52 protein-coding genes and 2 pseudogenes (2 of these 54 cut by a window edge) are annotated in these 57,671 nt (G+C 53.3%); 28 read left to right on the top strand and 26 right to left on the bottom strand.

Going from position 1 to position 57,671, the window contains the following annotated elements:
* Positions 1–134, bottom strand: the start of a protein-coding gene (locus OK412_RS04535; RefSeq protein ID WP_031592446.1) for an AraC family transcriptional regulator. The gene continues 817 nt to the left of window position 1, outside the view; the window shows 134 of its 951 coding nt (coding positions 1–134); it begins with the start codon at positions 132–134; its stop codon lies beyond the left edge, outside the window.
* A gap of 108 nt (positions 135–242) precedes the next feature.
* On the opposite strand from OK412_RS04535, the gene OK412_RS04530 reads away from it, so the two are divergent.
* Entirely contained in the window at positions 243–1,469 is a 1,227-nt protein-coding gene (locus OK412_RS04530) for an MFS transporter (protein ID WP_264352749.1), read from the top strand.
* A 253-nt stretch (positions 1,470–1,722) separates the two neighbouring features.
* Positions 1,723–2,163, top strand: a complete 441-nt coding sequence (locus OK412_RS04525; protein WP_033760268.1) for a GNAT family N-acetyltransferase — start codon at positions 1,723–1,725, stop codon at positions 2,161–2,163.
* A 113-nt stretch (positions 2,164–2,276) separates the two neighbouring features.
* On the opposite strand, the gene arsC is transcribed toward OK412_RS04525, so the two are convergent.
* Genes arsC through OK412_RS04510 form a run of 3 tightly spaced genes read right to left on the bottom strand, consistent with a single transcriptional unit; the run spans position 2,277 to position 4,370 of the window.
* Entirely contained in the window at positions 2,277–2,702 is a 426-nt protein-coding gene (gene arsC, locus OK412_RS04520) for a glutaredoxin-dependent arsenate reductase (RefSeq protein WP_245115221.1), read from the bottom strand.
* Positions 2,703–2,714: 12 nt separating this feature from the next.
* Entirely contained in the window at positions 2,715–4,004 is a 1,290-nt protein-coding gene (locus OK412_RS04515) for an arsenic transporter (protein WP_264352748.1), read from the bottom strand.
* Positions 4,005–4,049: 45 nt separating this feature from the next.
* Entirely contained in the window at positions 4,050–4,370 is a 321-nt protein-coding gene (locus tag OK412_RS04510) for a transcriptional regulator (RefSeq protein ID WP_264352747.1), read from the bottom strand.
* Positions 4,371–4,456: 86 nt separating this feature from the next.
* Here OK412_RS04510 and arsH point away from each other — a divergent pair, with 86 nt between their 5' ends.
* Positions 4,457–5,155: an arsenical resistance protein ArsH gene (arsH, locus tag OK412_RS04505; RefSeq protein ID WP_031592440.1), complete on the top strand. Its 699-nt coding sequence runs from the start codon at positions 4,457–4,459 to the stop codon at positions 5,153–5,155.
* Positions 5,156–5,301: 146 nt separating this feature from the next.
* Here arsH and OK412_RS04500 read toward each other — a convergent pair whose 3' ends face one another.
* Positions 5,302–6,843 (bottom strand): MFS transporter, encoded by a 1,542-nt coding sequence (locus tag OK412_RS04500; RefSeq protein WP_164480419.1) that lies wholly within the window; start codon positions 6,841–6,843, stop codon positions 5,302–5,304.
* A 121-nt stretch (positions 6,844–6,964) separates the two neighbouring features.
* Between OK412_RS04500 and OK412_RS04495 the strand changes: the two genes are divergently transcribed.
* Entirely contained in the window at positions 6,965–7,855 is an 891-nt protein-coding gene (locus tag OK412_RS04495; protein ID WP_264352746.1) for a LysR family transcriptional regulator, read from the top strand.
* Between the two features lie 153 nt (positions 7,856–8,008).
* Here the strand turns inward: OK412_RS04495 and OK412_RS04490 are convergent, their stop codons facing one another.
* The 4 genes from OK412_RS04490 to uraH all read right to left on the bottom strand — a co-directional run bounded on the left by OK412_RS04490 (position 8,009) and on the right by uraH (position 11,996).
* Entirely contained in the window at positions 8,009–9,163 is a 1,155-nt protein-coding gene (locus OK412_RS04490; RefSeq protein ID WP_258995926.1) for a UvrD-helicase domain-containing protein, read from the bottom strand.
* Complete coding sequence (locus tag OK412_RS04485) at positions 9,156–10,814, bottom strand: ATP-dependent nuclease (protein ID WP_258995925.1); 1,659 nt, start codon at positions 10,812–10,814, stop codon at positions 9,156–9,158. Before OK412_RS04485 ends, OK412_RS04490 begins: the two co-directional genes overlap by 8 nt.
* A 274-nt stretch (positions 10,815–11,088) precedes the next feature.
* On the bottom strand, positions 11,089–11,580 hold the full coding sequence (locus OK412_RS04480; RefSeq protein WP_264352745.1) for a GlcG/HbpS family heme-binding protein: 492 nt from the start codon (positions 11,578–11,580) through the stop codon (positions 11,089–11,091).
* Positions 11,581–11,585: 5 nt separating this feature from the next.
* Complete coding sequence (gene uraH / locus OK412_RS04475) at positions 11,586–11,996, bottom strand: hydroxyisourate hydrolase (RefSeq protein WP_061902217.1); 411 nt, start codon at positions 11,994–11,996, stop codon at positions 11,586–11,588.
* 136 nt (positions 11,997–12,132) lie between these two features.
* Between uraH and hprR the strand changes: the two genes are divergently transcribed.
* Together hprR and OK412_RS04465 are read left to right on the top strand one after the other, a co-directional pair.
* The gene (gene hprR / locus OK412_RS04470) at positions 12,133–12,813 is read left to right on the top strand and encodes a response regulator transcription factor HprR (RefSeq protein ID WP_022624753.1); all 681 of its coding nucleotides are present in this window, start codon (positions 12,133–12,135) and stop codon (positions 12,811–12,813) included.
* A pseudogene (locus tag OK412_RS04465) lies at positions 12,806–14,163 on the top strand (heavy metal sensor histidine kinase). Before hprR ends, OK412_RS04465 begins: the two are co-directional and overlap by 8 nt.
* 263 nt (positions 14,164–14,426) lie before the next feature.
* On the opposite strand, the gene OK412_RS04460 reads toward OK412_RS04465, so the two are convergent.
* The gene (locus tag OK412_RS04460) at positions 14,427–14,720 is read right to left on the bottom strand and encodes a DUF1330 domain-containing protein (RefSeq protein WP_010670299.1); all 294 of its coding nucleotides are present in this window, start codon (positions 14,718–14,720) and stop codon (positions 14,427–14,429) included.
* A gap of 401 nt (positions 14,721–15,121) precedes the next feature.
* Between OK412_RS04460 and OK412_RS04455 the strand changes: the two genes are divergently transcribed.
* From OK412_RS04455 to OK412_RS04440, 4 genes are all read left to right on the top strand, one after another.
* Positions 15,122–16,027 carry a LysR family transcriptional regulator gene (locus tag OK412_RS04455; RefSeq protein ID WP_264352744.1) on the top strand — a complete coding sequence of 302 codons (906 nt, stop codon included), beginning with the start codon at positions 15,122–15,124 and terminating at the stop codon, positions 16,025–16,027.
* Between the two features lie 147 nt (positions 16,028–16,174).
* Positions 16,175–16,735, top strand: a complete 561-nt coding sequence (locus tag OK412_RS04450; RefSeq protein ID WP_010670301.1) for a YfiR family protein — start codon at positions 16,175–16,177, stop codon at positions 16,733–16,735.
* Position 16,736: 1 nt separating this feature from the next.
* On the top strand, positions 16,737–17,945 hold the full coding sequence (locus OK412_RS04445) for a diguanylate cyclase domain-containing protein (protein WP_010247285.1): 1,209 nt from the start codon (positions 16,737–16,739) through the stop codon (positions 17,943–17,945).
* A gap of 2 nt (positions 17,946–17,947) precedes the next feature.
* Positions 17,948–18,421: an OmpA family protein gene (locus tag OK412_RS04440; RefSeq protein ID WP_264352743.1), complete on the top strand. Its 474-nt coding sequence runs from the start codon at positions 17,948–17,950 to the stop codon at positions 18,419–18,421.
* Positions 18,422–18,579: 158 nt separating this feature from the next.
* Here OK412_RS04440 and OK412_RS04435 read toward each other — a convergent pair whose 3' ends face one another.
* The 4 genes from OK412_RS04435 to OK412_RS04420 all read right to left on the bottom strand — a co-directional run bounded on the left by OK412_RS04435 (position 18,580) and on the right by OK412_RS04420 (position 23,198).
* The gene (locus OK412_RS04435; protein ID WP_264352742.1) at positions 18,580–19,590 is read right to left on the bottom strand and encodes a Gfo/Idh/MocA family protein; all 1,011 of its coding nucleotides are present in this window, start codon (positions 19,588–19,590) and stop codon (positions 18,580–18,582) included.
* Between the two features lie 9 nt (positions 19,591–19,599).
* Positions 19,600–20,427, bottom strand: coding sequence for a TIM barrel protein (locus tag OK412_RS04430; RefSeq protein WP_306666813.1), 828 nt, complete (start codon positions 20,425–20,427; stop codon positions 19,600–19,602).
* Positions 20,428–20,525: 98 nt separating this feature from the next.
* Positions 20,526–21,974, bottom strand: a complete 1,449-nt coding sequence (locus tag OK412_RS04425) for a sugar porter family MFS transporter (protein WP_010670306.1) — start codon at positions 21,972–21,974, stop codon at positions 20,526–20,528.
* A 321-nt stretch (positions 21,975–22,295) separates the two neighbouring features.
* Complete coding sequence (locus OK412_RS04420) at positions 22,296–23,198, bottom strand: LysR family transcriptional regulator (protein WP_010247278.1); 903 nt, start codon at positions 23,196–23,198, stop codon at positions 22,296–22,298.
* Positions 23,199–23,298: 100 nt separating this feature from the next.
* Between OK412_RS04420 and OK412_RS04415 the strand changes: the two genes are divergently transcribed.
* Both OK412_RS04415 and OK412_RS04410 read left to right on the top strand, forming a co-directional pair.
* A complete protein-coding gene (locus OK412_RS04415) occupies positions 23,299–24,366 on the top strand; it encodes an SDR family oxidoreductase (protein ID WP_010247277.1) in 1,068 nt (355 codons plus the stop codon).
* Between the two features lie 88 nt (positions 24,367–24,454).
* Entirely contained in the window at positions 24,455–25,111 is a 657-nt protein-coding gene (locus tag OK412_RS04410; protein ID WP_033768487.1) for an SDR family oxidoreductase, read from the top strand.
* A gap of 104 nt (positions 25,112–25,215) precedes the next feature.
* Here the strand turns inward: OK412_RS04410 and fumA are convergent, their stop codons facing one another.
* Positions 25,216–26,862, bottom strand: coding sequence for a class I fumarate hydratase FumA (gene fumA / locus OK412_RS04405; RefSeq protein ID WP_033780190.1), 1,647 nt, complete (start codon positions 26,860–26,862; stop codon positions 25,216–25,218).
* A 156-nt stretch (positions 26,863–27,018) separates the two neighbouring features.
* Entirely contained in the window at positions 27,019–28,527 is a 1,509-nt protein-coding gene (locus OK412_RS04400; RefSeq protein ID WP_010247273.1) for an anion permease, read from the bottom strand.
* Between the two features lie 588 nt (positions 28,528–29,115).
* Between OK412_RS04400 and OK412_RS04395 the strand changes: the two genes are divergently transcribed.
* Complete coding sequence (locus OK412_RS04395) at positions 29,116–31,896, top strand: flavocytochrome c (RefSeq protein WP_031592419.1); 2,781 nt, start codon at positions 29,116–29,118, stop codon at positions 31,894–31,896.
* Positions 31,897–31,959: 63 nt separating this feature from the next.
* Positions 31,960–32,922 (top strand): FAD:protein FMN transferase, encoded by a 963-nt coding sequence (locus OK412_RS04390; RefSeq protein ID WP_264352741.1) that lies wholly within the window; start codon positions 31,960–31,962, stop codon positions 32,920–32,922.
* Here the strand turns inward: OK412_RS04390 and dcuR are convergent.
* The gene (dcuR, locus tag OK412_RS04385; RefSeq protein ID WP_009093030.1) at positions 32,916–33,635 is read right to left on the bottom strand and encodes a two-component system response regulator DcuR; all 720 of its coding nucleotides are present in this window, start codon (positions 33,633–33,635) and stop codon (positions 32,916–32,918) included. The two genes, OK412_RS04390 and dcuR, sit on opposite strands and share 7 nt — an antisense overlap.
* A complete protein-coding gene (locus OK412_RS04380; protein ID WP_010670312.1) occupies positions 33,632–35,221 on the bottom strand; it encodes a sensor histidine kinase in 1,590 nt (529 codons plus the stop codon). Before OK412_RS04380 ends, dcuR begins: the two co-directional genes overlap by 4 nt.
* A 351-nt stretch (positions 35,222–35,572) precedes the next feature.
* On the opposite strand from OK412_RS04380, the gene mqo reads away from it, so the two are divergent.
* Positions 35,573–37,222, top strand: a complete 1,650-nt coding sequence (mqo, locus tag OK412_RS04375) for a malate dehydrogenase (quinone) (protein WP_033760335.1) — start codon at positions 35,573–35,575, stop codon at positions 37,220–37,222.
* A gap of 73 nt (positions 37,223–37,295) precedes the next feature.
* Here the strand turns inward: mqo and OK412_RS04370 are convergent, their stop codons facing one another.
* Positions 37,296–37,607 carry a VF530 family DNA-binding protein gene (locus OK412_RS04370; protein ID WP_033761066.1) on the bottom strand — a complete coding sequence of 104 codons (312 nt, stop codon included), beginning with the start codon at positions 37,605–37,607 and terminating at the stop codon, positions 37,296–37,298.
* Positions 37,608–37,814: 207 nt separating this feature from the next.
* Here OK412_RS04370 and OK412_RS04365 point away from each other — a divergent pair, with 207 nt between their 5' ends.
* Positions 37,815–39,128: an MFS transporter gene (locus tag OK412_RS04365; protein WP_010247251.1), complete on the top strand. Its 1,314-nt coding sequence runs from the start codon at positions 37,815–37,817 to the stop codon at positions 39,126–39,128.
* A gap of 279 nt (positions 39,129–39,407) precedes the next feature.
* On the opposite strand, the gene OK412_RS04360 is transcribed toward OK412_RS04365, so the two are convergent.
* Together OK412_RS04360 and OK412_RS04355 are read right to left on the bottom strand one after the other, a co-directional pair.
* Complete coding sequence (locus OK412_RS04360; RefSeq protein WP_254920067.1) at positions 39,408–39,542, bottom strand: hypothetical protein; 135 nt, start codon at positions 39,540–39,542, stop codon at positions 39,408–39,410.
* A gap of 386 nt (positions 39,543–39,928) precedes the next feature.
* Complete coding sequence (locus tag OK412_RS04355) at positions 39,929–40,933, bottom strand: NAD(P)H-dependent flavin oxidoreductase (protein WP_264352740.1); 1,005 nt, start codon at positions 40,931–40,933, stop codon at positions 39,929–39,931.
* A 169-nt stretch (positions 40,934–41,102) separates the two neighbouring features.
* Here OK412_RS04355 and OK412_RS04350 point away from each other — a divergent pair, with 169 nt between their 5' ends.
* A complete protein-coding gene (locus OK412_RS04350; protein ID WP_264352739.1) occupies positions 41,103–41,978 on the top strand; it encodes a LysR family transcriptional regulator in 876 nt (291 codons plus the stop codon).
* Between the two features lie 143 nt (positions 41,979–42,121).
* Here the strand turns inward: OK412_RS04350 and OK412_RS04345 are convergent, their stop codons facing one another.
* From OK412_RS04345 to OK412_RS04335, 3 genes are all read right to left on the bottom strand, one after another.
* Positions 42,122–43,588, bottom strand: a complete 1,467-nt coding sequence (locus OK412_RS04345; protein ID WP_033786964.1) for a pyridoxal phosphate-dependent decarboxylase family protein — start codon at positions 43,586–43,588, stop codon at positions 42,122–42,124.
* 14 nt (positions 43,589–43,602) lie between these two features.
* Positions 43,603–44,988 carry a diaminobutyrate--2-oxoglutarate transaminase gene (locus OK412_RS04340; protein WP_022624771.1) on the bottom strand — a complete coding sequence of 462 codons (1,386 nt, stop codon included), beginning with the start codon at positions 44,986–44,988 and terminating at the stop codon, positions 43,603–43,605.
* Between the two features lie 472 nt (positions 44,989–45,460).
* Complete coding sequence (locus OK412_RS04335) at positions 45,461–45,934, bottom strand: TetR family transcriptional regulator C-terminal domain-containing protein (RefSeq protein WP_264352738.1); 474 nt, start codon at positions 45,932–45,934, stop codon at positions 45,461–45,463.
* A gap of 202 nt (positions 45,935–46,136) precedes the next feature.
* Here OK412_RS04335 and OK412_RS04330 point away from each other — a divergent pair, with 202 nt between their 5' ends.
* The 6 genes and pseudogenes from OK412_RS04330 to OK412_RS04305 form a co-directional block, all read left to right on the top strand.
* A complete protein-coding gene (locus tag OK412_RS04330; RefSeq protein WP_264352737.1) occupies positions 46,137–46,619 on the top strand; it encodes a PAAR domain-containing protein in 483 nt (160 codons plus the stop codon).
* Between the two features lie 4 nt (positions 46,620–46,623).
* Positions 46,624–48,483 (top strand): PAAR domain-containing protein, encoded by a 1,860-nt coding sequence (locus tag OK412_RS04325; protein WP_264352736.1) that lies wholly within the window; start codon positions 46,624–46,626, stop codon positions 48,481–48,483.
* Positions 48,480–49,151, top strand: coding sequence for a DUF2931 family protein (locus OK412_RS04320; RefSeq protein ID WP_264352735.1), 672 nt, complete (start codon positions 48,480–48,482; stop codon positions 49,149–49,151). Before OK412_RS04325 ends, OK412_RS04320 begins: the two co-directional genes overlap by 4 nt.
* 82 nt (positions 49,152–49,233) lie before the next feature.
* A complete protein-coding gene (locus tag OK412_RS04315; RefSeq protein WP_033769055.1) occupies positions 49,234–49,620 on the top strand; it encodes a hypothetical protein in 387 nt (128 codons plus the stop codon).
* Complete coding sequence (locus OK412_RS04310) at positions 49,617–50,273, top strand: DUF2931 family protein (protein WP_264352734.1); 657 nt, start codon at positions 49,617–49,619, stop codon at positions 50,271–50,273. Before OK412_RS04315 ends, OK412_RS04310 begins: the two co-directional genes overlap by 4 nt.
* A gap of 46 nt (positions 50,274–50,319) precedes the next feature.
* Positions 50,320–50,559: pseudogene (locus OK412_RS04305) on the top strand (hypothetical protein); the annotation flags it as partial.
* 140 nt (positions 50,560–50,699) lie between these two features.
* Here OK412_RS04305 and OK412_RS04300 read toward each other — a convergent pair.
* Complete coding sequence (locus OK412_RS04300) at positions 50,700–51,449, bottom strand: NAD-dependent epimerase/dehydratase family protein (protein ID WP_264352733.1); 750 nt, start codon at positions 51,447–51,449, stop codon at positions 50,700–50,702.
* 293 nt (positions 51,450–51,742) lie between these two features.
* On the opposite strand from OK412_RS04300, the gene OK412_RS04295 reads away from it, so the two are divergent.
* Together OK412_RS04295 and cspA are read left to right on the top strand one after the other, a co-directional pair.
* The gene (locus tag OK412_RS04295) at positions 51,743–52,939 is read left to right on the top strand and encodes an MFS transporter (protein WP_052271580.1); all 1,197 of its coding nucleotides are present in this window, start codon (positions 51,743–51,745) and stop codon (positions 52,937–52,939) included.
* A gap of 424 nt (positions 52,940–53,363) precedes the next feature.
* Positions 53,364–53,576, top strand: a complete 213-nt coding sequence (gene cspA, locus OK412_RS04290; RefSeq protein ID WP_003855207.1) for an RNA chaperone/antiterminator CspA — start codon at positions 53,364–53,366, stop codon at positions 53,574–53,576.
* Positions 53,577–53,755: 179 nt separating this feature from the next.
* On the opposite strand, the gene OK412_RS04285 is transcribed toward cspA, so the two are convergent.
* A complete protein-coding gene (locus OK412_RS04285; RefSeq protein ID WP_033769047.1) occupies positions 53,756–54,772 on the bottom strand; it encodes a lipoate--protein ligase A in 1,017 nt (338 codons plus the stop codon).
* Positions 54,773–55,002: 230 nt separating this feature from the next.
* On the opposite strand from OK412_RS04285, the gene OK412_RS04280 reads away from it, so the two are divergent.
* The 3 genes from OK412_RS04280 to OK412_RS04270 form a co-directional block, all read left to right on the top strand.
* Positions 55,003–55,914 carry a DMT family transporter gene (locus tag OK412_RS04280; RefSeq protein WP_031292565.1) on the top strand — a complete coding sequence of 304 codons (912 nt, stop codon included), beginning with the start codon at positions 55,003–55,005 and terminating at the stop codon, positions 55,912–55,914.
* A gap of 144 nt (positions 55,915–56,058) precedes the next feature.
* Complete coding sequence (locus tag OK412_RS04275; protein ID WP_031592403.1) at positions 56,059–57,288, top strand: MFS transporter; 1,230 nt, start codon at positions 56,059–56,061, stop codon at positions 57,286–57,288.
* Positions 57,289–57,314: 26 nt separating this feature from the next.
* Positions 57,315–57,671, top strand: partial view of a sugar phosphate isomerase/epimerase family protein gene (locus OK412_RS04270; protein ID WP_264352732.1) — the beginning only. The gene runs 705 nt beyond the window's last position; the window shows 357 of its 1,062 coding nt (coding positions 1–357); its start codon is at positions 57,315–57,317; the stop codon falls past the right edge of the window.

Genomic DNA, 57,671 nt, shown 5'->3' with positions numbered 1-57,671 from the left:
TGACCGGGCCTGCTTGCGAAGTTCAGGCCAAACGTATCTCCCGTCTGGATACGCTGATATCGCACGCCGTATAGCCGCAGGCCGGAAAGCAACTCGCTGATGAGTTCTGATGACAGAGCGAAGGATGAAGTCATATGCCTTTCCGGGTTTTGGGTAAAAAAGTGAGGGTTTTAGAGCATAGATCATCCAGCTGCGCCTGAATAGACTTCTTCTCCTGAAACGACTTTCCAGGAGACTTAGAAATGACGGATGAAACTTCTATCAGGGTTCACAAAGAAAGAGTGCAAAGAGATGAGAAAATCCAGCCAGCCTGGCTTGCGGTTTTTTCGTTAACCATGGGTGTTTTTGGCCTGCTCACCGCAGAGTACCTGCCTGCCAGCTTATTAACGCCTATAGCCCGGGATTTGGGTGTGTCAGAGTCTCTAGCAGGACAGGCCGTAACAGTGACGGCAGTGATTGCGTTATTTGCCGGATTACTGATACCGCGATTAACGCGTGCGCTGGACCGGCGCCTCGTGTTGTTGAGCTTCACTGCCCTTATGATCTTCTCAAATCTGCTCGTGGCGCTCTCTTCAGGTATTGTCATGCTGCTGGCAATGCGCATCCTGCTGGGTATTGCGTTGGGTGGATTCTGGAGTATGGCAGCGGCGGTTGCGATGAGGCTAGTGCCGGAGAGGCTGGTACCGCGGGCGCTGTCGATCATTTTTAGTGGAATCGCTGTAGGTACTGTTGTTGCCGTACCGCTGGGAAGTTATCTGGGCGAGATGTCTGGCTGGCGTAGCGCGTTTATTGCCGCTGCTGCGGTTGGCGCAATCTCTTTCATTTTTCAGTGGCTGACCCTGCCCGGAATGCCGCCGGTAGTCAGGACCAGGACGGCATCCGTATTTTCTCTGCTCCAGAGGCCGGGCGTGAGCGTGGGCATGCTGGGGTGCGTGCTCGCACACACCGGCCAGTATGCGCTGTTTACCTATATACGGCCTGCGCTGGAAGGACTCGCACACATAGACGCAAAAGGGCTGGCGTTAATACTTCTGGTGTTTGGCATTGCTAACTTTATCGGGACACTGTCGGCAGGATGGCTGATGGAACGCAGCCTGCGTTTTACGCTGATTATTATGCCTGCTCTGGTGGGAGCAGCGGCACTGGGTATGATCACTCTGCCGTTATCAATCGCCGGGCTTACGGCGCTGGTCATGCTGTGGGGGCTGGCATTTGGTGGCATACCGGTGGCGTGGTCAGGTTGGGTCGCCCGGACTCTTCCCGATGAGGCCGAGAGCGCAGGGGGTATGGTGGTCGCCGCCGTCCAATCCTCCATTGCCGCGGGTGCAGCAATAGGTGGCCTGATATATGGCCTCAACGGGGTGACGGGGGTATTCATTACAGCTGCCTGTATCATGCTTACTGCCGCGCTGGTTATTGCATTCCGGGTCAGGGTCTCGCCATCAGCTGAAGGAACGCAAAGCATATAATTTCAGTGGCATTTTAATATGTTGGGACACCTCAATCGAACAGCTTAACATCCCCGGACCGCACAGCGTTCCGGGCCTGCTGGCTGAGTCTGTTGGCAAAGGGGCGGGTTAACTGCAGAAGCTGGTTAAAATGCGTTTTGAGCGAGGAACGGAAAATAAATAGCAGGCATCTCATTGACGGTTCTGTGGCTCCTAAGAGGATCTGAATTCATTATCATCAGGATTTAGCTTTGTCATACATGGAGTAAGTCTTATGAGTATAGGTATAAGGCCAGCACAACTTTCTGATGTTGATGGAATTTTCTCAGTCCGAACATCTGTTACGGAGAATCATCTGAGCCGCGAAGAAATGCGAAGAATGGGGATCACAGAAAGCGTCGTGGGCGATATGATCAAAAACGACCATTGTGCATGGGTTGCCTGTGATAATGACGAAATTATCGGTTTTTCAATGATTTTAAAGGATAAAGGCTGCCTTTATGGTCTTTTTGTTCTTCCTGAATACGAAAGCAGAGGTATAGGTCGCAGACTCACTATGCTTGCGGAACAGGAGTTATTCAGACATCACGAAATTGCCTGGCTGGAAACCGATGAAAACAGCCGTGCGGCAAAATTTTACATGCAACTCGGCTGGGGTAATAAAGCAAATCTGGATGGCACTTTCATCCGGTTAGAAAAGCAACGTGATAGTTGATCTTCTTCATCTCTCATCGAGTTCCGCTTTTGCACGCAGAAGACCTGCGCTCTGGAAGGGCCGCTATGAGCGAGAAGCGGACGCCCGGTGTCCGCTAATGTGAACTCGCCAGGTTACTTAAACCGTCTCCCTGCCTCATCAGTCACCTTTTCTCCATCCTCTTTGGTGAAAGAACCTTTCTGACCTTCAGGGAGAATATCCAGCACAATTTCTGAGGGACGGCAAAGTCGTGTCCCTAACGGTGACACTACTACCGGCCTGTTAATCAGGATCGGGTGCTGAAGCATAAAATCGATCAACTGCGCATCAGAAAATTTATCTTCATCCAGACCCAATCGCTCATAAGGCTCAACATTCTTACGCAGCAATGCACGTACAGAAATCCCCATTTCTGAAATCAGCCTGGTAAGCTCTTCTCGTGTCGGTGGCGTATCGAGATAATAAATAATTGTTGGTTCGTTGCCGCTGTTACGGATCATCTCCAGCGTGTTACGTGAGGTGCCACAGGCCGGGTTATGATAGATGGTAATATTGCGCATATCAGTATCTCATTACAAAGTGACAGAGAGCCGCCATACCAGCGCGGCCAGAGTAACGAACAGCACGGGCAGGGTCATAATTATGCCTGTCCGGAAGTAATATCCCCAGGTAATGCTCATGTTTTTCTGTGCCAGTACATGCAGCCACAGCAGGGTTGCCAGACTCCCGATTGGGGTAATTTTGGGACCTAAATCGCAGCCAATCACATTGGCGTAAATCATTGCTTCTCTGACGACGCCAGTCGCAGTACTCCCGTCCATGGACAGCGCACCAATCAGCACCGTCGGCATATTGTTCATCACCGACGACATGAAGGCAGTCAGGAAGCCGGTGCCGAACGTGGCAGCCCATAAACCGTTGTCTGCCAGCATATTGAGTACGGCAGAAAGATACTCAGTGAGTCCGGCATTACGCAGGCCATAGACGACCAGATACATACCCAGCGAGAAAATCACGATCTGCCAGGGCGCACCACGAAGCACTTTCCCGGTATTAATGGCCTGGCCCCTCTTTGCCACCACGAACAGCACCGCTGCGCCAACTGCTGCTATAGCGCTGACAGGGATCCCCAGCGGCTCAAGAACAAAGAAACCGACCAGCAGGAACAGCAGAACAATCCAGCCAGCCCTGAACGTCGCAGGATCCTTAATCGCACTGCCAGGAATCTTCAGCAGTGAGACGTCATATCTGGCAGGGATATCGCGGCGGAAGAAGAGATGCAGCATGACCAGCGTGGCAGCAATGGCTGCCAGATTCACAGGAACCATCACGGAGGCGTACTGTGTAAAGCCCAGGCCAAAGAAATCCGCCGAGACAATATTTACCAGGTTAGAGACAATCAGCGGCAGGCTGGCGGTATCAGCGATGAATCCTGCAGCCATGACAAATGCCAGTGTCGTTCCCTGGCTGAACCCCAGAGCGAGCAGCATCGCAATCACAATCGGTGTCAGTATCAGTGCTGCTCCATCGTTAGCAAACAGCGCAGCAACAGCAGCGCCAAGCAGTACTATCCACGTAAACAACAGGCGACCGCGCCCGTTACCCCAGCGGGAAACATGCAGTGCGGCCCATTCAAAGAAACCAGACTCATCGAGCAGCAGGCTGATGACGATTACCGCAATGAACGCCGCTGTTGCATTCCAGACGATATTCCAGACGACAGGGATATCTTCAAAGTGGATGACTCCCGTTCCCAGCGCCAGCACGGCTCCGATACTTGCGCTCCAGCCAATGCTGAGGCCTCTGGGCTGCCAGATGACCAGGACCAGCGTGAGTATAAAGATACTTCCTGCCAGAAACATGCTCAGACTCCTTTATATATGCTTATGTGTATGTGATTAAGCTTGTCAGCAAGAAGTACATGCGGATTTTTCCAGTCGTCCACGCACATCATCGCGCAGGCAGTGCCATGCCGTCGTTATCGTCTCGCCGGCCCATGCGGGCATGTGGGGTGAGAGACGGTAGTGAATCCATTTCCCTTCCCGACGGTCCAGTACCAGTTCAGCCTCACGCAGGATAGCCATGTGACGGGAAATTTTAGGCTGTGATTCAGTGGTAGCCGCACATATATCGCATACGCACAGTTCGCCCGATTCCCGGAGAAGCATGACAATTGCGAGCCGGGTTTCATCCGACAGGATCTTAAAAAGCTGAACAGGCTGTAGCATTTATTACTCCATTCCCTTTAGAATACATATATGTTAAATCATATGTGTTTATTTTGAAATCACCAGAGCCACCCGAAGGAGAAAAAATGGAGCACTTTCCTGCCCTGAACGCTGATTGCTTCGATCAGCATATTGCTGAACGTCTGCAGCTCCATGAGCCGCCACGCATTCTGATTCTGTATGGCTCGGTAAGAGAGCGTTCTTACAGTCGTTTTACAGCAGAGGAAGCAGGTCGCCTGCTGGAGGCGATGGGAGCGGAGGTCAGACTGTTTAACCCTTCAGGTTTACCCCTGCCGGACGACGCCCCGGATACGCACCCAAAAGTCACCGAGTTGCGCGGGTTGGTCAGGTGGTGTGACGGGATGGTGTGGAGTTCCCCGGAGCGGCATGGGGCAATGAGTGCCGTGATGAAGGCACAAATCGACTGGATTCCCTTAAGCGAAGGGGCCGTTCGCCCATCCCAGGGAAAAACTCTGGCGGTCATGCAGGTATGCGGCGGTTCGCAATCTTTCAATGCCGTGAACCAGATGCGAATTCTGGGACGCTGGATGCGGATGTTTACGATCCCCAACCAGTCTTCAGTGGCCAAAGCGTGGCAGGAATTTGATGAGAACGGGAGAATGAAACCCTCGTCCTGGTATGACCGTATCGTCGATGTCGCCGAAGAGTTGTTTAAAATCACCCTTATACTCAAGGGACAGACCGGTTACCTTGCCGATCGCTACAGTGAACGAAAAGAGAGCCATGAGGAGCTTTCATCCCGCGTTAATCAAGACAAAATATGACGTTCCTGTTTTCATGAATTCATGCTGTGTGAACTCAACAACGTCCGCTCCTGGCATAGAGTGGTCTGACATCGGATAATGCGCGCTATGAGCGAAAAGCGAACGTGATGAAATGAACGCTTACGACCTTATTCGATCAGGATTTTTCACTCATCTCTGGCCAGCGTATTGCCTGCAGCACAGCCCTGCCTCTGCCGACCCAGCGTGATCCAGACCATCAGCGCGCAAATCAGCGTGACAGCAGCCAGAACTCTAAAAAGAAACGTATACGCAGTGTCATAACTGTCCTGAAGCAATAATCGTGAAATACCGGGTAACATCGCAGCGGCCTGCTCAGTACTGCCGCCCCCCAGCCATGCGGCAGCCTGGTGAATGACCTCTGGCGCATACCCGTGAACGGTGTTTTTCAGATTCAAATCATTCATTTCTGTTAAAAATGCTGACGCCATCGCCAGAGCGATCCCTTCTCCGGCAACGCGAACGGTATTAAAGAGGCCTGCGGCCATGCCCGCTTTCTCCACAGATACAGCTGAAAGTGCCAGACCATCCATCAGTCCCCATGGAAGCGCAGCGCCGGTACCCGTCATAATCAGTGAAAGCACAAGAAAATTACTGCTGTTACCCGGTAGTGCGTATCCGAGGAAAAGCAGCCCGACTGATGCGATAATAAGTCCCGCAGCTGAAACGGTTCCCGGAGAAAACCACCTTGTCAGCAGTGCCGCAATGGACGGGAAAACCAGCATTGGAGATGTCAGCGCCATAAGATAAAAAGCGCTCCGGGACTCACTCATCCCGTCACCGCCCATAAAATGCAGCGGAATAATAATCAGCAGCACAACATAGCAATAGCATGTTGCTATCGGCAGTAGCAGAACGCCGGCAAAGCGCGGGCGCAGCAGCAGAGAGATATCCAGAACAGGATTTTCAACCCCCAGGCAACGCACTACAAACCCGCTGAAAAGCAGCATGGCGGAAATGAAAAGGGCGAGTGTGGGAAACGATAAAAACCCAAAGGCAGGTATAAGCATCACCGCTGATGTAAATAACATCAGGGCTGCAGTAAACATGATTAATCCTGTGCCGTCTGGTTTCTGATGTCCGCTCTCTTCTGATGCTGGCAGAAACGCAGCACCGGTCAAAAGTACAATGCCTGAAAGCAGAGCTAACATGGCATACAACCATCTCCAGCCCAAAGCATCCGTAATGAAACCCATCAACACAGGGCCGAACGCCAGGCCCACGCCAAACATAGTGCCAAGTATGCTGAAGGCCCGTGTCCTGTCCGGACCTTCATAGAGACGGGCCAGTGCGGCGCTGCCGCTGGCCAATATCAAGGCCGCCGCAAGACCCTGCAGTGACCTGAACAACCCAGCCATAAAGATATCCTGTGTCAGGCAGATCATAACGCTGCTCAGGCAAAACAGGGCTGAGCCTGCGGTAAAAATGCGCTTTCTGCCAGTAACATCCGCAGCAACACCGGCTGACAACAAAAAACTGCCGAAAGTCAGCATAAATCCATTCGTCAGCCATGACAGCGCGGCAGGCGAGCCGCCAAGAGCCTGTTGTATTGCCGGCGTGGAGATTACACCACCGGTAAAGCTTAACGGCAGCAATATAGCCGCCAGATAGACAGAAAAGGCTGCCATATTCCTGGCCATTGGACTGGGTGTTCTGGCTGAAGTTGCCATTGGGTGACCTTATGTTTCCGAAAAGCGGATGGGTTAACAAACTTCAGTAATGTTATTGCAGACATAAGAGTGAATAAATACACTGAAAATCTCTTCTTAACGGACATTAAGTTTATAATCAATGGACAGTCTGACCTCTCTTACTTCGTTTGTCCGGACAGCGGAGACGCTAAGTTTTGTACAGGCCGCAAGGCTGCTTGGGATTTCTGCCTCAGCGGTCGGGAAGAATGTCGCCAGACTTGAGCATAAACTGGGCGTACGTCTCTTAAACCGCAGCACCAGAAACGTGAGTCTGACAGCGGAAGGGGCTGCTTTATTAATCCGGTGCCAGCATATCCTTGAGCAATTACAGGAGGCGGAGTCAGAACTGACGAGCAGCTTAGCGCAGCCTGCCGGGAAGCTCAGGGTTTCACTTCCTGTCATTGGCTACAGGTTAATCCTTCCTCTTCTGCCGGACTTTTCCCGCCGTTATCCTCATGTAGAACTCGATCTCGATTTCAGCGACCGGCTGGTAAACATCATTGATGAAGGATTTGATGTAGGCATACGAAGCGGTGAACTGACGGACTCCCGACTGAAATCTAAAAAGGTTGGTGATTTTCGTTTTGTGCTCTGCGCCAGCCCTGCCTATTTGAATGAGTATGGCGTACCCGGCTCGCCAGCGGATTTAACGATGCACAGGTGCATTTCTTTTCGTTTTCCCTCAACCGGGCTGCTCCAGCCCTGGGAACTGCGCGGTATGTGCCCGGGTGCTGATTTGAGGACAGCCTCTGTTCTGACCGTAAATAATATAGAGGCTTCTGTTCGCCTGAGCCTGTCAGGTATGGGGATTTGCTATGTGCCCGGTTTTGTCGTTCGCGAATCTTTGAACACGGGGCAACTGAAAGAGGTATTGCCAGGTAGCTGTACCAGACAGGGGGTTTTCTCGGCACTCTGGCCAGCCAGCCGGTATCTCTCACCGAGAATACGCTGCTTTGTTGATTTTATTGGTGAGTCCGGCCTGTCTCTGTAATCTGTACCAGGCAGTTAATGCTTTCTGAAATCGTATGCACTTTTATGCTTATCTTAAAATCATGAACGTCCGCTCCTGGCACGAAGCGGACGCGCGCGTCAGGTCCGCTATGAGCGAAAAGCGGGCATTAAATGGTTAGACGTTAGCATCGACTTATACAGGTCTAACCCAATGCGGCAGCTTTATATTTATAATATGCTCTTCCTCAACGACAAACGCCAGGCTGTAACGAGCTCGGGTAATGGCCACGTACAGCTTGTTTCTAGATTCTTCCGTTTTATCTTTATCGAACACATTAAGGTCACCACTCAGATACTTGAGATGTTTCTCCGGTGAAATAATCAGTACGCGGTCAAAACCGAGACCTTTACAGGAGCCGAAGGTGTGACAGGTTAGATCTGGTGGCAAATAGCCTTTTCCCATGCGCGATGACCATCGCAAAATTTGAGGTTTGAACATATCGAGATAATCGTTCACCTGAGATGGTTTGATGAGAAAACCACCGCAGTGATGGAGCATCTCAGCAGGAACTACTCCCACATCTGATTGCGTTTGTTTATAAATACCGGGATGAATGGTATCCGAGAGATCGCAGATTTCCTGGATACATCTGCGATTCTTTGCCAGCGAGAACGGACTAAAATTGAGGTCTTTGAAGTATTGAATCTTTTGCTCAGGTGTTTCCGGTGCCTTATGGCCGAATGTGGTCGTGTAAATAGTTTGACGAAAATCGCCTACACAGCAAATAGAGTCGTGCATTGCCTTACTGAGTGCTTTGATAACGTCAAAATCCCATCCAACCAAATCCTGAACCTCATCGAAAAAGATCCTCTGATAAATCTCTTTCAATCTGTTAGCGGGGGCATTCTTTGTTGAAGCGGAGATTCTTGTTGCCAGCTTAGCCAGCAGTCCAGTGTAAGCTTTGGTTTTGCACGGCGTCAGATAATGAAGAGGATTCAGCGCCCCATTAATTTTCTCCCCTCTTTTGGGATACCATTTCCTCGTACTTGGTATCAGGTGAGGATTATGCTCGGTGAATATTGTAGAAGTGATCCGATCTGGAAACATGGCCGTTTGATAAGGTCTCACTAAGTCTTCCAGGTAAAATGAAAACAGGCCTTTCACAACAAAATCATCGCTATGTTTGCCGTACAATTCCACAAAGCGAGAACGGAGTTCTGCCTGGTTGTTCATGGTGTAGGTGACGACCAATACGCGTCCACCCGCCTTTAAGACTTCAATGGCATCCTCAATGACTTTTTGGGTTTTTCCTGATCCTGCACCGGCAATCCAGAATTCATTAGGCAAAGTTGAACACCTCATCGAGGAAAGGTGGATACCTGAAATTCAGGGTGCCATCGAACAGCTTGATAGCTGAATCGACCTTGCGGGCGCCCTTACCGTTTCCCTGGACGCTTCGGAACCAGTCGATCAGAAAGTCGCGTCGCTTATCTAAGTCGACTACTTTATCGTAGAGGTTAAACGTCTGTGTCGATAACACCTCTTTAGCGAAAGCGTCCAGCGTAACCAAGTCGGTGGCATTGGCATATATCATCGCAGGTTCAAGCGAAAACTCCTCATTTTTGGCAGAGGAAACAAGTTTGATATTGGGATAGGCCGCATAATCGACACGCACTTTCACGACGTTTTCATCATAGTCGCCATCGTTATCTCTGAGGACGTTTATCCGGGTACCAATTTCCATACCCACGGAGATGAACGTATTAAACCCGACTCCGCGCACGACGATGATATCAATACCATCCTGCTCTGGCAGGCGGTTGTGCTTGCGGTAGTAAATCTTCTTGAGTACTAACTCGTCAGACGGCCCCTCGACAAGGATGACTTTGTGGGACAGTGCCACGCGCAATGTGTCATAGCCCGGTAAGCGCTTTAAGGTTTTGACCACTGCAGGGGCAAGTTTATGCAGACGTTTGTATCCCGACTGAACCAAGCAGATTTTATCAATGCTCAGCTTGTTGAGCACATACGAGCTATGAGTGGTAAGGAAGAGTTGTTTGTCTCCCCGCTGATTTTCAATGTAGTGAACCAGCTTATTGAGGTTAGTGTGAGAAAGGTGATTTTCGGGCTCCTCCATCATCACCAAATCGATATCCTTCGACTTGTTCTGAATCGCGAGCTTGATCTGCACATTACTCTGCTCACCCTTGCCAATGAACTGGAAAGGGACACCATCTACTTCAAGTTGAAGGCTGGTCTGAATAGATCCCGCAGGTAAAGTGCTTGCGGCAATGGACAGCTTTTTTTCTGTGATCAAGTGGTCCGTATCCAGACCGGTGTTGACTGTCCTGACCTCACCTGAGTTGTTAAAAACCTGCTGATTCTCACGATAATTGAGGGTCAGCTTAACCAGTTCTTCTTTCTTTAAAGCGGTATTCAGTATGGTAGAGATATACTGATTCTTACCCAGTGTGGGGTGGATACGAGTTGGGTCGATGTATAACGCCCTGAATTTCTTAGCTACGGCTTTAATAGGATTCCATCCGAAATCCAGCCATTCCAGCTTGTAGAATTCGATCGGGATACTCGTAATGTGTGGATTTGTCAGTAAGTGGTCGGCGTAAACGTCCTTGAGTGTGTCATCAAAGCGCACCAGCACCGTCATCCCTTGAGCATCGGCTTTAAGGAAATTATTTGTACCCCGGTATTCAGGCACCCCTTCAAGGAATGCCTCTATCGCCAAGACAGGCAGGTGCGTGGCCGATTTATCAGAAGCCAAAAAAAGCTGCACTGCATCCTTATTAAAAATGTCTGGCGTAAACTCGTTGTTGAAGGGGCGGCCCCGATAGTTGTAATTCAGTACGATTTCCAGGGCTTCCAGAATAGTACTTTTACCGGCGTTGTTATCACCTACAAAGATATTTACATCATCGTTGAACTCAAAATGTTCATCTTTGAATTTCTTGAAATTGGTAAGCTTAATCGATTTAACGCGCACTCTAAGTCCCTCAAGATGCTGTCCAATAATACCTCTTAAAGACATTAACTCGCCGATATACCTGTGTCCACATGCAGGCTCGTTGTCCCCTTAAATCCTGCATGCACTGAAGTGGTCGACATAAATAGGCCAAGATATGAGAGCTGTTCTTGGACAACTTAAAGTCCGCTTCTGGCACAAAGCAGCCGTTCTGGCGGCGACTTATCTAAACAACATGGGGAACAGTTTATTCCCCATGTATGGCAGGAATATACCCGCCGCGTGTTCATCATGATTACGGTTGCTTGTTGTTACCCAGCACTTTGTTAATCGCTTCGGTCCCACATTGATCGTCGGATTCCGCGCCGCCGGTGCCCGCCATGCCGATAGCGCCGATCCACTGGCCGCGATATTGCACCGGCACGCCGCCGCCAAGCAGCAATAGCTCATTAACCGTATTCAGGTTGACGCTTTCCGGTGAGGATTGCGCCTTTATGGTCAGTTGTCTGGTTGGCGTTTTGGTGGAGAGCGCAGTAAACGCTTTACGCCATGCCGCCTGAGTGTTGTGCGGCCCCACGTTGTCATCCCGCATCAGCGTGACCAGATTTCCACCCCGATCTACCACGGCGACTACGCCTTGACGATTCATATTATGGCAGGCGGACAAGGCCTCCGTTGCCAGTTGATTACTCAGCGCCTGCGTCATGTCATAGACGGAGGCTGGCTCAGCAGCGAGCGCCACGGCAGGTCCGGTAGTCAGCATCAATGCCAGCAGTAAACGTTTCATTTATTTCAGCTCCCGCGATAGGTGGAATATCCGTACTGGCTCAGCAGCAACGGAATGTGATAGGTGGTCGTGGTATTGGTGATATGGAACTCCACCGGGATTTCGGGGAAGAAACTCTGCTGTTGATGTGCCGCAAAATAGTGACCGGTTTTAAAAATCACCCGATAGTCTCCCGCCTCAAAGGGCTTTGCTGGCCAAAGGGCATCAATCCGACCCTGCTGATTAGTATTGGCGGTATTCAGTACTTTCCAGCTTTCTCCCTGTTTCTGCTCAAGCATTACCTCAACCTCTGAGGCCGGCAGCCCGGTCTGCTGGTTCAGCACGTGAACGCTCAGCGGATTTTTACTGGCCGCGAAGGTGACCGCGGGGACGGCAAGCAGCGTGGAGAGGGCCAGGGCAGTGAGACTCTTTTTCATTTTTTAATACTCCGGTGTTAATCACCCCGCTGTTATACCTGTACTGTTGTTCGTTCTGCCTGTCAGAAAGATGACCATATTGTCATCTGGCGCTGAAACGCTGGGGCGGTCATAAATTTCATGGCAAACTGCGCCGATGAAACTATTACTGATTGAAGATAACCAGAAGGCGAGCGCCTGGGTGCGTAAGGGGCTGGAAGAAGCAGGCTATATCGTGGATTACGCTGCAGATGGACGGGATGGTCTGCATCTCGGGCTGTCACATCCCTACAGCCTGGTGATACTGGATATTATGCTGCCGGGAATGGATGGGTGGCAGGTGCTGAAAACCCTGCGTACCGCCAGTCAGATTCCGGTGATTTGCCTGACCGCCAGAGACTCGGTGGATGATCGGGTGAAAGGGCTGGAACTGGGGGCCAATGATTACCTGGTTAAGCCGTTCTCTTTTGCGGAGTTGCTTGCTCGGGTAAGAAATCAGCTCCGGCAGCAGCAGCCGCACAGTAGCGTACTACGGGTGGGCGATCTGGTGCTGGACTCAGCGCGCTTTCAGGTTCTGCGTGACGGTGTCACTCTTGCACTGACGCGCAAAGAGTTCATGCTGTTATGGCTGCTCGCCAGCCGTCACGGTGAGATTCTGCCGCGGACGCTACTGGCCAGCGAAATATGGGGCGTTAATTTCGACAGTGAAACCAATATCGTCGATGTTGCTATCCGCCGCCTGCGCCGTAAAGTCGACGACCCCTTTCCTAAAAAGCTCATCACTACGGTAAGGGGCATGGGATATTGCCTGTCAGAAAAAGGAGGCGAGGGTGACTAGCCCTTCTCTGACGCTGCGGCTGACGGCAATTTTTACGCTGATCATGGCGATGGCCTGTGGCGGCATCAGCCTGATTCTGTATAAAGCGTTACGCAGTGAACTGGTCTGGCGGGACGATCAAACGCTGATTAATCGGGCGGCGCAGTTAAGACAACTGCTTGAAGATGGTGCCCATCCCAGCTCGCTGCCGCTCTACTTCAATCGGATGGTCGATATCCATCAGGACATTCTCAGCATCCGCTCGCAGCATGAGCAAAACGTCAGTATTAATCATACCGGGATAACGTTGCCCGCGATCTCGCCCACGCCGGTCAGTACGCCACCCAGTGAGAAACAGCTGCACCGCTGGATCAATGCGGATAAGACGGAAGCGTCGGCGTTAAGCCTGCAGGCAAACTCCTCGCTCGGGCCGGTAACTATTACGCTTGCCCGGGTCGCGCGGGAGCGAGCACTGATGCTGGAGCGTTATCGCCAGCAAAGCATTCTGGTTTCACTGGCGGCATATTGCTGTGCGCCGCAGTCAGTCCGCTGTTGATTCGCAGAGGGCTAAGGGCGATCGGCCGGTTAAGTAAGATCGTGGCAGAAACGGCCAGTGACCGGTTAAATCAGCCCGTGCCACTTCAGGCTATCCCGCAGGAGCTGCTACCGATTGGCAATGCACTTAACGCTATGCGTCAGCGCTTATCCACGGACTTTATCCGTCTGACCCAGTTTGCCGACGATCTGGCCCACGAAATCCGCACGCCCATTAATGTGTTACTGGGCCAGAATCAGGTCGCGCTGGGTCATGAACGCTCAGCCGCTGAATATCAGACGCTGCTCGAAGGCAACATTGAAGAGCTTGAGAGTCTGTCGCGTCTCACTGAAAACATTCTCTTCCTGGCTCGCGCCACGCACCACAATATCAGACTCAATAAACAGGACTTCCTGCTGCAGGACGCGCTGGAATCGCTGATCGACTTTCTTGAACCGGTTGCGGAAGAGCAGGAGAAGGCCATTGAGCTGAGCGCCGAAGGCAGCCTCACCGCGGATAAAATGCTGTTCCAGCGTGCGATGAGTAACCTGCTGATCAACGCCATTCGTTATTCGCCAGAAAAAGGCACGATTCAGGTCAGTACCTGTCATCACGCTGACTACGTTGAGATTGAGGTGTTGAACGCGGGCGAAGCGCTGGAGGAGCCTGAAAAATTATTTGAACGCTTCTGGCGGGGCGATAACGTCCGTCATACGGTCGGAAGCGGGCTGGGACTGTCGCTGGTACGCGCCATCGCCGCTTTACATGGCGGAAGTGCTTACTACCGGCATAAGAACGGGCACACTATCTTTGGCCTGCGCCTGCCCCGAAAGTGAGTGTCTGTACGAAAAACCTCATCCGTGCTGCTTTAATGAAAGCAGAAGGGGATGGAAGCGAACTGCGGAAGTCATAAAGTCAGACGCAGCCACCCCCTTGCCTGTTGCACGTTACCTAACCGGCACGGTGGTCAGGTAGCGTCAATTACCAGAATATACCTTGTCACTTTCTCGGGTAAATCCCGGCACCACTGAGCATACTGGTGACATCCTGCAGGCCCCAGGTTCGCTGGAGTCTGCATCGGCACATGACGGTGAAGTGTTTAAAGGCTGGCCCCTTCAACCAGCACAAACGTCCCGTGCGCAGCCCCTGCACGCAACAGCCTGGCAGCCTGATACGCAGGGCTTTCATAAAAACCTTTGGCTTCGGCAAAAGATTCGAACTCAAATACCACATGCCGTTCATGCGCCTCTCCCTCCAGATTTTCATACTGCCCTGACCAGGCAACGATCTTCGGATTAAACGCCTGCATGGCTTCGCCTGCAGCTCTGGCATAGTCAGCGTATGCGACAGGGTCCGATACGGTCACGTGAGCGATTAAATAACCTTTGTTCATTTCTCTTTTCCTTCCTGACAGGGGGTAAAATCCAGCGTAAGGCAGCGCGACTGGCGTGCACCAAATCCGGAATGGGGGCTAAGTTTTCAAATCTTCCTTCGGGTCAACGGATTGAGTGGTGAGTAACAACCTTTTCACTGAGTGCTTCCCGATACCTTGGGTCATGTTTGTCGCGGAACCGACAGTGATCTGAATGATGCGGGGATCTGAGCCAGTGCTTATGTACACAACTCTGCATGGCAGTTCGCAACAGCGTTAAGCCTTTCAGAGAGACGATTCACCCTCATAACGTTCAGATCGCGTTCTGCAATATCCGCGGTGTGAAAGCAGTCTATTACCCATTAATATGGTGATAAATAACGTAAGAAATAACGCACTGTTACTCTGAAGGAGAACAATGAATGAAAAACCTTGAGGCGCTGATTATTTTTGCACGCGTGGCGGAAATGAAGAGTTTTACTCAGGCAGCTGAAAGCCTGGGAATTCAGAAAGGACGCGCCTCATTAGTGGTGCGCGAACTCGAAAGGGAGACAGGCGCGACGCTTCTGCATCGCACCACGCGAACAGTGCAGTTAACGGAAGATGGACGGGCTTTTTACTCACGCGCCCGCGATCTGTTATCGGAAGCCGAAGAATTACAGTCCATGTTCTCTAACGAGGGGATGTCACTGCGGGGCCGGATACGCGTTGATATGCCTGCCGTGCTGGCACAATGCGTGGTAATCCCCGCGCTGCCGCAGTTGCTGGAGGCACACCCTGAACTGGAGATCGAGCTTTCAAGTACCGATCGGCGCGTTGATTTAGTTCATGAAGGATTTGATTGTGTCATCCGTCTGGGGCCAATCGTTGATGACACGCTTATTGCTCGCCCGCTGGGGCAGCTGCGCATGATCAATGCAGCCAGTCCGGGCTATCTGGCGCGCTTCGGGGTACCGCAGACGATTGATGACCTTCTCAGTCAGGGCCACCAGATGGTTCATTACCAGCGGAGCTTTGGTTCGAAGCCAGATGGCTGGGAGTATCCGGCGGATGACGGCTATCAATTGCTGATGTTACCCGGCGCCATAAGGGTCAACAGCGTACCGGCCTATCATGAGGCGGGACTGGCCGGGCTGGGCTTGATCCAGGGCGGTTACTCAACACTGGCGCCCTATATTGAGCGCGGTGCGCTGGTTGAAGTCCTTCCCAATCTGCGTCCTGAGCCGCTTAGTGCCTCTTTTGTTGTCGCGCACCGACGAAATCTGTCGCGGCGTGTCAGAGCCTTTATGCACTGGACCGAAGAAATTTTAAAACCTTATTTTGACTGATAGCACAGTGATTCTTACGCCAGATAAAAGTACAACAACAGGGTATGTGGCAAACCAAACCAGAAGTACAAATTTAATCACCGCTATGCTAATATTTCCGCGCTTATTAAGGCGTCCTGCCATGCGTAGAATTTTTGGGAACGCAGTATGATCGATAAATATCAAATTCATCATGACGTCGATGTGCTGCTTTTCATACGCCACATCTGCAAACTCGTTTATACGGGACTTATTTTGCTGCTGCTTATTCCTCATATTGCCAGTGCCGAAATAAAAGATGGCAAAGCCAATGATATCGTCAGTGGTATTATCAGCTTCACCCAGTGGACGGGCTTAAAACAACCGCCTCAATTATGTATTTTTTCTTCAGCCCGGCATCTCTCCTTGCCGGACAATGCCTCCTCTGCGGCAGCCACATTCACCGTTGTTTATCTTGCCAGCGCAGGCGACCTGCCGTCGCACAGATGCGACGCCGTCTATTTCGGCGATCAGACGTCACAACAGCAGGTGGACCTGATTCAGCAGTTTAAGGGCAGAGCCGTCCTTACCCTCGCGGAGAACAATGCGGATTGCACGCGGGGCGCCGCGTTTTGCCTGATTTTTCATCCGGGCCACACGCTTTTTTCCGTTAACCTTGATTCGCTTGCCAGAAGCGGTGTCAGGGTGAGTCCGGACGTGCTTTTGCTGTCCCGCGAGAGAAGCGAATAAAATGAAATTCGATAAATTAAGAAATGACAAATCATCGATACGCAATAAACTGCGAAAAATAAGCACCATCAACGCTGCGGTGATATTACTGTTGTGCTGGCTGTTGCTCTCTTCGACGTCGCTGCTATTCATTAAAAATTACGAGAAGCGAAACCTTGAATTAATCGGCGCAACCCTCAGCACCACGCTAACCGCTGCGACCGTTTTTTCCGACAGTTACGATGCGCACAATAAAATTGCACGGCTCGGCAATGAAGGGATGTACGCGTCTGCGAAACTGGTCACTAAAGATCAAATTGTTCTGGTCAACTGGCATGCTCAGCAGGAGCAGACGGGCTGGTATTCGCGGTTATTACGTGAGTGGATTTATCTTAAACCGCTTAACGTCAGTATCATTCACTCTGACGTTGCTGTCGGTACATTAACGCTGGAAGGCACCGTGACCGGCGCGGTGAGTTTCATTCGATACTCCTTCATGATTCTGACCAGCGGTATGCTATGTGTACTGATTATCTCCCTTTTGCTGAGTGAATTTCTGCATCGGGGTATGCTCGCTACACTGCGCAACATTACCAGCTCGATTCACTATGTGATTCATTCCGGTGATTTTTCCTTGCGTATACCGGAGAGCACGACGAGTGAGTTTCAGCTATTTTCAGATGATCTCAATTCGTTGCTGAGGGAAATGCAATCGCTAAAGGCTTCGCTTATCCGAGATAATCGCTCGCTGGCAGCCAAAGCGCTGGAGGACCCGTTAACCGGTCTTGCAAACCGCAGCGCCTTTGCTGCTCACCTTTCCCGGCTTCTCGACCAGCAATATGCTGAGGAGCGTTTTGCCTTACTGTTTCTTGATGGCGATCGCTTTAAAAGTATCAATGATAACTGGGGCCATGCCGCCGGGGATGAGGTATTAAAAGCGATAGCAGCACGCCTGCTATCACTGGCATCTGAACAGGATTTAGTCGCCCGTTTAGGTGGGGATGAATTTGCCATGCTGGTGAGCAGTCAGGTCAGTGAGGAGCAATTACAGCAACTCATGCAGGACATCCATGACCTCATCATGGAAAAAATCATCCTTGCAGAAGGTACGCCGATAAATACCTCGGTTACCATTGGCTACGCCTGGTCACAACACGGCGATACGGTTGAGTCTATTCTCGAACGCGCTGACATGAATATGTACAAAAATAAGCGAACAAATAAGGCTTAAAGATGAAAAAAAATATTTCCCTGATGCTGCTTATTTTAGCGCTGGTCGGTTGTCAGTCTAAAGAACGTTTTAGTGAGGCGCAGATCGCAGCGATGCAGCGTGCGGGATTCACTCAAAATAGGGAAGGCTGGGGATTAGGCTTATCAGATAAGATCCTGTTTGGTGTAAACGAATCAGAACTTACACCCTCCAGCAAAAGAAATATTCAGGGGATGGCAAAAAACCTGGCGTCGACCGGTATTAAGCATGTGCGAATTGACGGGCACACCGATAATTACGGCAAACCAGATTATAACCAACAGCTGTCGCTAAAAAGAGCTAACGCAGTCGCGGCACAGTGGGCGGAAGGGGCTGCTATACCGCGCGAAAATATTATCACACGTGGATTAGGCATGAGTGCACCCGTTACCAGCAACATTAGCGCGCAGGGACGCGCGCAAAATCGGCGTGTGGCAATTGTGATTACTGCGCCGTGATAATGAGTTAACAGTGGGCAGTGCTGCGCGCTCAGGCCGGTATGACTCAATGTCCTGCCTGGCGGCTTTATCCGGTTACCGATGATGCGTGAAGAGCCGCTGGAAAAGATGAAACGGAGGGGAAAATGCACGGCGGAACCCGCCGTGCAGCGTTGCTATCAGCGATAAAACGCCGGTCTTGCTGGCATAGTGACCGGCACAATTTCACCGGAAGTCTGGGCCGCGACGCAGGCATCAGCGGCCACCGCGGCGGCGTAACCATCCCAGGCGGAGGGACCGGTCATCTCACCGCTGATGACGTTGTTGATAAATGCCTGTAACTCCACGTCATACGCATCGATAAAGCGCTTTTTCCAGTCAGTCAGAATGGTGGTGGAGAGCTTAGCCGCACTGCGCAGCTGCACAGAGACCGGCTCCGGCAGACGAGCAATGCCGCTTTCACCCACCACTTCACACTGAATATCGTAACCATATTCACAGTTCACGAAGATTTCGACATCAATGCGCGCCCCTTTGGTGGTCTCAAGCAGCACGATTTGCGGATCGCGCAGATGTGACGACGCCTTACGGGTTTTACGCGGGAAGATCACCTGCACGCTGGCATAATCATCATCCAGCAGCCAGCGCAGCACATCGAGTTCGTGGATCAGCGTATCGGTGATCGCCATGTCGGTGGTGTAGCTCTCGCCCACTTCCGGGTTACGGTGTGCGCAGTGCAGCATCAAAGGCTCGCCAATTTCGCCGCTGTCGATCACCGCTTTTAGCGCGCGATAGCCGCTGTCATAAGGGCGCATAAACCCGACCTGCACCAGCTGACGTCCTGCCTTAATTTCTGCTTCCACAATGTTCATGCAGCCCTGCGCGGTAACCGCCAGCGGTTTTTCGCAGAACACCGCTTTACCCGCCTCTATGCAGGCCAGCACAAAGGCTTCATGCGTCGGGCCCCAGGAGGTCACCAGCACCGCATTGACCTGCGGATCGTTAATCAGATCAATCGCATTGTCATAAATGCGCGCTTCCGGCGTCAGCTCATTGACGATTTGCTGGCAGTTTTCACGGTTGATATCGTTTAGCGCCACTACGCGCGCGTTCTGTAACACGGTGCTGCAACGGCGGATGTGTTCGCGACCGATTGCGCCGGTGCCGATGACGCCAATATTAATAGTCATGATAATTCCTTAAGCTGAGTGGTTTAACAGCTGGATGCTGTCGCGAATTTCGCGGGCAATGTCCGCTTCCTGCCAGCTGTTCATCACTGAGGAGAACGGCTCAAAGGCGTAAAGGCCGGTGTAACCCATCTTCTCCAGTCGCTCGACCTGCTGCTTACTGCGCAAGCGGTCTTCCGCGCTGAGCATGATGCGCTCTTCGTCGGTTAGCTGATTAACCGGGCGCGGGTCGGTGACGCCGGAAAGGTGAACCAGACCGATCTGCTGAATATCGATCTCCTGTTCGAAGGTCTGTTCCGCATCTTCAAACAGATGATGATGGAAGGTATCGATCAGCAAGCTGAATGGCACACCCGCTTCATGGATCAGCGTCTGAGCCTGAGTCGCCGAACGCAGCGAGCTTTGCGGAAAGCCCAGCGGTTCCACCAGCCCCTGAATACCTGCCTCAGCGAACAGCGGGGCCAGGGTTTTCAGCGCGCTTACGGTGTCGGCAGCGCTAATCGGCGTGCCGTCATTAAGCGGGCAGAGCACCAGCGATTCAGCGCCGACCGCCTGCGCATCACTTAACAGCTGGCGGGTGCGTTGCAGCACCTCTTCATTCAGCTGATTAAAGGGATAAAGCGCATTGATGGTCACAATCCGGATGCCTGACTCACGCGCCAGGGCTTTTACCTCGTCGCCGCTGAGATCGTCGGTGACGCGGCCACTGGGCATATCATTACGCAGTTCGACATTATGGATACCGAGCTGGCTGACCAGTTTAAAAAACTGCGGAAGGGTGAGGCTGGGCGCAATTTTACGGTTGATGCAAAAGCGCGCGTTGGGAATATTCAGGCTCATAACAATTTCCTTGAATGTAGGGGTACAGTGTTAATAGCAATCGGGTAGTCAGCGTAATGCTGCGGGCCGTGAGTTATTCAATACGGACGTTTCAGGCACTATTTTTTGCCGTTGCCGTTATAAAGCGCATAGAAATAGTGCTCGACCTGCTCAAGACTTCTTCCCCGGGTCTCGGGAATAAACTTCACAACAAAAACAGAACCGCCGATGCCGATAGCCGCGAATATAAAGAAGGCTCCGGCCAGACCAAATGCGGCTAATAACAGCGGGAAGGCCATGGAGATGGCGAAATTGGCGATCCACAGTGAGAAGACAGCGCCACCCATACAGATGCCACGCATCCGGGCGGGGAAGATTTCCGACAGCAGCAGCCAGGTAACGGGTGACAATGCGCCCTGCTGGAAGCAGAGAAACATCAGCATTCCCGCCAGCACCAGATAAGCCCGCAGCAGGTTGACCGTGCCGTTGAGGTATTCCGGCATCAACCAGCAGACCAGCCCGATAAAGAACAGGCAGCAGGTGCAGCCCATCTGTCCGATTAACACCAGCGGACGGCGTCCCACTTTGCCGATTAGCCAGATACCCGCCAGCGTCATCACCACGGAGATCACGCCATTGGCGATGGTGGCGAACAGCGCGGCATCGTTGCTCAGTCCGGCGGCGGTCAGCATGGTGGGGGCGTAATACATAATGGTATTCACCCCGGTCAGCTGCTGGATGGCGGCAATACCCACGCCCAGCAGGAAGATTTTCATCAGCCAGGGTGTGGCGAGATCGCGCAGGCGGCCTTTGCCACGCTGACGGTTCTCTTCAATGGTTTCCTCAATCTCTTCCAGCTCCCACTCGACATCTTCGGCGGCACGGGTTTTTTCCAGGACCTCGCGCGCTGCCTGACTGCGGCCTTTCATTACGTGCCAGCGCGGGGTTTCAGGCATAAAAATCATGCCGATCCAGAGCAGAACAGCAGGGACAATCGACAGCGCCAGCATCCAGCGCCAGGTATTTTCGCCGCCCCAGATATCGTTAAAGGTGGCGTTGGAGATGTACGCCAGCAGCTGACCGCTGACGATCATCAGCTCCTGCAGGGTGACCAGCTGGCCACGTTTATTGGCGGGGGCGATTTCTGCGATGTAGACCGGCACGGTCGCGGCAGCACCCCCCACGGCAAAGCCCAGGAACAGGCGAGAAGCGATCATCCAGGTGACATCAGGCGCCAGCGCCGAGCCGACAGCGCCAAAAGCGAAGATAAGCGCCAGCGCAATGATAATGCGTCGTCTGCCGAGGCCATCCGCCAGATGACCGGCTGCCAGCGCGCCGAAGGCTGCACCAAACAGCAGGGAGCTGGTGACCAGCCCGGTAGTAAATGGGGTGAGATGCAAATCGCCGCGCATAAACAGTAATGCGCCTGAGACTACACCGGTGTCATAACCAAACAGCAATCCACCCAGGGTGGCGACCAGCGCAATAATCTTCACAAAAGGCTCGGTGCGGGTAGTGCTATTTGGACCGGATGCCGGGTTCGACGAGATATAAAGTTCTTTTTCCATGAATACTCCTGGTAATAACGGCAAAGACAAAACGTCAGAACATGAAGAAGACATCACCCTACTGATATTTTTATTTCGGGTTAAATTATATTTGAAACTTAGTTTTCATTATGTGAGCTCAACCCTTCCGCCATTTTTATTTTGATGGGATTCCATCAAGGCGAAAATAAAAACATTAAATTTAAGCGGGTTATAGAGGAGGTTGATAAGTTACCGGCGGTTCAGGCAGGGCGGAACAACGGGAAATCAGCGTCTGGAAAGAGTAAATGATCGCGGTCAGGATGAAACATCCCAACCGCGATAAACAGATAGCAGGGCGGGTTAGCGGATTTCCAGCGCGGTGAGCGCTGATAACAGCGCATCGACCTTAGGCAGGAACTGTTTACGGCGTGGCCACACCACGCTCAGCGTCAGCCCCTCTGGCTGCAACTGCGGCAAAATTATCTCCAGGTCGCCCTGTTTCACGGCATGCTGAATCAGCCACGAGGGCATTTGTGCCACACCCAGCCCGGCGATGACAGCCTGCAGCTGGGCATCAACGTCGCCCAGTGCCAGCCGGTACGGCACCTCGCGCCAGTGCGGCTGACCATCTTCGGTGGTGAACAGCCAGGGTTTGGTGCTGCCATCTACACGCTCATAAAGGATGGCGCGGTGGTTCAGCAGCGCCGCCTCATCTTCAGGTCGTCCTTCACGTGCCAGATAAGCGGGTGAGGCACAGAACTGCATCTGCTCGCGGCCCATATTGCGCCAGCCCAGCGAAGCAGGCAGGTCGGGCGCGCCGCCGATCCGTACCGCCACATCCACGCCCTCTTCAAACAGGTCAACAAAGCGGTCAGAAAAACTCAGGCTCAGAGCCAGTTCCGGGTGTTGCTGACAAAAGGGCATCAGCAGCGGCATCACATTGAGGCGGCCATAGGTGGTGGGCACCGCCAGGCGCAGGCGACCGGAAGGAATGGTTCGCTGTGCCGCCAGCACCGCTTCGGCTTCGGCCAGATCCTCCAGAATGCGCAGGCAGGTCTGGTAATAGGCGCTGCCCGCGTCGGTGAGGTGCAGGCTCCGTGTGGTGCGCTCCAGCAGTCGCGAACCTAATCGCGTCTCCAGGCGGCTGACGCTTTTACTGATCGCCGATCCGGTCACGTGCAGACGCTCCGCAGCGGCGGTAAAACTGCCACACTCTACGCTGGCAACAAACGGCAGAATATCTTTGAGGCGATGATCGTGCATCGATTAATGAACTCAGGTTGAGAATGCTGTGAATAAATGCCAGAGATAAGAACTGAATTCTCTATTAGGCTTAGCATTACGCAAAATGAGGAGAAATCAAATGAAAAAGCATGCTTTGATTGTGGGCATCAGTGGCGTTATTGGTCGCGGACTGGCAGATAAATTACAGAAGGAAGGCTGGCAGGTCAGCGGTCTGTCACGCGGACGTGGCGCGGTACCTGAAGGTGTCACCAGCCTGACGGCCGATCTGACCGATGCGGATGCCGTCCGGGACGCGCTGAAAACAGAGAAACCGGATGCGCTGTTCTTTAGCGTCTGGGCGCGTCAGGAAAATGAAAAAGAGAATATCCGCGTTAACGGCGGCATGGTGCGGAATGTGATTGAAGCACTCGGCGACCGCTTACAGGGTTCGCACGTGGCACTGGTAACCGGACTGAAGCACTACCTGGGGCCGTTTGAAGCTTACGGCAAAGGCGCTGTGCCTGTCACGCCGTTCCGTGAAGAGCAGGGCCGTCAGCCGGTCGATAACTTCTACTATGCGCAGGAAGATGAAGTGTTCGCTGGTGCAGAGAAGTATGACTACCGCTGGAGTGTGCATCGCCCACACACCATCATCGGTTATGCCGTAGGCAATGCGATGAATATGGGGCAGACACTGGCGGTCTACGCAACGCTGTGTAAAGAGAAAGGCTGGCCGTTTATCTTCCCTGGCTCACCTGAGCAGTGGAACGGTGTCGTTGATATGACCGATGCGGGCCTGCTGGCTGAGCAGCTGCACTGGGCGGCGACCTCACCTAATGCCGCTAATCAGGATTTCAATGCGGTAAACGGCGATGTGTTCCGCTGGAACTGGATGTGGCCAAAACTGGCTGACTATTTCGGCATTGAAGCAGCAGAATACCCGGCGCAGATGATGCCGCTGGAAGATCGCATGCAGGAAGCCGCCAGTGCGTGGCAGGCGATTGCAGAGCAGCATCAGTTGCGTGAATCGGATGTCACCAGACTGGCTTCCTGGTGGCATACCGATGCCGACCTGGGACGTCCGATGGAAGCCTTTACCGATATGAGTAAGAGCCGCAAAGCGGGCTTCACCGGCTATCGCAGCACGCTTGACTCCTTTACTCAGCTGTTTGATAAGCTGAAAGCGGAAAAAGTGATCCCGCAATAACCCAGCAGGCGCCGCATCAGGCGCCTGTTTTGTTTCAGGCTGCTAGCTATACTCTGGCACTCAATCAGTAAATGGAGGATTGGATTCTATGGCGACATGTTTCATTATCGGCGCAGCGGGCAAAGTGGGCCAAAAGCTGACCCGTCAGCTGAGCAGTAAAGGCCATACAGTAACGGCGCTGCATCGCAAACCGGAACAGGCAGAGACGCTGCAGGCCGCAGGTGCTGAACCAGTGGCTGGCGATATTCAGCAACTGAGCGTGACGGCACTGGCAGATCTGATGACCGGTCACGATGTGGCTGTCTTCACGGCGGGTGCGGGCGGTGCCGGGATCGAGCTGACCAATGCCATTGACGGAGAAGGGCTGAAGCTGGCGGTTGCCGCAGCAGAGCAGGCGGGGGTATCACGCTTTATGCTGGTTTCCGCTTTCCCGGATGCGGGCCGCGGTAAAACTCCCTCAGAGGGATTTGAGAATTACATGCGGGTGAAGCGTCTGGCGGATGCGGAGCTGGTAGCGAGTAAGCTGGAGTGGGTGATCCTGCGACCGGGTACGCTGACCGATGAAGCCGGTACCGGTCGGGTTCATGCCGATCTGGCGATTCCGTATGGTGAGATCCCGCGCGAAGATGTGGCGGCGACACTGGTCGGCCTGATCGAAAATCCGGCGATTAAGTATCAGATCATCGAACTCACCAAAGGTGATGTGCAGATTGATGTGGCGTTGCAGCGGCTGCAGCGAGGCTAAGAAAGGCTCGTTATCACAGCCAATACGCCTGAATGCGTAACAAATTAAAGCCCCGGAGTCGGGGCTTTTTGATTTGTTAACGCAGGATTTTACTAACGCATGTGCTACTTAACGCATTTCGCGCAGTGCGCGCGCTCAATGTGCTGGAAGAAGTCGTTACCTTTGTCATCGACCAGGATAAAGGCAGGGAAGTTCTCCACCTCGATTTTCCAGATCGCTTCCATTCCCAGCTCGGGATACTCCACGCATTCCAGACTTTTAATGCTCTGCTGCGCCAGCACCGCTGCCGGTCCACCAATGCTGCCGAGATAGAAGCCGCCATGTTTATGACAGGCATCCGTCACCTGCTGGCTGCGATTGCCCTTGGCCAGCATGATCTTACTTCCGCCGTGTGCCTGAAGCAGATCCACGTAGGAATCCATACGACCGGCAGTGGTCGGGCCGAGTGAACCAGAAGCATAACCTTCAGGCGTCTTCGCCGGGCCAGCGTAATAGACCGGATGATCTTTGATGTACTGTGGTAATCCTTCGCCGTTATCGATGCGCTCTTTGAGTTTTGCATGTGCAATATCGCGCGCCACGATAATAGTGCCGGTCAGTGACAGGCGGGTTGAAACCGGATAAGAGGACAGTTGCGCCAGAATCTCTTCCATTGGGCGGTTGAGATCAACCTGCAACGCTTCACCTTCGCCCTGCTGGCGCAGTGCTTCCGGGATCAGGCGGCCTGGGTTGGCTTCCAGTTTCTCAATCCAGATACCTTCACGGTTAATCTTCGCTTTGATGTTACGGTCAGCCGAGCAGGAGACGCCCATACCGATCGGGCAGGAGGCGCCGTGACGTGGCAGACGCACCACGCGGATATCGTGCGCAAAATATTTGCCGCCAAACTGCGCACCCAGACCGAGCTGTTGCGCCGCTTCCAGCAGTTCCTGCTCCAGCTGAACGTCGCGGAACGCCTGACCGTGCTCGTTGCCTTCAGTGGGCAGCCCGTCGTAATAGTGAGTTGAGGCGAGCTTCACGGTTTTCAGGGTGCTTTCTGCCGAGGTGCCGCCGATGACAAACGCAATATGGTAGGGCGGACAGGCTGCGGTGCCGAGGGTACGCATCTTATCTACCAGGTAATTTTTCAGCTTGCCCGGGCTCAGCAGCGCTTTGGTTTCCTGATAGAGATAGGTTTTATTGGCGGAACCGCCACCTTTGGCGATACAGAGGAACTTGTACTCATCGCCATCCACGCTGTAGAGGTCGATCTGCGCTGGCAGGTTAGTGCCGGTATTCACCTCTTTATACATATCCAGAGCGGCATTCTGCGAATAGCGCAGGTTATCTTCGATATAGGTGTTGTAGATACCCTGTGACAGCGCAGCTTCATCACCGCCGCCGGTCCAGACGCGCTGGCCCTTTTTGCCCATGATGATCGCGGTGCCGGTATCCTGACAGGTTGGCAGCACGCCTTTGGCGGCAATTTCAGAGTTTCTTAAAAACTGCAGGGCGACATATTTATCATTGTCGCTGGCTTCCGGGTCATCAAGGATGGAGGCGACCTGCTGCTGGTGGGCCGGACGCAGCATAAAAGAGGCGTCATGGAACGCCTGCTGGCTGAGTAACGTCAGCGCCTGCGGATCGACTTTAAGGATCTCCTGACCCTCAAACTCGGAGACGGAGACATGCTCACGACTCAGCAGATAGTATTCGGTATCTTCGTGGGACAGCGGGAAAGGGTTCTGATAGACAAAAGGCTTGTTCGACATTTTTTCTCACTTAATGACCGGCTGAACCTCCGCGGACAGGCTGCGGGGCGCAACATCATAGGCGAATTAATTGTTTATTATGCTTCCCCACCGCGGGTGCGGTGAGGAAGTGCAGGAATGGTATCTTATAACGCGTTGATCTGCATGTTGTATCCGTCAGAACAACCACACCATCCACGGATAGGCAATCAGCATCATGGAGCCTAAGAAGATGGCACCGAAGATGGTTCCCAGACGCCAGTAGTCTTTGGTAGGCAGATAACCGCTGCCGTAGTAAATCGGGCTTGGGCCGGTGCCGTATGGCGTGATGATGCCCATCACACCCAGAGAGGTACACAACATCAGGCAGAAGACCGGCATATTGATACCCGGAATGGAGGCTGCAATGGTCAGCATGGCCGGTAACAGCGCGGTGGTGTGTGCGGTGGTACTGGCAAACAGGTAGTGCAGCAGGAAGAAGGCGATTAACAGCACCACGGCCGAAACCTGCGGGTCATAACCCTGCAGCAGCATGCCACCCTCTTTACCTAACCAGGTAATAAAGCCGACGCGGGCCAGACCATCGGCCAGTGCCACCAGGGTGGCGAACCAGGCAAAGGTGTTCCAGGCCGGTTTATTACTGGTGATGTCATTCCAGGTCAGTACGCCGGTCCACAGCATCAGTACTACCACCAGCAGCGCAGCCATGGCAGGTTCGATCCACGAGGTGGCGAAAATCCACATCAGCAGGGCGCAGACCACAAACACCAGCAGCAGGATTTCATTGCGGGTCAGTCTGCCCAGTTTTTCCAGTTCAGCGATGGCCCATTTCGGCACTTCATCATTGATTTTAACTTCAGGTGGGTAGAACCAGTAAGCCAGCAGCGGCATGGTCAGAATCAACAGCACACCCAGCGGCAGGAAGGCCAGGAACCACATGCCCCATGAGATATCAAAACCGACGATGCTTTTTACCAGTGCCAGTGCCAGCAGGTTGGGTGCCAGCGCAGAGAGGAACATGGAGCTGGTAATACAGGCCGCGGTAATCGCTACCCACATCAGATAGGAACCGATTTTTCGGGCGCTCGGGTCGTTAGGTTTAGAGCCGTAAAGCGGCGGCAGGTTGGCAATTATCGGGTAGATGGTACCGCCACTGCGCGCGGTGTTTGACGGCGTAAAGGGCGCAAGAAGCAGGTCAGCAAAGGTAATGGCATAACCCAGCGTCAGACTGCGGCGACCCAGATACTTCACCAGAATCAGGGCCAGGCGGCGACCAAACTGCGTTTTGTCATAACCTGCGGCGAACATAAAGGCACCGAAGATCAGCCAGACCGTGGAGTTGCCGAACCCACTGACCGCCCATTTGAACGACTCACTGGCGACTTTGAATTTCGGGTTAGCCAGTTCAGCCGGGCTGAAGAGCAGAAACTGGCTGAACAGCGCGATGACTACCACGCCGGTCAGGCCGATCACCGCGCCTGGCAGGGGTTCAAAGATCAATCCGACAATCACGCCGACGAAGATGGCGAAGAAGTGCCAGGCGTAGGGTTCGAGTCCGGCTGGTGTGGGCACCAGCAACAGCAACACGGCAACGAGCACCGGCAGAGCAAGCATGATAGCTTTCTTTTTACCCGGCGCCGCAGGTGCGACTTTTGGGGGTTCAGTTACAGCTGAGAGTGGTTTCATAGTATTTTATCTGCAAGTTAAGAAGAATGCGATTTGCGCCCCGGACCTTCACTGATGACTTTCTTTCTTATTCTTAATAGTGTGAATAAACCGCGATGCACTGATTTTTTAATCGACTGCTTAGCTATTGAGCTGCATTTTTAAATCCATGTAAATATGATGCGATTTTTGCAAATATAGATTTTGATCCAGATCAAAGAAATTAATTCATTATTCCCCATTTTTAACATTTATTTTTTATTTATATTTACGGCATCGACATTTTGACGGTTCTGTGAAGCTGGTCGACAAATCACCAGCTCACGCAAACTGAATGCCTTGCTTTAACCACATGATGATAAACGATTTATTTTTTATGTAAACGAATGGTTGATTTTTGGTTACCCATGGTTAACAATTAATATAACTTCACTTTATGCATTCGGCAAATAAAAACTCTAAATCATTTAAAAGTTAAAAAAGTAAATTTATCGCTTATGAAAGCAAAGAAAAGGGTATATTAGTCTCATGACATCGGACCACTTAATTAAGCGATAATTTGCGTCCGCTAAAAAATTTCCAGACTTTTAAATCTTGGAGTTTATCGCAATGAAATCTCTCACCCCCATCCTTAATCCATTGACTCTGCCTAACGGCGCTGTGTTGAAAAACCGACTGGTAATGGCACCGATGACCACCTGTACCGGCTTTTATGACGGTACGGTCACCAGTGAGCTGGTCGAGTACTATCGCGCACGTGCAGGCAGCATCGGAACCGTGATCGTTGAATGCTGCTTCATTGACAACCGTGGCCCGGCATTTCCGGGTGCCATTGCTATCGACAGCGACAACAAAATCCCTGGTCTGAAACGCATCGCGGACGCGATTAAATCTGAAGGCTCTACGGCCATTTTGCAGATCTATCACGGCGGCCGTATGGTAGAGCCGGAGCTGATTGGCGGCAAAACGCCGGTTGCGCCAAGCGCCATCGCGGCGCCGCGTGAAGGGGCAACCAAACCCCTGGCGCTGAGCGCCGAAGAAGTCGAAACCATGATCACCAAATTTGGTGATGCGGTGAACCGCGCCATCAAGGCCGGTTTCGATGGCGTCGAAATTCATGGTGCTAACACCTACCTGATTCAGCAGTTCTATTCGCCGAACTCTAACCAGCGCGATGACAAGTGGGGCGGCAGCCGCGATAACCGCGCACGCTTCCCGCTGGAAGTGCTGGAAATCACCCACAAGATGGCTGAGCGCTTCGCCCATAACTCTTTCATCATCGGCTATCGCTTCTCGCCGGAAGAGATCGAAGTGCCCGGCATTCGCTTTGACGACACGCTCTATCTGCTGGAAAAACTGGCGGCGCGCGGACTCGATTACGTCCATTTCTCGGTAGGCCAGCTGCTGCGTCCGTCAATTGTTGATACCCAGGATCCGACGCCGCTGATTGAGAAATTCGTCGCGATGCGTTCGCCTGTGCTGGCAAAAGTGCCGGTGATTGGCGTTGGCGGCGTCGTCAATAAAGCCGATGCCGAGCTGGCGCTGGAGAAAGGCTACGATCTGGTGGCGATTGGTAAAGCCTGCATCGCTTACCCGAACTGGGCTGACCGCATCATTAATAACGAACACCTCGATCTCTACATCGACAGCAACAAACGTGAAGAGCTGCAGATCCCGGAACCGCTGTGGCGCTTCTCCCTGGTCGATGCGATGATCCGCGACATGAGTGAATCGGGCCGTAAATACAAAGCGGGCGTCTATCAGGAAAAAGTCGAAGCCGAAGCGCTGAAACTGAAAATCAACGTCACGCTGGATACTGACCGTATCACCGACATCTCGCTGGTGCCGGATGACACCCTGGATGTGGACTTCACCACTACCTTTGAAAGCCTGCGTAGCCGCATCCTGGTGGCCAACAGCCCACACGTCGATGCAATTACCGGTGCGACTACCCAGAGTGAGGCGCTGAAAAAAGCGGTTTCACGCGCGCTGACCACCTCCAGCAAAGAGCATGTGATTGAAGAGGGCGGCAACCCTAACGCACCGCAGAATTACGATGTGGTGATTGTGGGCAGCGGCGGCGCCGGTCTTGCGGCGGCGATTCAGGCGCACGATGAAGGGGCGCGCGTGGTCATCATCGAGAAGATGCCGACCATCGGCGGTAACACCATTAAAGCCTCAGTGGGCATGAACGCCGCGGAAACTCGTTTCCAGAAACTCAAAGGCATCGAAGACAGCAAAGAGCTGTTCTACGAGGAGACGCTGAAAGGCGGTCAGTTTAAAAATAATCCGGTGCTGCTGCGTGAGTTTGTAGAGCTGGCTCCGGAGGCGATTGAGTGGCTGGCGAATCACGGCATTGAGCTTAACGACATCACCATTACCGGCGGGATGAGCATCGATCGTACCCACCGTCCGGCGGATCGTTCAGCGGTGGGTGGCTTCCTGATCAGCGGTCTGGTTAAAAACATCAACAGCCGCAACATCGAAGTCCTGCTTGAAACCTCAGTCTCAGAAATCCTCTATGAGAACGGCGCGGTAGCGGGTGTGAGAGTGGTCGATGAGTACAACGACAGCCGCATCCTGAACGCGAAAAGCGTGATTGTGGCGACCGGCGGATTCAGTGCGAACCGTGAACTGGTAGTGAAATATCGCCCTGAACTCGATGGCTTTGTCACCACCAACCACAAAGGCGCCACCGGCAGCGGTATTGCCATGCTGGAAAAAATTGGTGCCGGTACCGTGGATATGGGCGAAATCCAGATTCACCCAACGGTTGAACAGACCACCTCTTATCTGGTCTCTGAATCCATTCGTGGCGGCGGTGCTATCCTGGTCAGTCAGGCGGGTGAGCGCTTCTACAACGAAATGGAAACCCGCGATAAAGTCTCGGCGCAGATTATCGCCTTGCCAGAGAAGAGTGCCTGGATTGTGTTTGACGAGCAGGTGCGGATGAATAACAAAGCGGCTGACGAATATATCGCCAAAGGCTTTGTGGTCAGCGCGCCAACCGTGGCGGAACTGGCGGTGAAACTCAACATGAGTGAGCATCATACGCTGGAAGCCACGCTGGCCCGTTACAACAACTTCGTTATCATGCAGAAAGATGAAGACTTCGGTCGCCAGACCGCGCTGCGTCATCCTCTGAGTGAAGCGCCGTTCTACGCGATTCGTGTTGCACCGGGCGTACACCACACCATGGGCGGCGTCACCATTGACACTACCACCGCGGTGCTGGACAGCCAGAAACAGGTGATTAACGGCGCCTGGGCCTGTGGCGAAGTGGTTGGCGGCATTCACGGCGCGAACCGCATCGGTGGTAACGCAGTCGCCGATATCATTATCTTCGGCATTCTGGCCGGTGGTAACGCCGCCGCTTACGCCCGACGTTAAGAGTCGTCTCCGGCATCCGCGCTCTGCGGATGCCGTTCTTTTCTCTTTAAAGCAGAGTCGCCTATGTTAACTGATGCGCGTGTCTATGCTTACTCCGCTGTCTTAATGGGTTCACCCATCCTGCTCAAACTCTTCGACGATAATCAGACCCTGGCCGGACAGGTCTTCCGCCTGATTAAACAGCAGGAGAATCTCTTCACGGTTAACCGCGCGGCGTCGGAAGTGATGGCGATTAATCACGCGGCAGGGCAGCATCCGGTGGTCGTCAGTCAGCCGGTGTTTGACCTGATCGCCTGCGCGCATGCGGTGAGCCTGCTGCCCGACAGCCTGTTTAATCTGGCTATCGGCCCGCTGGTGAAGTGCTGGAAAATCGGCTTTCAGGGTCACCGTGTTCCATCAGAGACAGAACTTCAGGCGCGCATGGCGCTGACGAATCCGCATGACGTTATTCTTGATGACGCAAGCCGCAGTGTCATGCTGGCGCGACCTGGGATGGAGATTGACCTGGGCGCCATCGCCAAAGGCTATATCGCCGATGTTGTGCAGGCTTTTTTGCGCCAGCAGCAGGTCAGCAGTGCGCTGATTAATCTGGGCGGAAATGTGCAGACGGTGGGTGCGCCGCCAGAAGAGGCGGGCTGGGCAATCGGCCTGAAAAAACCTTTTGGTGAGGCCGATGAGCTGATCGGGGTGATCGGCGTGAATAATCGCTCGGTGGTGACATCCGGTATCTATGAGCGTTATTTCGAGCTGGATGGCGTCTGTTATCACCATATCCTCGACCCGCGTAGCGGTTATCCGCTGGATAACGACCTGCTGAGCGTCACCGTGATCTCTGAACGTTCACTGGATGGCGACATCTACACCACACTGCTTTACGGCCTCGGCGTTGAACAGGGCATTGACTGCCTGGAGGAGCAACCGGGCGTTGAAGCGATATTTGTGACCCGTGACAGGCAGGTGATCTGCTCGTCACAACGTCACTTTTCTTTTCAGTTACTGGACACCGATTACCGGCTGGTTCACTGACAATATTGTTTGAGCAAAGTGTGATACTCCGGCTGCAGGCGATAGCGATAAACCGGACGGCCCGTGACCCCATAATGAATGCTGGTGAACAGAATATTAATCTGCGCCAGCCAGATCAGGTACTTGCGGCAGGAGACGCGAGAGATATTCACCTCGGTTGCCAGTTCGTCGGTGGAGAATTCGGTACCCGGATGGGCGTCGATCCACAGACACAGCGTGCGCAGCGTCTGCGGTGTTAATCCTTTCGGCAGTCGCTTCTGCTCGCTGGCCCCCGGCGGATTGCCATGCAACAGCTGATCAACGTCCGACTGCTGATAGAACTGATGATTATCCATCAGCGATTTTTTCTGTCGCCAGCCAGTCAGTGCCTCTTCAAAGCGGGCAAACTGGAAAGGCTTGATCAGATAATCCACCACACCGTAGTTGAGTGAGGTTTTGATGGTGGCGGCATCTGCTGCTGACGAGATAATAATCACGTCAACCGGACGTCCTGCGCTGCGCAGTTCCGGCAACAGGTCGAGACCGTTCTCCTGCTGCATATAGATATCCAGCAGGATCAGATCAACCTGAGGTTCGGCCTGCGCCAGCCGCTCTTTGGCCTGCTGTAAGGTTGAGGCGGTGCCGCAGCAGGTAAAGCCTGGGATCTGCCCGATATAACAGCGATTCAGCTCGGCTACCATGGCGTCATCATCGACAACTAACACATTGATCATTGGGTAATCATTCCTCTCTCCCACGGAAGTTGTACTAAGAATTGGGTGAATACACCCGGTTCCGACTCGACACTGACACTGCCGCCCAGGCTTTCGGTCTGCTGCTTAACCAGAAACAATCCGACACCGCGATCTTCGCCTTTTGACGAGACGCCACGCTCAAAAATGGCGCTGAGCTGCGTACCGTCGATGCCGGGTCCGTCATCACTCACTTCACAGGCTAACCAGCCATTCTGATAATGCAGCATGAGGTGGATCTCCCCTTCGGTTTCCGGGTCCAGCGCCTCAAGCGCATTTTCAATTAAATTGCCCAGCACCGTAATCAGTACCGCGCTCTGCTCTTCGCTGCCGCAGTCGGGCAGAAAACTCGCCTCATCGATAATCAGCTGATGGCCTTCATCGGTCACCCGGTTGATTTTGCTGAGCAGGAAACCCGCAATGATGGGCGATTTGATCTTTTGCAGCAGCGAACCAATCTCCGTCTGATAGGCGTTGGCGGTTTTCAGGATGTACTCTTCCATCTGCGCATAGTTTTTCATATGCAGCAGGCCCAGAATGACATGCAGCTTGTTCATGAACTCATGGGAACGTTCACGTAACGCGTCTACATAGTTTACCATGCCGTCCAGACGCTGCATCAGCTGGCTGATCTCGGTCTTGTCCCTGAAGGTGGTCACCGCGCCGATAATGCGGTCACGACTGCGAACCGGCACGGTATTGCTGATCAGGATGCGATTACCCAGCGTCAGCTCCTGATCGTGCCAGGCTTTGCCCGCATGCAGCGCATCCTGCTGATGGCGGTGCATTACGCTCTCTTCAGCAATCAGATCGCCGCTTAATGGCATCTTGCGGGTGGTCTCATGCAGCAGCTGCTGCGCCGCGTGGTTAATCAGGCTGACGCGTGACTCATCATCTACCGCAATCACACCCTCTTTAATAGAATTCAGGATCGCCTGACGCTGCTCGAACAGGCTGGAAATTTCGTGCGGCTCCAGCCCGAGCAATATGCTCTTCAGGCGCCTGACCAGAATAAGAATCCCCAGCAGGCCAACCAGGCCGCCAAATAAGACAGTCCAGACGATGTTCCAGCGGCTTTTGGCAATCTGCGCCGCCACATCATTCAGCGCGATGCCGATCGCCACCACACCAATCTGCTGATGCTCTGCGTTATAGACCGGGGTAAATACCCGCAGTGCCTCTACCAGCACGCCGTGATTTACCGCCACATTTTCCCGCCCGCTGAGGGCCGGATAGATATCGTTGCCGACAAAATGTTTGCCAATCACCGCCGCGTTCGGGTGTGAAAAGCGAATGCCACGCATATCCGTCACCACCACAAACAGCAGGCCGTTGCGTTTGCGCGCAGCTTCAGCCAGTGGCTGAATCTGGCTGCTGCCATCCGGTAACAGTAACCCACGCTGCACTTCAGGGCTGTCTGCCAGAGTGCGTGCCACTGCCATCGCCTTATCTTTAAGATGCGACTGAGCAAAGTTATCGATCTGCACAAAATAGAGCAGATGGACAGCGAGCAGCACGGTGACGATAACCGCGGTCATCATCAGGGTGGTCAGGGTACTGAGTTTCATGGGTCGTTTAGTCACGGCATGTCGGTTCTGTGGTTGGCTTGTCATTGGCGTTCAGCACGGGTGGGAGATCGCCCGGAAACATACGCTAACTGACCGCATCAGTACAGTTTTAGCGGTCTGCGCGCGGGCAATCGCCGGAGAACAATATTTGTGTTAGGGGATTGTATAATTCAATGGACACCCTTAATGTGTGGTTAAAATATGTGAGCAATTCGGTAAGCCTTTTGTAATTAAATTAAGGCTAAATTGCTATTTTTAATTTTATAACTATTTTCACATTAACTCACAAATAACATTATTTTAAACTTTAAGGACTTTTTTTAACCAGTACCGTCTGAGCTGTAGATTAAAATGATGAATTCAAAGAAAGTTATCCCCACTCTTTCCCTCGCGGCCTTGTTAGTTTCTTCAGCACTGCATGCTGAAACTTCACCAGAAAAAACCGACGTCCTGTTAATTGGTGGCGGCATCATGAGCGCCTCAATGGGCACCATGCTGGAAGAGCTGCAGCCTGGCTGGAAACAGATCATGGTTGAGAAGCTGGATGGTGTGGCACTGGAATCCTCTAACGGCTGGAACAACGCCGGTACCGGTCACTCTGCCAATATGGAGCTGAACTATACGCCAGAGCGTAAAGACGGCTCGATCGACGTGACGAAAGCGCTGGAAATCAACGAAGCCTTCATGGTTTCACGCCAGTTCTGGAGTTCGCAGGTCAAAGAGGGTGTGATGCACGATCCGCGCTCTTTCATCAACTCAACGCCACACATGAGCTTCGTCTGGGGCGACAACGTCGATTTCCTGACTAAACGCTATGCGGCGTTACAGAAAACCGCGCTGTTCCAGGGCATGAAGTTCTCTACCGATCACAAGCAGATCGAGCAGTGGGCACCGCTGGTGATGGAAGGTCGTGATCCCCAGCAGAAAGTGGCCGCAACCTGGACGCCAGTCGGCACCGACGTAAACTACGGTGAAATTACCCGTCAGCTAATCGGCAGCCTGAAGAAGAATGACAACTTCCGTCTGGAAACCTCGTCTGAAGTCACCGATTTCAAACGTAACGGTGATAACTCATGGCACGTCACCATTAAAGATGCCAAAAACGGCAACGAGCGTGCAGTTGACGCGAAATATGTCTTTATTGGTGCTGGCGGCGGCGCGCTGAAATTACTGCAGAAAACCGGCATCCCGGAAGCGGAAAACTATGCAGGCTTCCCGGTGGGTGGTTCATTCCTGGTAACCGAAAACAAGGCGATTGCCGATCGTCACCTGGCGAAAGTCTACGGTCAGGCGTCTACCGGTGCACCACCGATGTCCGTTCCGCATCTGGATACCCGTTATCTGGATGGCAAACGCGTCGTACTGTTTGGACCGTTTGCGACCTTCTCAACCAAGTTCCTGAAAAATGGTTCACTGTTTGACCTGCTGAGCACCACCACTACTCATAACATCGTGCCAATGACCGATGTGGGTATGGATAACTTCGACCTGGTGAAATACCTGGTTGGCCAGGTGATGCTGACAGAAGAAGATCGCTTTGAAGCGCTGAAAGAGTACTACCCGGACGCGAAGAAAGAGGACTGGAAACTGATTCAGGCCGGTCAGCGCGTACAGATCATCAAGAAAGATGCTGACAAAGGTGGCGTGCTGAAACTGGGTACAGAAATTGTGACCGATCAGCAGAAAACCGTGGCGGCACTGCTGGGTGCTTCTCCTGGTGCATCGACCGCTGCGCCTATCGCGTTAAGCGTGATGCAGAAACTGTTCCCGGAAGAGTTTAAGTCAGCGGAATGGCAGGCCAAAATCCACAAGATGATCCCAGGCTACGGTCAGAAACTGAATGACAATGTGCCGATGCTCCAGCAGGTATGGAATGACACCGCTGCAACTCTGCAGCTGACCACGCCGCCGGTTATCAACATGGATGGCAAAGCAGCCGAGGCGCCAGCAGCACAGCCAGAGCAGGCAGCGCCTTCAGCGAAGCACGACATGGCGCTGTAACAGCGACCTGACGTAAAAAAAGCCCGCACAGGTTATCCTGCGCGGGCTTTTTTATTGCTGCGTTTTCTGCCCGTTACTCCGGCTGGTTACCGCGCCAGTTGCCCCAGGGATCTTCTGCGGGTGCTTGATCCGCCTCTTCAGACGGTGCTTCGCGGGAGGCCGGTTTCTCTTTTAACGAGGCGAGATAAAGCGCTTCGACTTCAGCCCGCGCCCAGGGCGTGCGCCGCAAAAACTTCAGGCTTGATTTAACACTCGGATCGCTTTTAAAGCAGTTAATGTTGATCCGTTTTCCCAGCTCCGCCCAGCCATACTGCGCGACTAAACTGTTTATCTGCATCTCCAGCGTTACGCCATGCAGAGGATCTTTTGAGGTTTGTGCGTTCATCATCTATCCGCCTGATTCATTCAATGCCGCACATCCTGACAATCGTAAAGCCGTTGTGCAAGGCGTGAAGGTGAAAAAGGGCATGCCGTGGCGCGTTAAGCGCAGATTTATGTGTCTGAGTTAACGTGACAGGCAGAAGAGTGCGCAGGCGTGCGGCGATTGTGCTAATCATAAGCGACTGATGATGCTCAAAAAGGATCCCCTGCCATGTCTGTGCCCGTCGATAATCTGCTCAGCTCCGCCAGCCGTAAACGTGCTCTGATTGCCGGTTCGGTAGGTAATTTCATTGAATGGTATGAGTTTGCCGTCTATGGCTTTCTTGCCACCGTGATAGCGCAGAACTTTTTCCGGCTGGAAGGGGAGTCAGCGCTGACCGGGCTTCTGCTGACCTATGCGTCATTTGCCATCGCCTTTTTCTTCCGTCCACTCGGAGCAATCATTTTCGGCCGGATGGGTGATCGCATCGGGCGCAAACCCACGCTGATTTTTGTGTTAATCATGATGACGCTGGCGACGGCGGCTATCGGCCTGGTGCCCACCTATGCCCAGTTGGGCATCCTGGCGCCGCTGATCGTGACCGGTCTGCGTATTCTGCAGGGCCTGTTCGCGGGGGGTGAGTATGGCGGGGCGGTATCGCTGATGACCGAGTTTGCACCGCGCGGTAAGCGGGGCCTTTATGGGGCGTGGCAATCTTTTACTGTGGCGCTGGGATTACTGGCTGGCGCGGGCATCGTAGCGCTGCTCTCACTGCTGCTGTCGCCGGAGCAGATGCTGAGCTGGGGCTGGCGCATCCCGTTCTTCATTGCCCTGCCGCTGGGTGTCATCGCGCTCTGGCTGCGGGTTCAGATGGAGGAGACCCCGGCGTTTATTCAGCAGCAGGCAAAACCCGTTGTAAAAGTTGACGCCAGCCTTGGCGATACGCTGAAAACGATCCTGCTCGGTATCTGTCGGCTGATGGTCTGGTCGGCGGCCGGTTACACCTGGCTGGTGATTATGCCGACGTACCTGCAGGCATCGCTGCACACCGGTTTTAACCAGGCGTTGCTGATTGCGGTGATATCGAACCTGGGCTTTGCTGCCACCATCATCCCGGCCGGCATGCTGAGTGACAGGATTGGCCGCCGTGCGGTGATGGTGACAGCGGCGGTATTGCTGCTGGTGCTCTCTCTGCCGCTGCTTAACATACTTCAGGCAGAGAGCACCGGGCTGCTGCTGAAAGCGCTGGTGGTGTTTATCGCGGGCGGAGTAGTCGGGTTGCTGGCCGGACCGGGGCCTGCAATGCTGGCAGAGATGTTCCCGACGCGGGTGCGTTATACCGGACTGGGTCTGGCCTATTCGCTTTCTAACGCGGTGTTTTCTGGCTGTGCCGGATTGATCATCACCGGGTTGATTAAACAGACCGGTAATCCCGATATCCCCGCCTGGTATGTGATGGCGACTGCGCTGGTCAGTATTGTTGCGTTGATGACCCTGAACAAAGATGATCATCTGCGGCTACTGGATGAGCCACCGTCGCGCTAAGTGTCGGCAAGCAAGCTGAGCGGGAAATTCAGGCTGCATAAGTGTTATGCAGCCTTTTTTACTGACAGGTCTGCCGGGAAGGGCAACAAACAAGCCTGCTTATCAGAAATGCAGCTGTAATATCACTGGCGTAACGTGCCGCTCTGTTCAGGCCGATGTAACAGGGTTTTATTCCGTAAGCGATTCAGCCGGATCAACGTCACTGACCTTCTCGCGTCATCAACACCGCCAACAGGTCTGAAGCCAAAGAGGATGCTGGAGAGAAGGATTCAGACAAGGTCATTCACTTTGCGATGATGGCAAACTGAAAACCTGATCACGGCAATTAACTTTATGAGCATGGTTGTCGGCAATAATGATGACAGCAGCCATAATCATACCGAGAAGAATGATAACTATTTTACGCAGGAGCATAAGGGTTAATTCCTGTGAAATTAAACTATTCTTATCTGTAATATGTTATTCACTTTTATCAGTGACTTAACGTGAGTGTTGATTAATTATGGCTGAAGTAAAATCTTTATATATTGATCGCGATGCGGTTTTCCAGACTCTGCTGAAATAAAGGCGTCATGCAAATTATAAAATAAACGAAATCTAAATGAGGGAATAAAAGCTGTTAATTTATCTTGTGTCTGTTTGACTGAAAAGGGTTGAACCTGTATGGCTTCAGGCTGTGAAGAGGAAAAGCTGAATAACGGCCCACAGTTGAACACTGCGGGCAGCACGCTGGACCCGGTCGGGACTCATCCGACAACCGGATCCCGCTGGTGGCGGTCACATCACTAACTTTAAACAGATTACAGACTGAGAACGGTGTCGTCAGATTTCTGTTTCTCCGGCTGAGTGATGAAATCCTGTGCCAGATCGGCGACGATGGCTGCAACGGTTCGCACCGATTTGATCATCGAGATGCCGGTGCCTGTCGAAACGACGCCTTTGTCAAAATTGCCCAGTCGCATCGCCTGCCATAAAGAGTGGTAGCCATTCATTGCAGTGAACAGCGTTTCACGGTCAGCGCCGTGCGCATCAAGTTCTGCCAGCCTGGGGCTGAGCGGCGTTGGCAATGTCCGGTAATAAGCGGGCAGGGTGCGGAAAAGTAGCAAATCTTCTGCGCTCGATGAAACAATCAGCTGCTTAACCTTCTCATCCGCCGGGTTCTCCTGCGCGGTTAAAAACAGGCTGCCTATCCAGACGCCTTCTGCACCTAACGCCATGGCTGCACGCACGCCACGCACATCCCCAATGCCGCCTGCCGCCAGCACCGGAATTTTCACACTGTCAGCGATCATGGGCACGATGCTGAACGTTCCGATAATGCGTGATGGCACGGTGCCGCCTTCATCAAATCCCGTGGCGACAATGATATCGGCGCCAAGCTTTTCAGCCTGCTGAGAATTCGCTACGTCAGGCGTCAGCGCACGATAAAGGATTTTGATGCGATGTTGTTTCAGAAATTCGAATATTTCGGCATCAAGCACTTCATTAACTAAAACGACCTCTACCTTCTCTTCAACAAACATTTCAGCTGTTGGCCGCCAGAAACTCATATCCGGCCCATTGATCAGGGTTGCCCCAAAAGGTTTATCGGTCAGCTGTTTGGTTTTTCTGATTTGCTCACGCATGCGCTCCAGCGCCATGAAACGAGAGTCCGGCAATGTATCCTGCCCGGCGTTGGGGCCAATTATGCCTAATCCGCCTGCGTTTGATACTGCGGCAACAAACGTTGCATTGGTTAGAAAGTACATGGGTGCCTGAATAATGGGATAGCGAATATTCAGAATTTCTGTCACAAGGTTTTTCATCGCTTTTTCCTTATCCGGATACGGTGTAGCCAGACTTATTCGTTAGAAATAAGAATTTTTTACGGGCCGTTTTATTTTTATTCTCTTAGCCAAAACAGGGAGTTTAATAGTTGAAAATAAGAAGTAAATGGTCAGAATTGGGTACATGTTTGCCAGATATGGAAAGATAATGGATCTCAACGCGACAAAACTCTTTATTGCAGTCGTTCAGGCAGGCAGCTTTTCAGCGGCAAGCGAGAGAACGGCTATCCCCATCTCAACGCTGGTGCGGAAAGTGAATGAGCTGGAGCAGGCACTGGGTGTGCAGTTGCTTGAACGATCAAAGAAAGGGGTCAGGCCGACTTACAAAGGACAACAGTTCTTTGAGCAATCGCGACCTGGTCTGGAAATGCTGGAAGAGGCCACCAAAACGGTCAGGTCTGCGCACAAACTGGCGGGCAAGCTGCGAATATCGGTGCCGCCTGACTTCACCATCTGGTGGGAATTGCTGCATGCGTTTCAGCAACGCTATCCTGATATCAAAGTGTTTTGCCACTCAGGGGAAAGAGTGGTGGATCTGTTTGAAGATGGCATTGACGTGGCACTCAGGCTGGGCGAGTTGCATACCGAAGATGTGATTGCGAAACCGGTTATGAATGTCGAGGCATGGTTTGTTGCCACACCTGAACTGGCTGAACGCTTTGGACATCCGCAGACGCTGGCGGCGCTGGCGACGTGTCCGATAGCCAGCTGGGAAGGGCTTAACAGTGGTTCCTTTGAGTGGGTATCCGGAGACGAGAAGGTAAAGTTTGAGCCGTTTTTTTCCTCTAACAACACGCAGGGCCTGCGCCACTATGCACTGAGCGGTGCCGGGGTATCGCTGTTGTTTGATTTTTTAGTTAAACCTGATGTGGAGAGTGGAAAGCTGATGCGACTGCTGCCCGATTATCCGACTCACTCGATGCCTTTACATCTGGTTTATGTCCGGCACAAACATCCTTCAGCCATCACACTCGCGTATCTGGATTTTTGTGCTGAATGGGTAAGTCAATACAAGATCGGCTAGGGGCTACACAAAAGGGGCAGAGGCGGAGGTGTCCGGCAAACCAGCGCACAGGCGCTTTGGCCTCACCGATGAATGAAAGGGATAAACACAGAAAAAGAAAAGGCGCCCTGAGGCGCCTCTGATAGTGACCCTGACGCCACTATTTACACCAGCTGCTGTGCCGTGGTTTCCACCAATGTCAGCAACACTTTGATATCTTCCAGCGTCACTGTCGGATTCAGCAGGGTCATCTTCAGGCAGGTCACGCCATCGAACTCGGTTACACCAACGTTGGCGCGGCCCGATTCCAGCAGGGCATCACCGATACGCTGATTCAGCAACGCAATATCCGCACTGCTGAAGTGCGCCAGATGCGCCGGACGATAGCGGAACAGCACGCTGGCCAGCTGCGGTTTCATCACCAGCTCCAGCGCAGGCTGCTCATCAACGTACTGTGCAACCTGCTGTGCCAGCGTCACACCGTGATCGATGATTTCGGCATACTGTTTCTGACCCAGCGCTTCCAGGCCCATCCACAGTTTCAGTGCATCGAAACGGCGGGTGGTCTGAAGGGATTTGGATACCAGATTCGGCACACCCTGCGCTTCATCAAACTCAGAGTTCAGATAGGCCGCCTGGTAGCGCATCAGCTCATAGTGGCGCGCTTCCTTCAGCAGGAAAGCACCACAGCTGATGGTCTGGAAGAACTGCTTGTGGAAGTCCAGGGTAATGGAATCGACCAGCTCAATGCCATCCAGATAGTCACGATACTTTTCTGAGAGCAGCAGCGCGCCGCCCCAGGCCGCATCGACGTGCACCCAGATGTTCTCTTCGGCCGCCAGCGCCGCGATTTCGCGCAGGGGATCGATCGCACCAGCATCGGTAGTACCCGCCGTGGCAACAATCGCCAGAATGTTTTCACCGTTGGCTTTGGAGGCTGCCAGTTTGTGGCGCAGGTCATCCATATCCATGCGGGCAAAGCGATCGCATTTCACCTGCGTCACGGATTGATAGCCCAGACCCAGCAGCGCCATATTCTTCTGAACCGAGAAGTGCGCATTCTCTGAACAGAAGACTTTAATCTTCTTCAGATCGCCGGTTAAACCATCCTGCTGAACAGAATGACCCTGACGGGCAAACCAGGCGTCACGCGCCAGCATCAGACCCATCAGGTTGCTCTGGGTGCCGCCGCTGGTAAAGACACCTGCGTCGCCGGACTGATAACCGACCTGGATGCGCAGCCACTCGATCAGCTTCATCTCAATCAGGGTGGCTGAAGGTGCCTGGTCCCACGAATCCATACTCTGGTTGGTGGCATTAATCAGGACTTCCGCGGCCTGGCTGATAACCAGGCTCGGGCAGTGCAGATGCGCCACACACTGCGGGTGATGAACCGACAGGCTGTCTTTGAGGAAGTACTCAATGGCGCGTTCAATCGCGGCCTGGTTGCCCAGGCCCAGAGGATTGAAGTCCAGCTTAATGCGCTCGCGCAGCTCTGCGACGGTTTTTCCCTGATACATCTCAGGTTGTTCCAGCCACTTCACGACGGCCGCGCTACTCTGGGCAATCGCCTGCTGGTAGGCCTCGGTACTTTGTGCTGAGGCCGCCAGAATCGGGTTTAACCGGGACATTGCATTCACTCCACTCAAACTGGTTTCACGCCAGCTGACAGCAGGGCGTTTTCAAATTTATCCATAAACACGTCCAGTTCTGCATCTGTGATCAGCAGGGAAGGCAGCAGACGTAATACGCTGCCGTGACGTCCGCCACGCTCCAGAATCAGGCCGTTCTCAAAACATTTTTTCTGTACCAGCGCGGAGAGCTCGCCGTCTGCCGGGAAGCTGCCCATGTGATCAGCGGCTTCGTCAGGTTTCACCAGCTCAATGCCGATCATCAGTCCCAGACCACGCACGTTGCCGATTACCGGGTAGCGCTGCTGCAGCTCGCCCAGTTTGCCTTTCAGCCATTCGCCCTGTGCAGCAACTTTGTCAGCGATGTTGTTATCTTTCAGCAGTTTCAGCGTAGTCAGGCCGGTCGCCATTGCGAGCTGGTTGCCACGGAAGGTGCCGGTGTGGTGGCCAGGAGACCAGGCGTCGAACTCTTTCTTAATGCCCAGTACCGCCAGTGGCAGACCGCCGCCGACCGCTTTTGACATCACGATGATGTCCGGCTCAATACCGGCGTGCTCAAAGGCGAAGAATTTACCGGTACGGGCAATGCCCGCCTGCACTTCGTCGATGATCAGCAGAATGCCATGCTCTTTGGTCACTTTACGGATGCGCTGCAGCCACTCAGCCGGAGCCGGGTTAACACCGCCTTCGCCCTGAACTGCTTCCAGAATGACGGCTGCCGGTTTACGAACGCCGCTCTCAACGTCGTTGATCAGGTTTTCGAAGTAGTAGGTCAGCGCTTTCACGCCCGCTTCACCGCCAATGCCCAGCGGGCAGCGGTAGAGGTGCGGATAAGGCATGAACTGCACTTCCGGCATCAAGCCGTCGACGGCTTCTTTCGGTGACAGGTTGCCGGTGACCGACAGCGCGCCGTGGGTCATGCCGTGATACGCACCAGAGAAGCTGATGATGCCGGAACGACCGGTGTGTTTTTTCGCCAGTTTCAGCGCCGCTTCAACGGCATCCGCGCCCGACGGGCCGGTAAACTGCAGGCAGTACTCTTTGCCCTGACCCGGTAATAACGAGAGCAGATACTCAGAGAACGCATCTTTTAACGGCGTGGTTAAATCAAGAGTATGTAACGGCAAGCCGCTGGTAATGACATTTTGAATGCTCTGCAGAACGTCTGGATGGTTATGACCCAATGCCAGCGTTCCGGCACCTGCAAGACAGTCGAGATACTGATTATTCTCGACGTCTGTGATCCAGACACCCTGTGCTTTCGCAATCGCGAACGGCAATTTGCGAGGATAACTTCGAACGTTTGATTCAAATTCAGCCTGACGGGCTAAATAGGTTTCATTGGTTGCGTTTAAGTTCTGTGCATTCAAACTATCAATACGGACTTTATCCGTCATCATATCTCTCCTACAACCGGGACGGGCGTAGCGTCGCAGTTGAATAAATGTATTTAAATTGGGGTATGTGTTTTAAGCGCGGCCAATATAGGTGTTTTTAAGGTCCGACTCAACGTTTAATTTTATCGGCAGATAACAGATTCTTTGCTATAGGAATCAATCGTTTGGTGAGTTTGTGAACGTATACATTATTGCCGCTTCGCTAGTCCGTTGTTAATAAGTGGCGTAAAAACACCAGCTTACCCGGCGCGGAGCGTGCTAAGTCAATGATAATAATCTGTGTAAATAGCTGTTTCCGGGGCAAAACGCTATCAAAAAGGGGCCTTTTCAGATGGAAAAAGCATAAGTCAGTTTGACTGAAGAAGCTGCATTTATAGCGGGTTAAAAGCGCAGACCAATTAAAATAATAAACCTTTTATTAACATTTAATTAAAATCTGGCGTTGTTAAAGCCTTTATAACGCGTCAGATCCACGTTACGACAGGAGATGATCAATAAACTGCGTTAAGTCAGCCATCCCTTCGCTTGCCTTTTTCTCCGACGGATTGATGGTCAGCAAATCGGCATAGCCGTTAAGCATCGCACTGATTTGCCGGGCGGTGCGCGGTATATCGGCACAACGCAGCGTTCCATCTGTGACGCCGTCACGAATTATCTCCTCCACCAGCGCCTGCCACGCTGCCGTCATTTGTTCTGCCAGCGCGGCATAGGCTTCGTGATGCGCAGCCATCTGCCAGAATGAAGCATAAAGTTGCCAGGTTGCATCCGGTGCGCTCGGCAAATGACTTTCGAACAGATTAAACAGCCACTGCTTTGTTAAGGATGCTGCCTCTGTAGAGAGCCGAAGCAGCCGCCGGACGGGACGGCGGCAACAAATGGGAGGAATACACAGCCATTGCCGGACTAGAAGCCATCGCTGCGTCAGGGGCGGGTTAATAATCCAGTTCACATAGCGAAAATGCCCTAAAGCTTTATCAGACGGGACATAGCCCGGCTTATATTCTTTAAATGACTAATGTCTCGTGCTGTATTGATTGTGCTCAATTTATATCCATCATTCCTGTGTAAACCTGCAGTATCTCATCATGGGAGATGCCTGCCGTCGCATAGCTTTTGCTGACGCGTTTATCACAGGAAAAAAGGGATTTGACATGGAACAGCAATATACCAACGTACTGACCCCGGAATTAGCTGCCTTACTGGCGCGTCCGCCATTTTCGACGGAGAAAAAGGCCGGGATGCCTGAAGGTGCCCGTCAGACAGTTGAAGAGCAGGAGGCATTTCTGCTTGAACATCCGGTGGTGGCGATTTACCGGATCGCGGTTGACGGGGCGCTGACACACCGCGGCGGGGTGGTACGTGCAGCCTGGAATGGCTCTGAAATAGCGCCTGAGGACGGACAGAAGGTCAGCGTTGCGCTGGAAGGTGATGAGGTGGTTTATCCTGACGGCACCACTGCCCGGATTGTCACCGGCAGCGGTGCGAAATTCCAGAAAGGCGGTAAAAGTATCGCGCTGGTCGGCAGCCGGCTGAGTAACGGTGATGTGATTATCAGCACCCCGCAGGCGGGATGTACGCTGAATGAGCTGAAAGGTCTGCCGATGGATGCTGATTTTTTACCGGCAGAGGGCTGAGCCGATGACCCGAAGAGGCTGTATCATTCACGGTAAAAACGTCGGTCTGCACGGGGATAAGACTTCCACAGGGGCGCAGTGTATCGCGACCCGCCCCGGTATGTCGGTCATGGGGTTGCTGAAACTCTATATCGGTGACAAAACCACCCCCTGCCCGAAGTGCGGGGAAGTGGGGGTCATTGTGAGCGGCGATCACCGGCACTCAAACAGCGCCGCTGTCGCGGTGGATGGCTCGGAGATCCGTTGCGGGTGCCCGCAGGGAACCAATTTTCTGATTGCCCCTGCTACGATACCGCAGCTTTCGGCGGCAAAAGCCCGGATGGCCCCGGTAGTCGCTCCGGAGCCGGAACAACATACGCAGGCGGCGAAGAAAAAGAAACGGGAGATCACGCTGACGATAGGCGTGTTCTACGACGGTACCGGCAACAATGCCGTTAACACGCAGAACATGCTGAAGGCCTATACCGCAGGTCATTACAACCTGAACGATCCGGAAGCCGAGTCCATTCTGGCAAAATGCGCCCGTGAAAATTTTGGCGTGTCGGGCAGCGGTGCAACCAGCTATACCGGGTACTACACCAATATTCACTGGCTGAGCACACTGTATAAACAGGATATATCTGTAGATAAAGGAGCCACCCAGTCCGCCGTTTATATTGACGGTATCGGCACCGATGCGGGAAAACCTGACAGCAAGCTGGACCAGGGGTTTGGTATATCCGATACCGGGGTTGTTGCCAAAACGGATAAAGCAGTGGCCCAGTTGGGTGATGTACTGAATCAGAGTATCAGGGACATCAGAAGGCAGATAACAGACAGTGAGCTTGTAATCAAATCCCTCCAGTTTGACATCTTTGGCTTCAGCCGTGGTGCGGCAGCAGCCCGCCATTTTGCCAACCGCGTCCAGTCAGAAGACCCAGCCATTATCAGCGCCATCCGGCAGGGCGTGACGGGTACTGCATTTAGTGGTTCTCCTTCCGGTAAAACCCGTTTCATCGGTGTTTTCGATACCGTTGCTGCCATAGGTACGCCGGTTAACGGTCTGAATCCGCACAGCGCGGATACCGGTGACGTGAAGCTCACCCTGCGTCCCGGCGTGGCAGAGAAGGTTTTTCATATCACCGCTGCGAACGAGTGCCGCTTTAACTTTGCGCTTAACAGCGTGAAACCGGCCTGGCCGGAGCTGGCGCTGCCCGGCGTGCATTCCGATATCGGCGGCGGTTATCTGCCCGTCACGAAGGAAGACCTGTTTCTGACCCGCCCGGCAACGGAGACGGTGCCGTACAGCCAGCCCGGTGAAAAGACGCAGGCTTACCGGCAGGCAGTAGCACAGTTGCAGACCCTGGATAAATCACCCTGTCTGGCCCCGCTGCTGCGGACAAATGAAATATCGGCAGAAACATGGCATGACGACAGGCTTCCTCCGGACCGGTACGGCCAGATGCAGAAGCGCAGCTTTGCGGCGCTGACCATGCGCGGACGGACCGTCAGAAACGACTGGTCCCGCGTGGTGCTGAGGGTGATGCTTGAGGCTGCACAGGAGGCCGGGGTGGTGTTTGACCCCATTCTGAGTAAAGACAAAGAGCTCGTCATTCCGGATGAGCTTGCGCCCCTCTGGGATAAAGCACTGGCGATGGGCAAGGCTGCCCGCAGCGGCCAGAAGGCTCCGGCGTTCAGCCAGGATGAGCTGGACGTGATTGCGGAGAAGTATATTCACTGTTCGGCCAACTGGAATGCCATCGTGGTCAATACTGACGGCCTTATTCACGGCGGCGCATCACCCTCTGAGCTGATTGGCTTTATCAACCGCCCGGATGAGCAGTGGAAACGCTCTGTCTACAGCATGGACGGGAAGAAGGTATGAGGCTGAAAACACTTTTTCCCCTGCTGATGTTGGTGATGGTCAGCGGCTGCCGGGCTGGAGAGGCACAGGCGCCGGAAGACACCGGCGAAATGCCCTACGGTGAAGTTGATTTTGCATTTTTCACTCCGCGGGCCTTACCGGCGGTTGTGACAAAAGCGCTGATTATCGACAACGAGAAAGTTGTATCTACTTACAGAACGCTGGACAGCATTCAGGAAAATCCTGACAGCGTGGGAAGCTGGAGCAGCAGGGTAAGCAGGCATGCTCAGTTCAACAAAGCCCGGCATCCTCCCGCACAGATGCTCTTCTGCTGGGATTCGGTTATAGATAAAAAGACCTACGAGACGCGCATCACCTTTTCATCGGCCCTGCGGGAGAAAATGTCGGTGCCAACCGGAAAGGACTGGCGTGGGGATACGGCCTGGTATGACACGCTGCTGTTTGGGCTGGCACCAGAAGGTAAAGTCCGCATCTGGCTTCAGAACAGTGCACCGGTCGCCAATCTGCCGGTCGAACCGGTAAAAATCACCACGCTGTCCGGGGATAAACTGGATGCCTGCAAAGACGTGCCTTCGCGCATTGACTTTAACTACAGCATTCCGGATGGTTATGATCAGGACATAAAGGATTTTATCAAAGGGAAAGCCTATCCCTACGGCAACTGGTAGCGATTGCTTCTGATACCCGCCTGACGACACATGCAGGCCGGGTTTTGGAGTTTATGTGTTGTCTGTCTGGAGGGCAATCATCATGCTGGTTTTTACCGACCTGAGCCGTACACCTGAACTGGCGGAGGTGGCTGAGCGGCTGGGTATTATTGACGGCCAGCCCTTTCTCATCGGGGAGGACGGGGTATTTGACCATGAAATGAATGCCTTTTTACGGTCCCTGGTTGATCCATCAAGCCCGGGGCGTAATACCTGGCGTACCTATGCCTATCAAGCGTTCAGCCAGGATGAGCTGGACGTGATTGCGGAGAAGTATATTCACTGTTCGGCCAACTGGAATGCCATCGTGGTGAATACGGACGGCCTTATTCACGGCGGCGCATCACCCTCTGAGCTGATTGGCTTTATCAACCGCCCGGATGAGCAGTGGAAACGCTCGGTCTACAGCATGGACGGGAAGAAGGTATGAGGCTGAAAACACTTTTTCCCCTGCTGATGCTGGTGATGGTCAGCGGCTGCCGGGCTGGAGAGGCACAGACGCCGGAAGATACCGGCGAAATGCCCTACGGTGAGGTTGATTTTGCATTTTTCACTCCGCGGGCCTTACCGGCGGTTGTGACAAAAGCGCTGATTATCGACAACGAGAAAGTTGTATCCACTTACAGAACGCTGGACAGCACTCCAGGGGATCCGGATACAACTCAGATATGGAATAACCGGGTCAGGATGCATGCTCAGTTTAATAAAGCCCGGCATCCACCGGCGCTGATGCTGTTCTGCTGGGATTCGGTTATCGATAAAAAGACCTACGAGACGCGCATCACCTTCTCACCGGCCCTTCGGGGAAAAATGTCGGTGCCAACCGGCAGGGACAGAAGAGGTAATATGGCCTGGTATGACACATTACTGTTAGGGCTGGCACCAGAGGGTAAAGTCCGTATCTGGCTTCAGAACAGCGCAGGAGGTGATAACCTGCCAGTCAAACCGGTAAAAATCACCACGCTGTCCGGGGATAAACTGGATGCTTGCAAAGGGATCACGGAGCATCCCAACGGGTATGTTTATTACGGTGAAACGCCAGCATTTATCAAAGAGAAAACCTATCCCTACGGCAGATGGTGACACCGACAGATGAAATCTGCCGGATAATATGCGCCGGAGCGGTGTGCTCCGTCTCTCCGATCGGGAAGCCTGGGGTTATCTGGCCATCGGTAGCGTGGCAGCGCTGCTATTTGCTGTCACCATTGCGGTAATGTCGAACCGTGGCGGGACCAATGCGGGTCACATCTATTCGGTGATGACCTATATGTGGATGTTTGCCATGAGCCTGGATGATGGCCCACAGCTGCTGGAAAAATATTCTCAGCTGAAAGACATAGGTCGCCGGGTGAATACCGGCACACACTGATTTGGCCGATTCAGCCGCTGCCTTCTTTTCGGCGTTGTCTCAGTTGAGGGCTGAAGCAGCCGCCGGACCAGCCGGCGGCACGGAGATGAAGAATAACGAGCCGACTCGGGACCGAAAGCGATCACGGCTCAGGGGAGGGGCTAATAATCCAGCTCACCTGGCGCAAATGCTCTGAATGCGTTATCAGATGGCGTATAGCCCAGCACTTCTCGCGTCTGTGTCAGATCAAAGCGCTTAAAGCGGTTATCGGAAATGCCGTAGCCAATAAAGAAGGTGATCTTCTCTGCCTCGACAGCGCCAGTCAGCAATCTGACGGCATCTTCCGGACTCAGCCATGCGCTGTAATCCCTCGCATTATGCAGGCTGTTATCCAGTGCAGGTTCAAACGCCCCGATTCTCAGCGCCACACAGCTCAACCCGTGCTGACTGGCATAGAAGGCGCAAAGTGCTTCACCATAACATTTGGTGACGCCATACAGATTCGCGGGAGAGACGGCCATGCCGGGATGTATCTGGACATCCGCCGGGTAGCCCTCAATGGTCTGCGCACTGCTGGCAAAGACCAGACGACGACAGCGGTGCTCAGCTGCTGCCTTGAGTATCCAGGTCGTAGAGAGAATATTGGCGGGCAGCAGATCGTCGAAACTGGCCTGCGCATCCGGGATACCGGCGAGGTGGATGACGGTATCGACAGGCTCTTCAGCCAGTAATTTCTCCGCTGCACCAGGTTGTGACAGATCCGCCACAATAAAACGATGGGGTGCGGGTATCGCGTAATCCGGCTCACGTAAATCGGTCAGGATAAAACGGTAGTTGTTCTGGCTGTCCGCAAAGAAAGTGCGCCCGATGCGCCCGCTGGCACCGGTAAGAAGGATAACTCTGCTCGTCATCTGCTGATCCTGTTATGCAAAAGAAGCGCTGAGAGGTCAGTTAAACAGAGATTCACGACTCAGGCCTGCGTAGCTTCCCGGATTGTGATCTTAAACAGGTCGCTATGCGCCAGAGTGGCACGGATAAATGCCCACGTTCACGCAGCCTTCACTGTGCGCCAGATCACATAAATGGGTTGCTATGCGCAGCCTGACTTTTTATAGTCTGCCCGCTTCAACCGGACGGGAACACGCTCTGCTTTCTCTCTCAGCCTCACTTCAGTTTTTTCAGTTCTGGCCATTGGGAATCAATTTTGTTAAGAAAAAATCATAAAACCGACGATGCCGGTTTTGTCCGCTGGGCATTACTGGCCCTCGCGCTGGGCGGCTTTGGCATCGGTACCGGTGAGTTCATCATGATGGGCCTGCTGCCAGATGTTTCACGCTCCCTTGCGATTACCGAGCCGCAGGCGGGCAACGCCATTGCCAGTTACGCGATGGGCGTGGTGGTCGGTGCGCCGTTTATTGCGGTGCTGGCGGCGCGAATGGCACGTAAATCGCTGCTGCTGATCCTGATGGCGCTGTTCAGCATCGGTAATGTTGCCAGCGCGATGGCCGACAGCTATCACGGCCTGCTCGTGGCGCGTTTTCTGACCGGGCTGCCTCACGGCGCCTACTTTGGTGTGGCATCGCTGGTAGCCGCCTCGCTGGTGCCGATTGAACGTCGTGGCCGCGCGCTGGCGTCACTGATGCTGGGACTGACGGTGGCGACCCTGATTGGTGTGCCGCTGGGCTCTTGGATAGGGCAGTTATTTAGCTGGCACGTGGTGTTCACCTTTGTGGGCGCAATTGGACTGCTGACCTGCCTGCTGATTGGCCGCTATGTTCCTTACACGCCTGGCGATGTGGATGCGCATCCGCTGCGGGAACTGGGCGCGCTGAAAAACGCGCAGGTGCTGCTGACCCTGCTGGTAGGGGCGGTAGGATTTGGCGGGATGTTCGCTATCTTCAGTTATATCGCGCCGACGCTGATTAACATTGCTGGCATCTCCCCCTCGCTGATCCCCTGGGCGATGGTGGCGTTTGGGCTGGGAATGATCATCGGTAATCTGGTGGGTGGCCGTCTGGCTGATGGCCCGGTGCTGAATATTATTGGCTGGACGCTGTTATGGAACGTGCTGGTGATGCTGGCCTTCCCGATGCTGGTTCAGCATGTGGCAACTGGCCTGCTGGCTACGTTCCTGATCGGCACCTGCTCAGTGCTGCTGCCGTCATTGCAGATTCGCCTGATGGATGTCGCCAATGAGTCGCAAACCCTGGCGGCTGCGATGAATCACTCGGCGTTGAACATTGCCAATGCGATGGGCGCGTATCTTGGGGGCCTGACGGTGTCGCTGGGCTATGGCTGGATCTCCACCGCGTGGGTGGGTGTTGCGCTGGGCGTGGCCGGTCTGATGGTCTTTGTGCTCACGGCGCGTCATGCTGCCCGTCAGCAGACTCAACTGGCCTGATATGAGTAAAGCAGGGCGCAGCGATACTGTTTATCGCTGCGCTTTATTAGTACAGGGCCGCCGTATTATCTTTCAGCAATGATTAACCGCATTATTATTGACTCTCTGACCGTTCAGCGAAAATTATCATTCTGTCAGCCCTGATATTTCAAAATGCTCGGAAAATCAACAAGGGCGCTCCGGACGTCTGGATGTTAAAAGTAAATTAAAATAATGTTTGCTAATGTCGGCGAGGCGTGGCTTAATAGCGTCATCGGTTTGGAACACAGACCTTATCAAAGCAGTTTTAGTAAAGCAGTCCTCAGTGCAAGCGATATCACAAGATACCCTTATTCATGAGTCTCCTCCTAAAAGCCTGGTAAGTTACCTTCTGAAAGACAGGCCATCTTCGCCACTTTGTGGCTCATAAATTAAGGAATTATCGATGTCTAATAAAATGACTGGTTTAGTAAAATGGTTTGACGCTGGTAAAGGTTTCGGTTTTATCTCTCCTCAGGATGGCAGCAAAGATGTATTCGTACATTTCTCTGCAATTCAGAGCAACGATTATAAAACTCTGGACGAAGGTCAGCAGGTCGAATTCACTATTGAAAACGGCGCTAAAGGTCCTTCAGCGGCAAACGTTGTCCCTATGTAAGCCTTAATTATCAATAGTGCTTATCAACGCGTGATGGCAATAGCCTCAGCAGATAAGCCTGATATTGATAATTAATTAAAACCCGCCTTGTGCGGGTTTTTTGCGTTTATGATTTGCCTGATGCTTACGCGATGTTTTTTGCCCGCGCCAGATATCGGCGCAGGCCAGTAAAAAAATGTTCAGCGCACGCTGGCGACCAGCCACTGCTGCAATTCTGTCAGCTCCGCGCGTTGCTCCGGGAAATCCGCAATAAGCTGATTCAGCACCGGTTCAAGGGCATCGGGCCGATAGGTCACACCCTGCAACCGCTGCCCCAGCGCTTCCAGCGGCGCAGGGTTGAGGCTGTCGCTGAAAATCTGACAGCGGCTGATCACGCCGCGTTCTACATCGAAATGAATCTCCACACCGCCCCAGACAAAACGCTGGTCCAGCAGATGCGAGAAATCGGGTGCCTGACCGAAATTCCACTCCCAGCTACTCTGCTTTGCGAACTGCTCTCTGAAACCCGGTAGATCGGGCAGGGCGTCGGGAGAGATCCTCTCTGGCTCACAGCGCTCACCGTAATAGTTGAAAAATGCGTCCGTCACCGCGGAGCAGATCGCCTGATAGCTGATACCCGGCGTTAACTCCGCCAGATTGGTCACTCTGGCGCGCACTGAGGTTATCCCTTTCGCCTGCAATTTCTTCACATCCGGATTGAGGTAATCCGCCAGGCGGGAGAGGTCGGCATCCATCAGAATAGTGCCGTGATGGAAACCGCGATCCGGCGTTTCACGGTAGGCTGAACCGGATATTTTGCGCAGCCCGTCAGCGGTGTTCACCACTAAGTCATTACGGCCAGAGGCCTCCGCGGGTACGCCTAGCGAAGTCAGTGCGCGCAGGATGATGTCAGTCGAGACGCTTTTATCATACTCCGGCTTGCCGGCCATAAAGGTAAAACAGCAATTGCCGAGATCGTGAAATACCGCGCCACCGCCGCTGCTGCGACGTGCCAGCCGGATGCCATCTTCCGCCATGCGTCGGGTATTGCACTCTTTCCACGGATTCTGTGCCCGCCCGATCACCACCGTTTCCGCATTACGCCACAAAAACAGCACCCGCTGGGTGGCCGGCATCTGGCGGAAAATGCACTCTTCTACCGCCAGGTTAAACCAGGGATCGTTGGATTCAGATAACAGTAAACGCAGCGTGGACATCGGTGACTCCCGTTCCTTAAGAGAAGAGGCCCATAAAGCAGGGCAGAAGGCAGAGTGTACCAGCCGGGAAACGGGACTACATGCCTCTTCATGCCGTGATGCTGCGGCAAAAAAAGATAAAATGCCGTCTGCAGAGTAATCGCGGCAGATTGGTGTACGACATTATGACAATATGGATAAGAGTGTGCTGATTCCCCTGCTTATTTTCCCTTTGAGAGAACAAAAATCGTATGAATGCTTCCGCTGGCATAGCGATGAAGATCACCGCTGCATTAAGTAGCACGCTGATGCTGGCCTGTGTAAAAGAACTCGATGGGGCGATACCGGTCGGCGAAGTGATATTTTTTCGCTCGCTGCTGGCACTGGTGCCGCTGTTAATCTGGTTGCGCTTGCAGGGCAGCGTGCTGGATGGCATTCGCACCCGCAATATTCGGGGGCATTTTGTGCGCGGTCTGGCCGGAACCGGTGGTCTCTATTTCAGTTATCTGTCGCTGCTCTACATTTCTCTGACCGACGCCACGGCTATCAACTATGCCGCGCCGCTGTTTACCGTGCTGCTGGCGGCGCTATTTCTGCGCGAAAAAGTGCGTCACCATCGCTGGGTCGCGGTCTTTACCGGTTTCAGTGGCATTCTGGTGATGTTCTCCGGGCATCTCACACTGACGCGACAGGCAACATTTTCCCTTTCTGCATCGGCGGGTATTCTGCTGGCGTTGATGGCAGCCTTCTGTACGGCCTGTGCGCTGGTGCAGATCCGCTTTCTTAACGGCAAAGAGAAGCCGGGCGCCATCGCTTTCTGGTTCGCTATCACCACGGCCTTAACGTCGCTGGTCACGCTGCCAGGCGGCTGGAAAGTGCCGCATGGCAATCAGCTGGCGTTACTGGTGGGATGTGGGCTGCTGGGCGGTATTACTCAGATTCTGATGACTCTGAGCCTGCGCTATGCCGAAGCGTCGTTGCTGGCCCCGTTCGACTACACCACCTTAATCTGGTCAGTGGCGGTGGGTTATCTGCTGCTCGGCAATCTGCCAACCTCCACCACGGTAATGGGTGCGATTCTGGTGGTGGCAGGCGGCCTTTACTCGGTGCTGTATGAGCGTTACCGCTTCCGTAAAGCGCGGGTAGTTAATGCCAGTCGTTGATCGGCCCGTCCGGCATCGCCTTATTATTTCCAGAGTGATAACGCAGAGTTAATAATTTGTGATCGCGGCGAAGGAACAGTCGGCTGCATTCGTTTACGTTGTGAGCAATCATAATGTAATCGATTACTTATTCGTGAGGTTCCCATGATTGCAACAGTGCAGGAGAGAGCAGGCCAGCAGGTGCAGCATAAGCTGCTGGTGCCGCGCCTCTCTCTGATGATGTTTATGCAGTTCTTTATCTGGGGCAGCTGGTCGGTGACGCTGGGGCTGGTAATGACCCGTCACAACATGCCGTTGCTGATTGGGGATGCGTTTTCGGCCGGGCCCATCGCCTCAATTCTCTCGCCGTTTGTGCTCGGCATGCTTGTGGATCGCTTTTTTCCCTCGCAGAAAGTAATGGCGGTAATGAACCTGGCGGGCGCAGCGATTCTCTGGTTCGTGCCTCAGGCGCTAATCGCGGAGAACGGGGCGCAGCTGATCGCACTGTTATTTGGCTATACGCTCTGCTTTATGCCGACGCTGGCGCTTTCAAATAACATCGCCTTTCACAGCCTCGCCAGCAGCGAGAAAAGCTTTCCCATTGTCAGAGTTTTCGGCACCATCGGCTGGATCGTGGCGGGGATCTTTATCGGTGTAACGGGCATTGCTGACAGCGTGGCAGTGTTCCAGCTGGCGGCGCTCTGTTCGGTACTGCTGGCGATCTACAGCCTGACGCTGCCCCATACGCCGGCTCCGGCCAAAGGATTGCCGTTAAAAGTTCGCGATCTCTTCTGCGCCGATGCCTTCGCACTGCTGCGACTGCGTCATTTCCTGGTCTTTGCGCTGTGTGCCACCCTAATCTCTATTCCGCTCGGCACCTACTACGCTTTTACCGCCTCCTGGCTGGCGGATGCCGGTATCCGGGAAGTGAGCACCCTGATGTCACTGGGTCAGATGTCTGAAATTGTTTTCATGCTGATCATTCCACTGCTGTTTCGCCGTCTTGGCGTAAAAGTCATGCTGCTGATTGGCATGACAGCGTGGTTTGTCCGCTATGCACTGTTTGCGCTGGGCATGAGTGATGAGACGCGCACGCTGATTTATCTGGGCATTCTGCTGCATGGCGTCTGCTATGACTTCTTCTTTGTGGTGGGATTCATCTACACCGATCGGATCGCCGGTGAAAAGGTCAAGGGGCAGGCGCAGAGCATGGTGGTGATGTTCACCTACGGCATCGGCATGCTGCTGGGATCGCAAATCTCCGGTGCGCTCTACAATCAGCTGGTGGCGGGTAACGCCAGCGCAGAGAGCTGGGCGATATTCTGGTGGATCCCTGCCGTGGCGGCTGCGGTGATTGCGATTATTTTCTTCTTCTCATTCAAATACCGTGATTAAGCGGTAACTGAAATCAGGAGTCACAGATGAAAACAGTTAAGGGACCCGGCATCTTCCTGTCTCAATTCATTACCACCCAGCCGCCTTTTAATTCACTGGCGGGGCTGGCGGAGTGGGCCGCCGGACTGGGATACCGGGCACTGCAGATCCCCTGCCACCAGCCCGCTATTTTCGACCTTAAGCAGGCAGCGGTCAGCCAGACTTACTGCGACGAGGTGCGGGGAACACTGGCCGGTTTCGGACTGGAGATCAGTGAGCTTTCAACGCATCTGGAAGGGCAACTGGTTGCCGTGAACCCCGCATACGATCTCGCTTTTGATAATTTTGCGCCTGCCGCGCTGCGAGGCGATCCCGCCCGGCGCACCGAATGGGCCATCGCTACG

This window comes from Pantoea sp. JV6 (genome assembly GCF_025910055.1).
GTDB classification, from domain to species: Bacteria; Pseudomonadota; Gammaproteobacteria; order Enterobacterales; family Enterobacteriaceae; genus Pantoea; species Pantoea agglomerans.
The sequence above is the reverse complement of the archived record's forward strand: the minus strand, read 5'-3'. Positions and strand labels throughout refer to the sequence as shown.

What these genes read in the sequence shown, in the direction of transcription:
- OK412_RS04530 (WP_264352749.1), top strand. Translation starts at nt 243, where the DNA reads ATGACGGATGAAACTTCTATCAGGGTTCACAAAGAAAGAGTGCAAAGA.
- OK412_RS04525 (WP_033760268.1), top strand. Translation starts at nt 1,723, where the DNA reads ATGAGTATAGGTATAAGGCCAGCACAACTTTCTGATGTTGATGGAATT.
- arsC (WP_245115221.1), bottom strand. Translation starts at nt 2,702, where the DNA reads ATGCGCAATATTACCATCTATCATAACCCGGCCTGTGGCACCTCACGT.
- OK412_RS04515 (WP_264352748.1), bottom strand. Translation starts at nt 4,004, where the DNA reads ATGTTTCTGGCAGGAAGTATCTTTATACTCACGCTGGTCCTGGTCATC.
- OK412_RS04510 (WP_264352747.1), bottom strand. Translation starts at nt 4,370, where the DNA reads ATGCTACAGCCTGTTCAGCTTTTTAAGATCCTGTCGGATGAAACCCGG.
- arsH (WP_031592440.1), top strand. Translation starts at nt 4,457, where the DNA reads ATGGAGCACTTTCCTGCCCTGAACGCTGATTGCTTCGATCAGCATATT.
- OK412_RS04500 (WP_164480419.1), bottom strand. Translation starts at nt 6,843, where the DNA reads ATGGCAACTTCAGCCAGAACACCCAGTCCAATGGCCAGGAATATGGCA.
- OK412_RS04495 (WP_264352746.1), top strand. Translation starts at nt 6,965, where the DNA reads ATGGACAGTCTGACCTCTCTTACTTCGTTTGTCCGGACAGCGGAGACG.
- OK412_RS04480 (WP_264352745.1), bottom strand. Translation starts at nt 11,580, where the DNA reads ATGAAACGTTTACTGCTGGCATTGATGCTGACTACCGGACCTGCCGTG.
- uraH (WP_061902217.1), bottom strand. Translation starts at nt 11,996, where the DNA reads ATGAAAAAGAGTCTCACTGCCCTGGCCCTCTCCACGCTGCTTGCCGTC.
- hprR (WP_022624753.1), top strand. Translation starts at nt 12,133, where the DNA reads ATGAAACTATTACTGATTGAAGATAACCAGAAGGCGAGCGCCTGGGTG.
- OK412_RS04460 (WP_010670299.1), bottom strand. Translation starts at nt 14,720, where the DNA reads ATGAACAAAGGTTATTTAATCGCTCACGTGACCGTATCGGACCCTGTC.
- OK412_RS04455 (WP_264352744.1), top strand. Translation starts at nt 15,122, where the DNA reads ATGAAAAACCTTGAGGCGCTGATTATTTTTGCACGCGTGGCGGAAATG.
- OK412_RS04450 (WP_010670301.1), top strand. Translation starts at nt 16,175, where the DNA reads ATGATCGATAAATATCAAATTCATCATGACGTCGATGTGCTGCTTTTC.
- OK412_RS04445 (WP_010247285.1), top strand. Translation starts at nt 16,737, where the DNA reads ATGAAATTCGATAAATTAAGAAATGACAAATCATCGATACGCAATAAA.
- OK412_RS04440 (WP_264352743.1), top strand. Translation starts at nt 17,948, where the DNA reads ATGAAAAAAAATATTTCCCTGATGCTGCTTATTTTAGCGCTGGTCGGT.
- OK412_RS04435 (WP_264352742.1), bottom strand. Translation starts at nt 19,590, where the DNA reads ATGACTATTAATATTGGCGTCATCGGCACCGGCGCAATCGGTCGCGAA.
- OK412_RS04430 (WP_306666813.1), bottom strand. Translation starts at nt 20,427, where the DNA reads ATGAGCCTGAATATTCCCAACGCGCGCTTTTGCATCAACCGTAAAATT.
- OK412_RS04425 (WP_010670306.1), bottom strand. Translation starts at nt 21,974, where the DNA reads ATGGAAAAAGAACTTTATATCTCGTCGAACCCGGCATCCGGTCCAAAT.
- OK412_RS04420 (WP_010247278.1), bottom strand. Translation starts at nt 23,198, where the DNA reads ATGCACGATCATCGCCTCAAAGATATTCTGCCGTTTGTTGCCAGCGTA.
- OK412_RS04415 (WP_010247277.1), top strand. Translation starts at nt 23,299, where the DNA reads ATGAAAAAGCATGCTTTGATTGTGGGCATCAGTGGCGTTATTGGTCGC.
- OK412_RS04410 (WP_033768487.1), top strand. Translation starts at nt 24,455, where the DNA reads ATGGCGACATGTTTCATTATCGGCGCAGCGGGCAAAGTGGGCCAAAAG.
- fumA (WP_033780190.1), bottom strand. Translation starts at nt 26,862, where the DNA reads ATGTCGAACAAGCCTTTTGTCTATCAGAACCCTTTCCCGCTGTCCCAC.
- OK412_RS04400 (WP_010247273.1), bottom strand. Translation starts at nt 28,527, where the DNA reads ATGAAACCACTCTCAGCTGTAACTGAACCCCCAAAAGTCGCACCTGCG.
- OK412_RS04395 (WP_031592419.1), top strand. Translation starts at nt 29,116, where the DNA reads ATGAAATCTCTCACCCCCATCCTTAATCCATTGACTCTGCCTAACGGC.
- OK412_RS04390 (WP_264352741.1), top strand. Translation starts at nt 31,960, where the DNA reads ATGTTAACTGATGCGCGTGTCTATGCTTACTCCGCTGTCTTAATGGGT.
- dcuR (WP_009093030.1), bottom strand. Translation starts at nt 33,635, where the DNA reads ATGATCAATGTGTTAGTTGTCGATGATGACGCCATGGTAGCCGAGCTG.
- OK412_RS04380 (WP_010670312.1), bottom strand. Translation starts at nt 35,221, where the DNA reads ATGAAACTCAGTACCCTGACCACCCTGATGATGACCGCGGTTATCGTC.
- mqo (WP_033760335.1), top strand. Translation starts at nt 35,573, where the DNA reads ATGATGAATTCAAAGAAAGTTATCCCCACTCTTTCCCTCGCGGCCTTG.
- OK412_RS04370 (WP_033761066.1), bottom strand. Translation starts at nt 37,607, where the DNA reads ATGAACGCACAAACCTCAAAAGATCCTCTGCATGGCGTAACGCTGGAG.
- OK412_RS04365 (WP_010247251.1), top strand. Translation starts at nt 37,815, where the DNA reads ATGTCTGTGCCCGTCGATAATCTGCTCAGCTCCGCCAGCCGTAAACGT.
- OK412_RS04360 (WP_254920067.1), bottom strand. Translation starts at nt 39,542, where the DNA reads ATGCTCCTGCGTAAAATAGTTATCATTCTTCTCGGTATGATTATGGCT.
- OK412_RS04355 (WP_264352740.1), bottom strand. Translation starts at nt 40,933, where the DNA reads ATGAAAAACCTTGTGACAGAAATTCTGAATATTCGCTATCCCATTATT.
- OK412_RS04350 (WP_264352739.1), top strand. Translation starts at nt 41,103, where the DNA reads ATGGATCTCAACGCGACAAAACTCTTTATTGCAGTCGTTCAGGCAGGC.
- OK412_RS04345 (WP_033786964.1), bottom strand. Translation starts at nt 43,588, where the DNA reads ATGTCCCGGTTAAACCCGATTCTGGCGGCCTCAGCACAAAGTACCGAG.
- OK412_RS04340 (WP_022624771.1), bottom strand. Translation starts at nt 44,988, where the DNA reads ATGATGACGGATAAAGTCCGTATTGATAGTTTGAATGCACAGAACTTA.
- OK412_RS04330 (WP_264352737.1), top strand. Translation starts at nt 46,137, where the DNA reads ATGGAACAGCAATATACCAACGTACTGACCCCGGAATTAGCTGCCTTA.
- OK412_RS04325 (WP_264352736.1), top strand. Translation starts at nt 46,624, where the DNA reads ATGACCCGAAGAGGCTGTATCATTCACGGTAAAAACGTCGGTCTGCAC.
- OK412_RS04320 (WP_264352735.1), top strand. Translation starts at nt 48,480, where the DNA reads ATGAGGCTGAAAACACTTTTTCCCCTGCTGATGTTGGTGATGGTCAGC.
- OK412_RS04315 (WP_033769055.1), top strand. Translation starts at nt 49,234, where the DNA reads ATGCTGGTTTTTACCGACCTGAGCCGTACACCTGAACTGGCGGAGGTG.
- OK412_RS04310 (WP_264352734.1), top strand. Translation starts at nt 49,617, where the DNA reads ATGAGGCTGAAAACACTTTTTCCCCTGCTGATGCTGGTGATGGTCAGC.
- OK412_RS04300 (WP_264352733.1), bottom strand. Translation starts at nt 51,449, where the DNA reads ATGACGAGCAGAGTTATCCTTCTTACCGGTGCCAGCGGGCGCATCGGG.
- cspA (WP_003855207.1), top strand. Translation starts at nt 53,364, where the DNA reads ATGTCTAATAAAATGACTGGTTTAGTAAAATGGTTTGACGCTGGTAAA.
- OK412_RS04285 (WP_033769047.1), bottom strand. Translation starts at nt 54,772, where the DNA reads ATGTCCACGCTGCGTTTACTGTTATCTGAATCCAACGATCCCTGGTTT.
- OK412_RS04280 (WP_031292565.1), top strand. Translation starts at nt 55,003, where the DNA reads ATGAATGCTTCCGCTGGCATAGCGATGAAGATCACCGCTGCATTAAGT.
- OK412_RS04275 (WP_031592403.1), top strand. Translation starts at nt 56,059, where the DNA reads ATGATTGCAACAGTGCAGGAGAGAGCAGGCCAGCAGGTGCAGCATAAG.